Annotated in this window: 41 protein-coding genes, 1 other RNA gene and 15 pseudogenes (2 of these 57 only partly in view); 27 read left to right on the forward strand and 30 right to left on the reverse strand. The window is 63.2% G+C overall.

What is annotated here, in order from left to right:
* Positions 1–759: the 3' portion of a sigma-54-dependent transcriptional regulator gene (locus LN139_RS20330; protein ID WP_236356126.1), read on the forward strand. 630 nt of this gene lie to the left of the window's left edge; the window shows 759 of its 1,389 coding nt (coding positions 631–1,389); its start codon lies off the left edge, out of view; the stop codon is at positions 757–759.
* 4 nt (positions 760–763) lie between these two features.
* A complete protein-coding gene (locus LN139_RS20335; RefSeq protein ID WP_236356131.1) occupies positions 764–1,207 on the forward strand; it encodes a thioesterase domain-containing protein in 444 nt (147 codons plus the stop codon).
* Here the strand turns inward: LN139_RS20335 and cysQ are convergent.
* Together cysQ and nudE are read right to left on the reverse strand one after the other, a co-directional pair.
* A complete protein-coding gene (gene cysQ, locus LN139_RS20340; protein WP_236356135.1) occupies positions 1,179–2,021 on the reverse strand; it encodes a 3'(2'),5'-bisphosphate nucleotidase CysQ in 843 nt (280 codons plus the stop codon). The genes LN139_RS20335 and cysQ overlap by 29 nt on opposite strands.
* On the reverse strand, positions 2,018–2,584 hold the full coding sequence (gene nudE / locus LN139_RS20345) for an ADP compounds hydrolase NudE (protein ID WP_236356142.1): 567 nt from the start codon (positions 2,582–2,584) through the stop codon (positions 2,018–2,020). The genes cysQ and nudE overlap by 4 nt, the downstream gene beginning before the upstream one ends.
* Before the next feature lie 71 nt (positions 2,585–2,655).
* Between nudE and yrfG the strand changes: the two genes are divergently transcribed.
* From yrfG to LN139_RS20370, 5 genes and pseudogenes are all read left to right on the forward strand, one after another.
* A complete protein-coding gene (gene yrfG / locus LN139_RS20350) occupies positions 2,656–3,318 on the forward strand; it encodes a GMP/IMP nucleotidase (protein WP_236356148.1) in 663 nt (220 codons plus the stop codon).
* Positions 3,319–3,358: 40 nt separating this feature from the next.
* Positions 3,359–4,251: pseudogene (locus tag LN139_RS20355) on the forward strand (LysR family transcriptional regulator).
* 98 nt (positions 4,252–4,349) lie between these two features.
* On the forward strand, positions 4,350–5,183 hold the full coding sequence (fdhD, locus tag LN139_RS20360; RefSeq protein WP_236356164.1) for a formate dehydrogenase accessory sulfurtransferase FdhD: 834 nt from the start codon (positions 4,350–4,352) through the stop codon (positions 5,181–5,183).
* The gene (locus tag LN139_RS20365) at positions 5,180–7,519 is read left to right on the forward strand and encodes an FdhF/YdeP family oxidoreductase (RefSeq protein WP_236356179.1); all 2,340 of its coding nucleotides are present in this window, start codon (positions 5,180–5,182) and stop codon (positions 7,517–7,519) included. The genes fdhD and LN139_RS20365 overlap by 4 nt, the downstream gene beginning before the upstream one ends.
* A gap of 173 nt (positions 7,520–7,692) precedes the next feature.
* Positions 7,693–9,240, forward strand: coding sequence for an ATP-binding cassette domain-containing protein (locus LN139_RS20370; RefSeq protein WP_236356188.1), 1,548 nt, complete (start codon positions 7,693–7,695; stop codon positions 9,238–9,240).
* 526 nt (positions 9,241–9,766) lie between these two features.
* Here the strand turns inward: LN139_RS20370 and LN139_RS20375 are convergent.
* Together LN139_RS20375 and hslO are read right to left on the reverse strand one after the other, a co-directional pair.
* On the reverse strand, positions 9,767–11,311 hold the full coding sequence (locus LN139_RS20375; protein ID WP_236356199.1) for a phosphoenolpyruvate carboxykinase: 1,545 nt from the start codon (positions 11,309–11,311) through the stop codon (positions 9,767–9,769).
* A gap of 177 nt (positions 11,312–11,488) precedes the next feature.
* Positions 11,489–12,391: an Hsp33 family molecular chaperone HslO gene (gene hslO / locus LN139_RS20380; protein WP_236356205.1), complete on the reverse strand. Its 903-nt coding sequence runs from the start codon at positions 12,389–12,391 to the stop codon at positions 11,489–11,491.
* A gap of 110 nt (positions 12,392–12,501) precedes the next feature.
* Between hslO and LN139_RS20385 the strand changes: the two are divergent.
* A pseudogene (locus tag LN139_RS20385) lies at positions 12,502–13,298 on the forward strand (phosphatase PAP2 family protein).
* Here LN139_RS20385 and LN139_RS20390 read toward each other — a convergent pair.
* Positions 13,295–13,693, reverse strand: a complete 399-nt coding sequence (locus LN139_RS20390; RefSeq protein WP_236356209.1) for an RNA-binding S4 domain-containing protein — start codon at positions 13,691–13,693, stop codon at positions 13,295–13,297. The pseudogene LN139_RS20385 and the gene LN139_RS20390 overlap by 4 nt on opposite strands.
* Before the next feature lie 147 nt (positions 13,694–13,840).
* Here LN139_RS20390 and rimB point away from each other — a divergent pair, with 147 nt between their 5' ends.
* A complete protein-coding gene (gene rimB, locus LN139_RS20395; RefSeq protein ID WP_442964344.1) occupies positions 13,841–14,323 on the forward strand; it encodes a retropepsin-like aspartic endopeptidase RimB in 483 nt (160 codons plus the stop codon).
* Positions 14,320–15,225, forward strand: coding sequence for a 30S ribosomal protein S6--L-glutamate ligase (gene rimK, locus LN139_RS20400; protein ID WP_236356215.1), 906 nt, complete (start codon positions 14,320–14,322; stop codon positions 15,223–15,225). Before rimB ends, rimK begins: the two co-directional genes overlap by 4 nt.
* Here rimK and LN139_RS20405 read toward each other — a convergent pair.
* Both LN139_RS20405 and ompR read right to left on the reverse strand, forming a co-directional pair.
* Positions 15,222–16,532, reverse strand: coding sequence for an ATP-binding protein (locus LN139_RS20405; RefSeq protein ID WP_236356237.1), 1,311 nt, complete (start codon positions 16,530–16,532; stop codon positions 15,222–15,224). The two genes, rimK and LN139_RS20405, sit on opposite strands and share 4 nt — an antisense overlap.
* Before the next feature lie 90 nt (positions 16,533–16,622).
* A pseudogene (gene ompR / locus LN139_RS20410) lies at positions 16,623–17,362 on the reverse strand (osmolarity response regulator transcription factor OmpR).
* Between the two features lie 226 nt (positions 17,363–17,588).
* Here ompR and LN139_RS20415 point away from each other — a divergent pair.
* The 4 genes from LN139_RS20415 (at position 17,589) to LN139_RS20430 (ending at position 23,232) form a co-directional block, all read left to right on the forward strand.
* Positions 17,589–19,913, forward strand: a complete 2,325-nt coding sequence (locus LN139_RS20415) for a Tex family protein (RefSeq protein ID WP_236356245.1) — start codon at positions 17,589–17,591, stop codon at positions 19,911–19,913.
* Entirely contained in the window at positions 19,913–20,296 is a 384-nt protein-coding gene (locus LN139_RS20420; protein ID WP_236356251.1) for a PaaI family thioesterase, read from the forward strand. The genes LN139_RS20415 and LN139_RS20420 overlap by 1 nt, the downstream gene beginning before the upstream one ends.
* 141 nt (positions 20,297–20,437) lie before the next feature.
* Positions 20,438–22,036 carry a glutamate--cysteine ligase gene (gene gshA / locus LN139_RS20425; protein WP_236356253.1) on the forward strand — a complete coding sequence of 533 codons (1,599 nt, stop codon included), beginning with the start codon at positions 20,438–20,440 and terminating at the stop codon, positions 22,034–22,036.
* A gap of 230 nt (positions 22,037–22,266) precedes the next feature.
* The gene (locus LN139_RS20430; RefSeq protein ID WP_236356268.1) at positions 22,267–23,232 is read left to right on the forward strand and encodes an IS110 family transposase; all 966 of its coding nucleotides are present in this window, start codon (positions 22,267–22,269) and stop codon (positions 23,230–23,232) included.
* A 314-nt stretch (positions 23,233–23,546) separates the two neighbouring features.
* On the opposite strand, the gene argA is transcribed toward LN139_RS20430, so the two are convergent.
* Both argA and argE read right to left on the reverse strand, forming a co-directional pair.
* Positions 23,547–24,851 carry an amino-acid N-acetyltransferase gene (argA, locus tag LN139_RS20435; protein ID WP_236356269.1) on the reverse strand — a complete coding sequence of 435 codons (1,305 nt, stop codon included), beginning with the start codon at positions 24,849–24,851 and terminating at the stop codon, positions 23,547–23,549.
* Between the two features lie 133 nt (positions 24,852–24,984).
* Positions 24,985–26,133 carry an acetylornithine deacetylase gene (gene argE, locus LN139_RS20440; protein ID WP_236356270.1) on the reverse strand — a complete coding sequence of 383 codons (1,149 nt, stop codon included), beginning with the start codon at positions 26,131–26,133 and terminating at the stop codon, positions 24,985–24,987.
* A 138-nt stretch (positions 26,134–26,271) separates the two neighbouring features.
* On the opposite strand from argE, the gene LN139_RS20445 reads away from it, so the two are divergent.
* The 3 genes and pseudogenes from LN139_RS20445 to LN139_RS20455 all read left to right on the forward strand — a co-directional run bounded on the left by LN139_RS20445 (position 26,272) and on the right by LN139_RS20455 (position 29,871).
* Positions 26,272–27,639 carry a CYTH domain-containing protein gene (locus LN139_RS20445; RefSeq protein ID WP_236356280.1) on the forward strand — a complete coding sequence of 456 codons (1,368 nt, stop codon included), beginning with the start codon at positions 26,272–26,274 and terminating at the stop codon, positions 27,637–27,639.
* A gap of 113 nt (positions 27,640–27,752) precedes the next feature.
* Positions 27,753–29,469, forward strand: a pseudogene (locus tag LN139_RS20450) (GspE/PulE family protein).
* A gap of 84 nt (positions 29,470–29,553) precedes the next feature.
* Entirely contained in the window at positions 29,554–29,871 is a 318-nt protein-coding gene (locus LN139_RS20455) for a DUF2388 domain-containing protein (protein ID WP_236356285.1), read from the forward strand.
* A 41-nt stretch (positions 29,872–29,912) separates the two neighbouring features.
* Here LN139_RS20455 and gcvH read toward each other — a convergent pair whose 3' ends face one another.
* The 8 genes and pseudogenes from gcvH to LN139_RS20495 form a co-directional block, all read right to left on the reverse strand.
* A complete protein-coding gene (gene gcvH / locus LN139_RS20460) occupies positions 29,913–30,296 on the reverse strand; it encodes a glycine cleavage system protein GcvH (protein ID WP_236356291.1) in 384 nt (127 codons plus the stop codon).
* 47 nt (positions 30,297–30,343) lie between these two features.
* A pseudogene (gcvT, locus tag LN139_RS20465) lies at positions 30,344–31,427 on the reverse strand (glycine cleavage system aminomethyltransferase GcvT).
* 101 nt (positions 31,428–31,528) lie between these two features.
* Positions 31,529–33,123: pseudogene (locus tag LN139_RS20470) on the reverse strand (ABC transporter permease).
* 3 nt (positions 33,124–33,126) lie between these two features.
* Positions 33,127–34,127: pseudogene (locus LN139_RS20475) on the reverse strand (extracellular solute-binding protein).
* A gap of 81 nt (positions 34,128–34,208) precedes the next feature.
* Positions 34,209–35,432: a 2-octaprenyl-3-methyl-6-methoxy-1,4-benzoquinol hydroxylase gene (locus LN139_RS20480; protein WP_236356295.1), complete on the reverse strand. Its 1,224-nt coding sequence runs from the start codon at positions 35,430–35,432 to the stop codon at positions 34,209–34,211.
* Positions 35,433–35,455: 23 nt separating this feature from the next.
* The gene (gene ubiH, locus LN139_RS20485) at positions 35,456–36,652 is read right to left on the reverse strand and encodes a 2-octaprenyl-6-methoxyphenyl hydroxylase (protein ID WP_236356300.1); all 1,197 of its coding nucleotides are present in this window, start codon (positions 36,650–36,652) and stop codon (positions 35,456–35,458) included.
* Positions 36,649–37,977, reverse strand: a complete 1,329-nt coding sequence (pepP, locus tag LN139_RS20490) for a Xaa-Pro aminopeptidase (RefSeq protein WP_236356307.1) — start codon at positions 37,975–37,977, stop codon at positions 36,649–36,651. Before pepP ends, ubiH begins: the two co-directional genes overlap by 4 nt.
* A gap of 24 nt (positions 37,978–38,001) precedes the next feature.
* Positions 38,002–38,556 carry a YecA/YgfB family protein gene (locus LN139_RS20495; RefSeq protein ID WP_236356311.1) on the reverse strand — a complete coding sequence of 185 codons (555 nt, stop codon included), beginning with the start codon at positions 38,554–38,556 and terminating at the stop codon, positions 38,002–38,004.
* A 161-nt stretch (positions 38,557–38,717) separates the two neighbouring features.
* Between LN139_RS20495 and LN139_RS20500 the strand changes: the two genes are divergently transcribed.
* The 4 genes and pseudogenes from LN139_RS20500 (at position 38,718) to LN139_RS20515 (ending at position 40,079) form a co-directional block, all read left to right on the forward strand.
* Positions 38,718–38,927, forward strand: a complete 210-nt coding sequence (locus tag LN139_RS20500) for a TIGR02449 family protein (RefSeq protein ID WP_097088215.1) — start codon at positions 38,718–38,720, stop codon at positions 38,925–38,927.
* A complete protein-coding gene (locus LN139_RS20505; protein WP_236356315.1) occupies positions 38,924–39,238 on the forward strand; it encodes a cell division protein ZapA in 315 nt (104 codons plus the stop codon). Before LN139_RS20500 ends, LN139_RS20505 begins: the two co-directional genes overlap by 4 nt.
* Positions 39,239–39,269: 31 nt before the next feature.
* Positions 39,270–39,447: non-coding RNA, 6S RNA (gene ssrS / locus LN139_RS20510), on the forward strand.
* Between the two features lie 63 nt (positions 39,448–39,510).
* Positions 39,511–40,079: pseudogene (locus LN139_RS20515) on the forward strand (5-formyltetrahydrofolate cyclo-ligase).
* Positions 40,080–40,104: 25 nt separating this feature from the next.
* Here the strand turns inward: LN139_RS20515 and LN139_RS20520 are convergent.
* Positions 40,105–40,323, reverse strand: coding sequence for a hypothetical protein (locus LN139_RS20520; protein WP_236360609.1), 219 nt, complete (start codon positions 40,321–40,323; stop codon positions 40,105–40,107).
* A gap of 117 nt (positions 40,324–40,440) precedes the next feature.
* Here LN139_RS20520 and LN139_RS20525 point away from each other — a divergent pair, with 117 nt between their 5' ends.
* On the forward strand, positions 40,441–40,890 hold the full coding sequence (locus LN139_RS20525; protein WP_236356320.1) for an EVE domain-containing protein: 450 nt from the start codon (positions 40,441–40,443) through the stop codon (positions 40,888–40,890).
* A gap of 6 nt (positions 40,891–40,896) precedes the next feature.
* Here LN139_RS20525 and LN139_RS20530 read toward each other — a convergent pair.
* The 6 genes and pseudogenes from LN139_RS20530 to trxA form a co-directional block, all read right to left on the reverse strand.
* Positions 40,897–41,308, reverse strand: a pseudogene (locus tag LN139_RS20530) (flagellar basal body-associated protein FliL).
* A gap of 77 nt (positions 41,309–41,385) precedes the next feature.
* A complete protein-coding gene (locus LN139_RS20535) occupies positions 41,386–42,036 on the reverse strand; it encodes a gamma-glutamylcyclotransferase (RefSeq protein ID WP_236356329.1) in 651 nt (216 codons plus the stop codon).
* A 127-nt stretch (positions 42,037–42,163) separates the two neighbouring features.
* Positions 42,164–43,133, reverse strand: a pseudogene (locus LN139_RS20540) (CDP-6-deoxy-delta-3,4-glucoseen reductase).
* Positions 43,133–44,596, reverse strand: a pseudogene (gene ubiD, locus LN139_RS20545) (4-hydroxy-3-polyprenylbenzoate decarboxylase). The pseudogenes LN139_RS20540 and ubiD overlap by 1 nt, the downstream one beginning before the upstream one ends.
* Before the next feature lie 103 nt (positions 44,597–44,699).
* Positions 44,700–45,958: pseudogene (gene rho, locus LN139_RS20550) on the reverse strand (transcription termination factor Rho).
* Positions 45,959–46,191: 233 nt separating this feature from the next.
* Complete coding sequence (trxA, locus tag LN139_RS20555; RefSeq protein ID WP_236356332.1) at positions 46,192–46,518, reverse strand: thioredoxin TrxA; 327 nt, start codon at positions 46,516–46,518, stop codon at positions 46,192–46,194.
* 193 nt (positions 46,519–46,711) lie between these two features.
* Between trxA and ppx the strand changes: the two are divergent.
* Positions 46,712–48,213 (forward strand): annotated as a pseudogene (ppx, locus tag LN139_RS20560) (exopolyphosphatase).
* A 59-nt stretch (positions 48,214–48,272) separates the two neighbouring features.
* On the opposite strand, the gene ppk1 reads toward ppx, so the two are convergent.
* Positions 48,273–50,477, reverse strand: a complete 2,205-nt coding sequence (ppk1, locus tag LN139_RS20565; protein WP_236356346.1) for a polyphosphate kinase 1 — start codon at positions 50,475–50,477, stop codon at positions 48,273–48,275.
* A 265-nt stretch (positions 50,478–50,742) separates the two neighbouring features.
* Here ppk1 and LN139_RS20570 point away from each other — a divergent pair, with 265 nt between their 5' ends.
* Together LN139_RS20570 and elbB are read left to right on the forward strand one after the other, a co-directional pair.
* Entirely contained in the window at positions 50,743–51,327 is a 585-nt protein-coding gene (locus tag LN139_RS20570; RefSeq protein ID WP_236356349.1) for a DedA family protein, read from the forward strand.
* A 62-nt stretch (positions 51,328–51,389) separates the two neighbouring features.
* Positions 51,390–52,052 (forward strand): isoprenoid biosynthesis glyoxalase ElbB, encoded by a 663-nt coding sequence (gene elbB / locus LN139_RS20575; protein ID WP_236356352.1) that lies wholly within the window; start codon positions 51,390–51,392, stop codon positions 52,050–52,052.
* Here the strand turns inward: elbB and LN139_RS20580 are convergent, their stop codons facing one another.
* Complete coding sequence (locus LN139_RS20580) at positions 52,053–52,685, reverse strand: LysE family transporter (protein WP_236356362.1); 633 nt, start codon at positions 52,683–52,685, stop codon at positions 52,053–52,055.
* Positions 52,686–52,705: 20 nt separating this feature from the next.
* Positions 52,706–54,615, reverse strand: a pseudogene (locus LN139_RS20585) (ATP-binding cassette domain-containing protein).
* 50 nt (positions 54,616–54,665) lie between these two features.
* Between LN139_RS20585 and LN139_RS20595 the strand changes: the two are divergent.
* Positions 54,666–55,109: a TIGR02444 family protein gene (locus tag LN139_RS20595; RefSeq protein ID WP_236356371.1), complete on the forward strand. Its 444-nt coding sequence runs from the start codon at positions 54,666–54,668 to the stop codon at positions 55,107–55,109.
* Here the strand turns inward: LN139_RS20595 and LN139_RS20600 are convergent.
* Entirely contained in the window at positions 55,106–55,924 is an 819-nt protein-coding gene (locus tag LN139_RS20600; RefSeq protein WP_236356380.1) for an AlgP family protein, read from the reverse strand. The genes LN139_RS20595 and LN139_RS20600 overlap by 4 nt on opposite strands.
* Before the next feature lie 188 nt (positions 55,925–56,112).
* Between LN139_RS20600 and LN139_RS20605 the strand changes: the two are divergent.
* Positions 56,113–56,773 (forward strand): annotated as a pseudogene (locus tag LN139_RS20605) (FKBP-type peptidyl-prolyl cis-trans isomerase).
* Positions 56,774–56,782: 9 nt separating this feature from the next.
* On the opposite strand, the gene rsd reads toward LN139_RS20605, so the two are convergent.
* Together rsd and LN139_RS20615 are read right to left on the reverse strand one after the other, a co-directional pair.
* Positions 56,783–57,256, reverse strand: a complete 474-nt coding sequence (gene rsd, locus LN139_RS20610) for a sigma D regulator (protein ID WP_236356382.1) — start codon at positions 57,254–57,256, stop codon at positions 56,783–56,785.
* Positions 57,257–57,414: 158 nt separating this feature from the next.
* Positions 57,415–57,671, reverse strand: the 3' portion of a protein-coding gene (locus LN139_RS20615; RefSeq protein WP_236356384.1) for a disulfide bond formation protein B. Its footprint extends 232 nt past the window's final position; 257 of the gene's 489 nt are visible here — the last part of the coding sequence; its start codon lies off the right edge, out of view — the gene reads right to left on this strand; the stop codon is at positions 57,415–57,417.

A 57,671-nucleotide genomic window follows, 5' to 3' on the forward strand; every position in this document is an offset into this window, starting at 1 on the left:
GCCCTGGCCGAATCCGTGGTGGAGAGCGAGCTGTTCGGCCACGAACCCGGGGCGTTCACCGGCGCGCAGAAGCGCCGCATCGGCAAGTTCGAGTTCGCCAACGGCGGCACGTTGTTTCTCGATGAAATCGAAAGCATGAGCCTGGACGTGCAGGTCAAGCTGCTGCGCCTGTTGCAGGAACGTATGGTCGAACGCCTGGGCGGCAATCAGCAGATCCCGCTGGATATCCGGGTGATCGCCGCCACCAAGGAAGACCTGCGCCAGGCCGCCGACCAGGGGCGCTTTCGTGCCGACCTGTATTACCGGCTCAACGTGGCCTCGTTGCGCATTCCACCGCTGCGCGAACGCGGTGAAGACCTGCTGCTGTTGTTCCAGCATTACGCCGACACAGCCGCTCAGCGCCACGGCCTGTCGGCTCATGCCTTGCTGCCTGCCCAGCGTGCACTGCTGATGCGCCACTCCTGGCCAGGCAACGTGCGCGAACTGCAAAACGCCGCAGAGCGCTTCGCCCTGGGCCTTGAGCTAGCGCTGGACAACCAGGCCCCGGTGGCTTACCCCATCGATGAACCTGCCCTCGGCACCGGCACCCTGGGCGAACAGGTGGAGAGCTTCGAGCGCGGGCTGATCCAGGCCGAGATGGCGCGCTCGCACAGCTCGCTGCGCAGCCTGGCCGAGGCGCTGGGCATGCCGCGCAAGACCCTTCATGACAAACTGCGCAAGCACGGCCTGCACTTCGCGGCGGGCGACGATACGGAATAGCCTCATGCGTGAACTCGAAGCGATCCTTCACCACGACATCCCGCTCACCCGCGAAATGGGCCTGACCGTGCAGAGCTGGGCGCAGCGCACACTGGTGCTGGGCCTGCCGCTGGCGCCCAACGTCAACCACAAGCACACCATGTTCGGCGGCAGCCTGTACTGCGGGGCGGTGCTGGCGGGCTGGGGCTGGTTGCACCTGGCACTGCGTGAGGCAGGCGTCGAGGGCGGGCACATCGTGATCCAGCAAGGCCAGATCGACTATCCGTTGCCGGTCACCGGAGACGCGATGGTGGTGTGTGACGCACCGAGCGAGGCGCATTGGGCGCGCTTTCTGAAGAGCTGGGCGCGCCATGGCCGGGCACGCCTGGAGCTGCACACCCAGGTGCGCAACCTGGGCAACAGTGAAGACGCGGTGCGTTTCAGCGGGCAGTTCGTGCTGCACCGCTGAGAGCGATCAGCTCGGCCTGCCAGGCCACCCCTGCCGGCAAGGCCAGGAAGAACTCATTGAGCAGGCTCTCCCGCGGCGGATAGCTGAATGGCTCGCCAGCCAGCGTCAATACCAACCCGCCGGCACCTTCCAGCACGCCCTGGGCGGCGGCCGTGTCCCATTGCGAAGTAGGCGCCAGGCGCGGGTAGCAATCGGCGGCGCCCTCGGCCACCAGGCAGAATTTCAGCGAGCTGCCGATATTGGACAACTTCAGCTCACCCACCCGCTCGGCGAGGCCCGCCAGCAAGCGCTCTTGCTGCTCACTGCTGTGGCGCCGGCTGGCGACTACGGTGAACGGCTCGCCAGCGGGCTGGCGCTGGCGCACCGCGATCGGCCGAGGCGCCTGGCCGGCGTCAGCGCGCCAGGCGCCGAGACCTTGGCCACCGAACCAGCAATGGCCGGCCACGGGCATGCCCACCACGCCGAACACCACGCGCCCGGCCTCGATCAAGGCGATATTGACGGTGAATTCCTCGCTGCCAGCGATGAACTCCTTGGTGCCATCGAGCGGATCGACCAGCCACCACCGCGCCCACTGGCTGCGCTCGGCCTGTGCAATGTCGGCGTCCTCCTCCGACAGCACCGGGATATCCGGCGCCAAGGCGCGCAGCCCTTCGACGATCACCTTGTGCGCTGCCAGGTCTGCGGCGGTAACCGGCGACTCGTCGGCCTTGGTGGCGACTTCCACACCCGCGCGCCAGAACGGCAGGATGGCTTCGCCAGCGAGAGCCGCCAGTTCGATGACGCCTTCAAGCAATGGATGGGGATAGTTCATGGCTTGAACACCCCGCGCTCGGTGAGCAGGTCACGGGCCAGGTACAATGCGGCCAGAGCACGGCCTTCGCTGAACTGTGCGTTGCGCGCCAGGGCGCTGAGCTCGCGCAGGTTGACCTTGTCGACCCGCATCGGCTCGGGCTCGTCGCCTTCGAGCCGTTCTTCGTACAGGTCGGTGGCCAGCACTACCTGGATTTTCTGGCTCATGTAGCCAGGGCTGAGCGATAGCTCGGTCAGGTGTTCAAGGTGGCGGGCACCGAAGCCCGCCTCCTCTTTCAATTCACGGTTGGCGGCGGCCAGCACGTCTTCACCCGGCTCGATCAGGCCCTTGGGCAGCGACACTTCATAGGTTTCGGTACCGCCGCAGTATTCTTCGACCAACACCGCATGCTCGGCATCGAGCATGGCGATGATCATCACCGCGCCGTGGCCGGTGCCTCGCCCCACCAAGCGCTCGTACACCCTTTCAATGCCATTGGAAAACCGCAGCTGCACCTGCTCGACACGAAAGATTCGGCTGCTGGCAACGATTTCGCGAGCAAGTACGGTGGGCTTCTGGCGCATGAGCGGCTCCTTGGCGTGAACGGGTTACTATACATGCACCGCATTTTTTTGACCTGCCCAGGAGCCCTGCCATGGCCGCCCTTGATTGGCCAGAGATCGACACCGTGCTGTTGGACATGGACGGCACCCTGCTCGACCTGCATTACGACAACCACTTCTGGCTCGAACACCTGCCGCAGCGCTATGCACAACTGCGCGGCGTCAGCGTGGAGCAGGCACTGGGTGCCATGGCTGCATTGTTCGACGAGCATGCCGGCACCCTGAACTGGTACTGCCTGGACTTCTGGACCACCACCCTCGGGGTCCCCGTGCTGGAGCTCAAGCGCGAAACCGCCGAGCGTATCCGCCTGCGCCCCGGTGCGCTGGAGTTCCTGCACGCGCTCAAGGCTGCGGGCAAGCAGGTGGTGATGATCACCAACGCGCACCCCGATACTCTGGCGCTCAAGCTCGAACGCATCGCCCTGGCGCCCTGGTTCGACCGCCTGATCAGCTCTCACCAATACGGGTTCCCCAAGGAGCACCCCGGGTTCTGGCAGGCGCTGGCGGCGGATGTGGCGTTCACGCCGGCGCGCAGCCTGTTCATCGACGACACCCTGCCGATCCTGCGCAGCGCCCGCACCTTCGGCATTGGCCACCTGCTGGCGGTGCGCTCGCCAGACAGCGCCAAACCCGACAAGCAGACCGAGGAGTTCGAGGCGGTGATTGACTACGCAGCCTTGCACCCCCGCCTCTAACCCGTTTGAATGGCCGCTACTTGAATCGCCGAGCCTCGGGATGGACATCAAACAATTACGCTTCCTGATCGCCCTGGATGAAACCCGCCACTTCGGCCAGGCCGCCGCACGCTGCCACATCACTCAGCCGACGCTGTCGATGCGCCTGCGCAACCTGGAAGAGGAGCTCGAACTGCCGCTGGTGGTGCGTGGCCAGCGCTTCGAGGGCTTCACCGCGCCGGGCGAGCGCGTGCTGGCCTGGGCACGCACGGTGCTGGCGGCGTACGACGGGCTGCAAGCCGAGGCCGCTGCGTGTCGTGGCCAGTTGCAGGGCACGTTGCGCCTGGGCGTGGTGCCGCTGTCGAGCTTCGACCCGGTGCCGTTGCTGACCGGCCTGCACGCGTTGCACCCGAACCTGCGCTTCGAGTTGAGCTCTCTGAGCTCCGAGCAGATCTCGAGCAGTTGGCCAGCAACCGCATCGACTTGGGTGTTTCGTTTCTGGAGCGCCTCGACAGCGAGCGTTTCGACTCACTGCCACTGGCCGCCACGCGCATGGGCCTGCTATTCGACGAACGGCATTTCGATCTGGCAGGCCAGGCGCTGGATTGGCTAACCGTGGCCGCGCTGCCGCTGGGCATGCTCAGCACCGGCATGCACTTTCGCCAATCCATCGACCACGCGTTCAACAGCCGCGGCCTCGCGCCCAGCCCACTGATCGAAACCGATGCGGTTCACCAGTTGCTGCAGGCTGTGCACGCCGGGCTGTGCTGCGCGATCATGCCGCTGGACGGCGGGCTGGAGGGGCTCACCGAGCACCTCCGGCTGGAGCCCATCGACAACGCCCACACCCTGGCCAGGGTCGGTTTGATCATGCGCCGGGCCGCACCGCGCTCCGCGCTCGCCGAGGCGTGCTTCGCCTTTTGCCAGCAGCCGCCCGAGCCGGGCGCACAATGATCGACCCCCTCTATCGGCGCATCGGCACTGGCGATTAGACGGCGCTGGCAATCGGGCATAGGCTGAAACCATCACCCAGCCACGCGCGTGCCCATCACATGAATGCCTCGCAGCCTGCCGTTGCGGTGCCTGCCGAGCAGGTGCCCGAGGCCAGCCACTCCTACGACTACTGCGATCTTGCCGGGCAAGCGCCGGGGCACGCTGCGCTCGCCGAGGAAGTGGCATTGGCGATCGCCTTCAACGGCATCAGCCAGGCAGTGATGCTGGTCAGCCCCGGCGACCTCGAAGACTTCGTGGTGGGCTTCAGCATCGGCAGCGGCATCGTCCAGGACGCCAGCGAAATCTATGACATCCGCCTGAGCGGCTGCGGCGCGGCCTGGCAGGCTGAAGTCGAGATTGCCAGCCGGGCGTTCTGGGCACTCAAGGACCACCGCCGGCAAATGGCCGGCACCAGCGGCTGCGGGTTGTGCGGTGTGGAGGCAGTCGAGCAGGCCCTGCCGGAGCTGCCCGTACTACCCGCCACATCGCTGCCGCCGCTTCAGTGGCTGGCCGGCCTGCGCGACCGCATCAGCGCCTTCCAGCCGCTGGGCCGGCATTGCGGTGCCGTGCACGCAGCCGTGTTCATGGGCAGCGACGGTGAGTTGCTGCTGGGCCGTGAAGACATCGGCCGGCATAACGGCCTGGACAAGCTCATCGGTGCGCTAGCGCAGCAAAAGATCCCGGCCACTGGCGGCATTGCCGTGGTCACCAGCCGTTGCAGCCTGGAACTCATTCAAAAGGCCCTGCGTGCAGGCCTCGGCACGCTGGTCAGCCTTTCATCGCCCACTGGCCTTGCGGTGCAGTGGGCACGCCAACATCACCTGAACCTGATTCATCTACCGCACCACAGTGCGCCGCGGGTCTACAGCCCCGCCCTGGAGAAACGCCCATGAGCACCGGACAGACCGAAAAACCACCCGCCTCCGCCCCCCGCTACAAACCCTACAAAGGCGCGGCGGCCGGTTGGGGTGCACTGCAGAGCGTAACCCGCGCCTGGCTGGGAAGCGGCAATGCGCTGAAGAACATCCGCATGATGCTCAAGACCAACCAGAACGGCGGCTTCGACTGCCCTGGTTGCGCCTGGGGTGACTCGCCGGAAAGCGACGTGGTGAAGTTCTGCGAGAACGGCGCCAAGGCGGTGAACTGGGAAGCGACCAAGCGCCGTGTGGACCCGGCCTTCTTCGCCCGCCACAGCGTGACCTCGCTGCTGGAGCAGAGCGACTACTGGCTTGAGTATCAGGGCCGGGTCACTCACCCGATGGTCTACGACGCCCAGACTGACCGCTACAAGCCGCTGAGCTGGGACGACGCTTTCGCGCTGATCGCCCGTCACCTCAACGCCCTGCCCTCGCCGGACCTGGCCGAGTTCTACACCTCGGGCCGTGCCAGCAATGAGGCGGCATACCTGTATCAGCTGTTCGTGCGCGCATTCGGCACCAACAACTTCCCCGATTGCTCGAACATGTGCCACGAGGCCAGTGGCGTAGCGCTGTCGCAGAGCGTCGGCGTGGGCAAGGGTACGGTGACTTTCGCCGATTTCGAACATGCCGACGCGATCTTCGTCTGGGGCCAGAACCCTGGCACCAACCACCCGCGCATGCTCGAACCGCTGCGCGAAGCAGTTGAACGCGGCGCGCAGGTGGTGTGCATCAACCCGCTCAAGGAGCGCGGCCTGGAACGCTTCCAGCACCCGCAGCACCCGATCGAAATGCTCACCAACGGCAACCGCCCCACCAACACCGCGTACTTCCGCCCGGCGCTGGGCGGCGACATGGCGATCCTGCGCGGCATGGCCAAGTTCCTGCTGCAGTGGGAGCGTGAGGCGCAGGAGAAAGGCGAGCCGGCGATCTTCGACCATGACTTCATCAACGCCCATACCGCGACCGTCACCGAATACCTGGCGGTAGTGGACGCAACGCCGTGGGAGAAAATCGTCGAGCAGTCGGGCCTGGCGCTCTACGAGATCGAGCAGGCTGCGCGCATGTACGTCACCGGCAAGCGGGTGATCATGTGCTGGGCGATGGGCATCACCCAACACCGCCATTCGGTGCCGACCATTCAGGAAATCTCCAACCTGATGCTGCTGCGCGGCAACCTCGGCGTGCCCGGTGCCGGCCTGTGCCCGGTTCGTGGCCACAGTAATGTGCAGGGCGACCGCACCATGGGCATCAACGAGCGCCCGCCGGCCTTTCTGCTGGAAGCGCTGGAGAAGCGTTTCGGCTTCAAGGTACCGCGCACCAACGGCCACAACGTGGTCGAATCGATCCACGCGATGCTCGAAGGCCGCGCCAAGGTGTTCATCGCACTGGGCGGCAACTTCGCTCAAGCCACGCCCGACAGCCCACGCACTGTGCAAGCCCTGCGCAACTGTGACCTGACCGTGCAGATCAGCACCAAGCTCAACCGCAGCCATTTGGTGCACGGCAAAGAGGCGTTGATCCTGCCGTGCCTGGGCCGTACCGACATCGACCAGCAGGCCAATGGTCCGCAGGCGGTCACAGTGGAAGACTCTTTCAGCATGGTGCATGCCTCCTTCGGCCAGTTGCGCCCGATCTCCGACCAGATGCGCTCGGAGCCAGCGATCGTCGCGGGCATCGCCAAGGCTACGCTCGGCGACAAACCGGTGGACTGGAATTGGCTGATCGCCGACTACAACCGCATCCGCGACCTGATTGCCGACACCATCCCCGGCTTTACCGACTTCAACGCCAAACTCAATCAGCCTGGCGGTTTCTACCTGGGCAACAGTGCGGCGGCACGGCGCTGGAACACTCCGAGCGGGCGCGCCAACTTCAAGCCCAACGAGCTGCCCAGCGACCTGCTGCACGAGAAGGTTCACGCTTCTGGCAGCTTGCCGGACCTGATCTTGCAAACCATGCGCTCGCACGATCAGTACAACACCACCATTTATGGGCTGGATGATCGTTACCGCGGCGTGTACGGCCAGCGTGACGTGGTGTTCGCCAACGAAGCCGACATCATCCGTTTGGGCTATCAGCCTGGGCAGAAGGTCGACCTGGTGGCGCTGTGGGAGGATGGTGTGGAGCGCCGGGTGAAGAACTTCACCTTGCTGGCCTATGACATCCCGGCCGGGCAGGCAGCGGCCTATTACCCGGAGACCAACCCGCTGGTGCCACTGGAGAGCGTGGGCGCTGGCAGCCATACACCAACATCGAAGTTCGTGGCGATTCGCATCGAGCGTGGGAGTGAAACTGCCCGCATCCTTTGAGCCATAACCGCCCTGCCGTAGGAGATCGGCTGCGCCGAGCGACGCGCCGATCTCCGGTCCACTTCGATATTCGAATCCAGGCCCGGAGGTAAGTTATCAGTACCGACGCCGCCACACTGATCATCAAAGACCTCGCCCTTCGCCTGCCTGACGGCCGCGAGCTGTTCAACGGCTTGAACGCTACCTTCTGCGCCAGGCAATTCACCGGCATCGTCGGCCCCAATGGCAGCGGCAAGTCGATGTTGGCGCAGATCATGGCCGGGCGCGTGGCCACAACGCAGGGCGCTGTAGGGTGCGCAGGGCGTGTGGGCTACCTGCCGCAATGGCTCGGCCCGCTGCCCGGAACGGTCGCGGACCTCCTGGGTGTACGCGAGGCGCTCGACGCGTTGGCCCGGATAGAAGCCGGTGCATGCGACCCCGCACTTTTCGATGTGATCGATGACCGCTGGGCGCTGGCCAGTGACGTGTGTACCTGCCTCGAAAGGGCGGGCCTGGCTCACCTGCCGCTCGACCGCCCAGCGCAGGCATTGAGCGGCGGCGAAACGGTTCGGTTGATGCTCGCAGGCCTTCGGCTGGGCGGTGCCACGGTGCTGATCCTCGACGAGCCGACCAACCACCTGGATGCTCAGGCGCGCGAGCAACTTGTCGACGCGCTCGGCCGAGGCACCGAAACGCGCATTGTGATTTCACACGATCGGCAATTGTTGGAGCGTGCTGATCGAATCCTTGAGCTGCGCCCCACCCAACTTGCGCCGTACACCGGCGGCTACAGCTTGTACCGAGAACAGCGAGAGGCACAGAGGAGCAACGCGCAGTCGGCGCTGACCAAAGCAAAAGCAGTGCGCGACAGCCTGGAACAGAACATTGCGGCGGCGCGCCAGCGCGAGGTGCAGCGTGCCAGCCACGGCCGAAAGGTGGCACGCGCCACCGGCACTCCAGCCATCGTCGCCAACGCACAGGCTGAGCGGGCCGAGCAGCACAGCGGCCACCAGCGCATTCAACAGGCGCGCATGGCTCAAGCCGCTCAAACACAGCTCGACGAAGCCAGGGCCGGGGTAGAGCTGCTACGGCCCAGCCAGTTGATTACGCCCCAGGGGCACGTGGCGAACGCTGCGCAGGTGGTGGCACTGGAGGCGTGCGAGTTGCCCTACGGGCCGGCGGCGAGCCGCTTTATCGACCTGGCGTTGCAAGGCCCGGTGCGGGTGGGGGTGCTGGGGCCCAACGGCTGCGGCAAATCCACATTATTGAAGGTCATCGGCAACATGCTGGCGCCGGCCAGCGGCTCGGCCCGCTGCGCCGAGCGTACCCACCTGATTGATCAGCAGGCGCAAACCTTCCCGCCCGAGCAGAACATCGAACAAGTACTGCGCAGCCAATACGGCACGGCTGAAGAGGGGCGGTTGCGCCAGGTGTTCGCCAACGCCGGCCTGGATGCCCGGCAAATGACAACGCCGTTCGGCACCTTGAGCGGCGGGGAACGCCTGCGCGCAGCCCTTGCGTGGTTGGCCGGTGGGCCTGAACAAACGCAATTGCTGTTGCTCGATGAGGTGAACAACCATCTGGACATTGCGGCGCTGGAGGCCGTGGAGCATCTACTGCGTCAGTATCAGGGGGCGCTGGTGGTGAGTGCCCATGACCGGGCATTTCTGCAGGCACTGCAGTTGACGCATCGATTGGCCTGGCGGCCAGAGGGGTGGATCTTCGGGCCTTGGGAGGCGTGATGCGTCGACAGCTTGAAATCTGCGCATCGCGCGGCAAGCCGCCCGCCCACGAGGCCTCCAGATTTTTTGTAGGAGATTCTATGGTCCTGAGCAAGCCTTCTAATGTGGTGTTTCGCAAGTACGGCCGATAATTTTCGAGTGGGCCGGCTGTGCCGGGCGACGCGAAGATCTATGCACCGGCAGCATTTTTCAGTGGATTGCGATCCTCGCGTCGCGCAGCACGGCTGCCCTCCCACGGCAAATCTGGCGGTCACCTCGTAGGAGTGCAGCTCCGCTGCGCGACGCGAAGGTCTATGCACCTGCGACGTTTTTCAGTGGTTCGTGATCTTCGCGTCGCGCAGCGGAGCTGCACTCCTAGGCGGTGAGGTAAAGGCTCCGCACGTCACGTCACGTCACGTCGAGCCCAGCTGTGCTTGCGCAATTTCATACAGAGCTTTTAGACGGATTCCTCAGAACCATAGAGTCTCCCACAAAGCAAACCCCCCGCACGAGGGCGGGGGGTTTGCCGTGCGGCCTAAGCCTGGTGTCAGGCCTTCGGCCCAGCCTCGCGAATGGCATCGCTGACTTCGAACTTCTTGAAGTTCTCGGTGAACAGGCCAGCCAGGCCTTTGGCAGCAGCGTCGTACGCGGCCTGGTCGCCCCAGGTGTTGCGCGGGTTGAGCAGGTTGGTTTCGACGCCCGGCACGGCTTTTGGCACGTCCAGGTTGACGATGTCCAGGTGCTCGGTTTCAGCACCGATCAGCGCGCCACTCTGGATGGCTGCGATCACACCACGAGTGGTGGGGATGCTGAAGCGCTTGCCGACGCCGTAGCCACCACCGGTCCAGCCAGTGTTTACCAGATACACCTTGGAGCCGAATTGGCGGATGCGCTTGATCAGCAGCTCTGCGTACACGCCGGCTGGGCGCGGGAAGAACGGTGCGCCGAAGCAGGTCGAGAAGGTCGACTTGATGCCGGCACCCGAACCCATTTCGGTCGAGCCGACCAGGGCGGTGTAACCGGACAGGAAGTGATAGGCCGCCTGCTCTTCGTTGAGGATCGACACTGGCGGCAGCACGCCGGTCAGGTCACAGGTCAGGAAGATCACAGCGTTCGGCTCGCCACCGAGGTTCTTCGGCGCGCGCTTCTCGATCAGCTCGCGCGGGTAGGCGGCGCGGCTGTTCTGGGTGAGGCTGTCGTCGGTGTAGTCGGGCAGGCGGGTTTCCGGGTTCAGCACGACGTTCTCGAGGACTGCGCCGAACTGGATGGCTTTCCAGATCACCGGCTCGTTCTTCTCGGTCAGGTCGATGCACTTGGCATAGCAGCCACCTTCGATGTTGAAGACCACGCCATCGCCCCAACCGTGCTCATCGTCACCGATCAGGTAGCGGCTTTCGTCGGCCGAGAGGGTGGTTTTGCCAGTGCCGGACAAGCCGAAGAACAGGGTGACGTCGCCGTCTTCGCCCATGTTGGCAGCGCAGTGCATCGGCAGCACGCCCGAGGCCGGCAGCAGGTAGTTCTGCACCGAGAACATGGCTTTTTTCATCTCGCCGGCGTAGCGCATGCCAGCGATCAGCACTTTCTTGGCCGCGAAGTTGATGATCACGGTGCCGTCTGAGTTGGTGCCGTCACGCTCTGGCTCGCACACGAACCATGGGGCGTTGAGGATCTGCCACTGATCGTTGCCAGCCGGGTTGTACTGCTCCGGGTTGATGAACAGGCAACGGCCGAACAGGTTGTGCCAGGCGGTCTCGGTGGTCATCTTCACAGCCAGGTAGTGGCTGTCGTCGGACCCTACGTGAACGTGGGAAACGAAATGGTCGCGCTCAGCCAGGTAAGCCTCGACACGGCCCCAGAGGGCGTCGAACTTGTCGGCAGGGAATTTGCGGTTGATCGGGCCCCAGGCGATCTGGTCCTGGCTGGAAGCCTCTTCAACGATGAAGCGATCGACCGGGGAACGCCCGGTACGATGGCCTGTTTTCACAACCAGCGAGCCATTGGCGGCAAGCTCACCTTCACCGCGGCGGAGGGCTTCCTCGACCAGTTGAGCGGTGCTGATGTCGGTATACACGGCGTTTTTGGCTTGCGTCATGTGAATCCCCGTCGGCGCTGGGCCGAGTGTTTCATACGTTTTGTAGTAAATTTACAACACTACTACAGCTGAAAAGTGGGCCGGATTATGCCAGAACCGCTCGGGAAAAGTAGAGCCCCCGGGGCGAAAACGGCGCTATTCCGGCACCTGCGGAGCTGTACCGTCGGGTTAATCGCTTCAGTGACGGGTCTCTGACGGTCCTTCGACCCCTCCTCCTGCAAACAGTTGCGCGATGTCACTAGCGTCATAGAAGTAGCGCTCGTTGCAGAACTGGCAGTCGATTTCGACCTGGCCGCCTTGCTCTTCCACCAACGACAACGCATCGCTTTCGCCCAGGCTGATCAGCGCACGGGCGCAACGGTCGCGCGAGCAGCTGCAACGAAAGGTCAGGGGCTGGGCGTCGTACATCAGCACCTGCTCTTCGTGATAGAGGCGATGCAGTAGCGTGTCGTTGTCCAGGGTCAGCAGTTCCTCGGCCTTGAGCGTGCGTGCCAGGGTAACCAGGTGCTCCCAATTGGCCGCGCGTTCTTCTGCGTCCGGCAGCTTCTCGACGGGCAGTTGCTGCAGCAGCATGCCACGGGCGCTCTGCCCGTCTGCTTCGAGCCAGAAGCGCGTACCCAGCTGCTCGGAGGTCTTGAAGTAGTGATCGAAGCATTCGGCCAGGGTGTGGCCGTCCAGCGCGACGATACCTTGATAACGCTGCCCACGGGCCGGGTCGACCGTCATCGCCAGCGTGCCGTCGGGCATCAGCGATTGCAGGTCGTGGGCATCGCCCAAAGCTTCGGCGTCGTAACGGGCGAGCCCGCGCAGTTCGCGCTCACTGGAGCACTCGATCATCAATAGCGGCACCGGGCCGTCGGAGCGCGCCTGCAGGATCAACAGCCCATCGAACTTCAGCGTCCCCACCAACAATGCGGCGGCCGCCATGAACTGGCCAAGCAACTCTGCGACTGGTTGCGGGTAGGGATGACGTGCCAGAACCTCGGCGTAACTGGTACGCAGGGCGACCATCTCGCCGCGCACATCGGCGTCGTCGAAGATGAAACGTTGGGAATAGTCGGTGGTAGAAGCTTCGGACATGGGGCCGCCTATCGAGAAAAGATGACAAAATCAGTATCAATGTAAATGAACTTACCAACTGGTACGCACCACTCCGGTGCATTGGAAGCTGCCAAGCTCGAGGTCCCTTTATGAATGCATCCGCACTGTTCCAGCCTAGATGGAACTCCCGCGGCCTGATCCTGTGCAACGTGATCGCCCTGGCTCTGCTGGGTTTATGGCTGTGGCCTGTGGCTAACGCCGCAATGACAGGGGCCGACGAGGCCTTCTATGCCGTAGTAAACCCGCCATTGGCCAGTAACGCGGCCTGGCGTTACATCTGGACGGTCGGCAGCCTGCGGCCATTCGATGCATTGGTGGGGCTCATTCTACTGTTTTTGCTGATTCGCGGTGGCTGGATCTTCAAGGCCAACGAAGTACGCCGAGGCTTCTGGGGCTTCATCTCGGTGTTGCTGCTGCTGCTGGTGATTCGCGCGCTTTTCTCGAAACTGTGCGATGCGATGGGCTGGCAGCACGACAGTATTTCGATGGTGGTGCAGAACGCCGTCCACCTGAGCGACTGGTACCCGCACCTGGACAAGCACTGGCAGCTCAAAGACCAATCCAGCAACAGCTTCCCGGGCGACCACGCCTCGGTGTTGTTCATCTGGGCGCTCTACATGAGCGTTTGCGCTCGACGCGCCAGCCAGATGCTGCTGCCCTGGGCACTGGCATTGCTGTTCAGCATGCCGCGCCTGGTAGCAGGCGCGCATTGGGGGCAGGACGATTATATCGGTGGTGTGTTGATGGCTTTGCTGGCATTGGGCTGGGGCTACTGCACCCGTTCGTGGCCCATGCCAGTGGCTGGCTCACGCGCGTCAGCGCGCCGATCTTCAACCTGCTGCGCAAGCTGCCAGTGGTGAACCGCCTGAGCGTGGTCAGCGCCTAACCGCGCAGCAGGTCGAACAATTGCCGGCGCTGCTTCTTGGTGGGCCGGCCGTCTGTTTCGATGCCTACCGCGCCTGCCTTGCGCATCGCCGCTGCCTTCTCGCGGCGGGCAATGCTCTCTGGCGTTTCTTCGTAGAGGCTCTGCGCTTCAGGCGCGCCTCTGCGCACTGCAGAGAGCGCCTTGACCTCTACCGTTCGTTCGTCGAAGCCTGTGCGCAACTCGTAGAGGTCGCCCACTCGCGGCTCTTTGCCAGGCTTGCACCGCTCACCGCGGTGGTGCACCTTGCCGCTCTCGATAGCGGCCTTGGCCAGTGCACGCGTTTTGTAGAAACGCGCCGCCCATAGCCACTTGTCGAGCCGCACCTTATCGTCGTCCTGCTCCGCCGCCTTCGCCACGCACTCACCTCTATCGGGAACCTTTTGCCACTCTACTCCCACTGACATCCGATGCAACGCTTGCCGTGCAGCGCGGGGGTGCCGGCGAACGGGCGGAAGGCTACTCTATGCGAAACCTTCCTTTCACCCACACCGGTGACTGAAAATTTGAAAACATTCGACCATCTTTCGGTGATCGGCCTGCGCGAGTGGGTTGCACTGCCCGAGCTAGGCGTTGCCGGGCTGCGTGCCAAGATCGACACAGGCGCCAGCACCTCGAGCCTGCATGCCTCCGAGATCGAGCCTTTCGAACGCGATGGCGAACGATGGGTCCGTTTCAATGCCCACCTGGGCAGCGTCGTGCAACTTCGCCACCGCCGCTGTGAAGCGCCTTTGGTGGCGATCAAAACCATCAAAAGCTCCAATGGCCAGGCGCAAACCCGCTACACCATCCGCACGCCGCTGGCGCTGGGCGATCGGGTGTGGCAGGTGGAATTCACTCTGGCCTGCCGCAAGGCAATGCGTTATCGCCTGCTACTGGGGTCAAAGGCTCTGGTAACGGGCCAATTGGTCGTAAACCCTGGCGTCACGTACGTCCAGGACAAGCCGGTATTTCCGGTCTCCCTTCCTGAATCCACAGGTGCTGCATGAAGATCGCCGTACTTTCGCGAAACCCGCGTTTGTATTCCACACGCCGCCTGGTCGAAGCCGGGGTCGAGCGTGGCCATCAAATGGTCGTTGTCGATACCCTGCGCGCCTACATGAACATCGCCAGCCACAATCCGCAGATCCACTACCGTGGCAAACCGCTGGAGGGTTTCGATGCGGTCATCCCTCGGATCGGTGCCTCGGTCACGTTCTATGGCTGTGCGGTATTGCGCCAGTTCGAGATGATGGGCGTGTATCCGCTGAACGAATCGGTAGCCATCGCCCGCTCGCGCGACAAGCTGCGGTCACTGCAACTGCTATCCCGCCGCGGCCTGGGCTTGCCGGTCACAGGCTTCGCCCATTCCCCCGATGATATCCCCGACCTCATCCAGATGGTCAACGGCGCCCCGCTGGTGATCAAGGTGCTCGAGGGCACCCAAGGCATAGGCGTGGTGCTCTGCGAAACCACCAAGGCTGCAGAGTCGGTGATCGAGGCTTTCATGGGCCTCAAGCAGAACATCATGGTGCAGGAGTACATCAAGGAGGCAGGTGGTGCCGACATCCGCTGCTTCGTGGTGGGCGACAAGGTGATTGCTGCCATGAAGCGCCAGGCCAAGCCGGGGGAGTTTCGCTCCAACCTTCACCGGGGCGGCACCGCAAGCCTGATCAAGATAACTCCCGAGGAGCGCGTCACCGCCATTCGCGCTGCCAAGGTAATGGGGCTGTCGGTAGCAGGCGTCGATATCCTCCGCTCCCATCACGGCCCGCTGGTGATGGAGGTGAACTCCTCGCCGGGCCTTGAGGGGATCGAGGAAACAACGGGCAAGAACGTCGCCTCGATCATCATCGAGCACCTTGAGAAAAACAGCGGGCCAAACATGACCCGCACCAAGGGTAAAGGCTAGACGGCGTCGCGCGGGAGCATCAGGTTCAAGGGCAACCGCACCCGCGCTTCCAGCCCACCGCCCTCACGATTACGCAGTTCCACGGTGCCGCCATGCATGGCGACGATACGCCGCACGATGGCCAAACCCAGGCCGGTGCCTTTGCTACGGGCTCGGTCGCCCCGGGTGAATGGGTTGAAAATACCCTCCAATTCCTCGTCGGTCAGGCCTTCACCGCGGTCCAGCACGCTGAGCACTACGTAAGGCGCGCTGGAGTCACCCGCCACATAGGCGGCGACCTCAACCTCCTGCCCTCCGTGGTAGAGCGCGTTGCCTACCAGGTTCATCAGCAACCGCTTTATCGATATACGCCGCAAAGGCACTGGCGGGATCGGCTGCAGCGCCAGCCCCACACGGTGCTCGGGCTGGTTGAACGGCGCGACAACCTCGCGCACCAGATCGCCGAGGTCCACCTCCTCCAGCGCCTCATCGCGCCCATCGCGGATGAACGCCATGAACTGGTCAAGGATGGCGTCCATGTCCTCGATGTCTCGCACCATGTCGTCGGCGAACTCGTTGCGCTCGCCGATCATCGCCAGCGACAGGCGCAACCGCGTCAACGGTGTGCGCAGGTCGTGGGAAACACCCGCCAGCATCAGCTCCCGCTCTCTCCCTGCCTGCTCGACGTCTTCGGCCATCTGGTTGAAGGCACTGTAGACCTCGGTCATCTCATTGGGCTGGTCGCTGATCGGCAACCTTACGCTGCGCCCCTTGCCCAGTTCACGCGCTGCGTTGATCAACAGTTTGAGCGGCTGGATCAGTTGGCTGACGAAGATCCAGGCCGAGGCCGTGGATAGCACGCCAATGGCCAGGAACCACCCCAGCACGCTCCAGATCTTCTGCCCACGCAGCGGGTGCGGGTACAGCGGCACTTTCATCCAGTCAGGCCCAAGGCTCGGTGCGCGCACCCACAGCGCTGGCGGGGCGTGCACGCGCAAGCGCACCTCGGTGTCTTCGCCCAGCTCGTCCTGCATCTGGCGCTGATAGATTTCACTGTACGGCCAGTGCTGCTCGCCCTGAGGCACATTGGTACCCGCCACACGCAGCAGGCCGGCAGCATTGGCGATGCGCTCGCGGTTCTTCTCGTCGGCTGCCCAATAGGCCCGCAAGGTCAGGCCGACACCGTGGCTGTACTGGCGGTCGACCAGCACATCCTCGTTCATCAGCAGGTACACCAGGGTCAGCGCCTTGGAGAACAGGACGGCGACCAGCACCAGCCACAAGGTGCGGGCGAAGAAGCTTTGCGGAAACCAGACGGGTGCTTTCATGGGGTTATCAACAGGCAGGCACGTAAAAGCGACTTGCCGCACGCCAGCCTAAGCTCGGTGCGGGCAAGTCGCCGGGGTGTACGAGAGAGATCAGCGGCCAGCGTTGCCATCGGGGACGAAGACATAGCCGACACCCCACACGGTCTGGATATAACGCGGTTTGGAAGGGTCGGGCTCGATCATGCGCCGCAGCCGGGAGATCTGCACGTCGATGGAGCGCTCCAGCGCATCCCATTCACGGCCTCGGGCCAGGCTCATGAGCTTGTCGCGAGTCAACGGCTCACGAGCGTGCATCACCAGGGCCTTGAGCACCGCGAACTCACCGGTGGTGAGCATGTGGACCTCATCACCGCGCTTGAGCTCACGGGTGGCCAGCGACAGCACGTAATCACCGAAAGTGACCTGCTCATCGGAGTTGCCCGGAGCACCAGGGACAGGGCTGTGTTGCCGGCGCAATACGGCCTTTACTCGCGCCATCAGCTCGTCGGGGTTGAACGGTTTGGCGAGGTAGTCGTCAGCCCCCAGCTCCAGGCCCTTGATGCGGCTGAGTTCGTCGCCCTTGGCGGTGAGCATGATGATCGGGATCTGGTTGTTGCTTGCGCGAAGGCGGCGGCAGGCGGAAAGGCCGTCTTCGCCAGGCAGCATCAGGTCGAGCACTACAAGGTTGAACACCTCGCGTGAAAGCAGGCGGTCCATCTGTTCGACGTTGGGCACGGCGCGTGCGCGGTAACCTTTACTGACGAAAAAACGCTCGAGCAGGCTGCTCAAGCCGGGATCGTCGTCCACGATGAGAATTTCTCGCCTTCGGCTGTTTGGGCGGTGCTGCTCATGAAAGACTCCTGTTCAGGGCGGCGCGCATTATGACGCGCCAGGGCGAGGCCGTGCTGTATGCATTGTTAGCAGATTTTTCTTCGACAAGCAGCCAACCGCCCATCCCGCCACCGCCTCGCCCTGCCCCGGGCTGCGCATCGCTGGGTATAATGCCGGCTTTTTTGATCCAGGGGCCTGCCCGGCGCGCGTCGCCCGGCCCCATCCAGCAACGAGTGCAGGGGTTTTATGGAAAGCATCAACAGCCGCATCGCCGAAGAACTGGGCGTGCGCCCGCAACAGGTCGCCGCAGCCGTCGCCCTCCTCGACGAAGGTTCCACCGTGCCGTTCATTGCCCGCTACCGCAAGGAGGTGACCGGCAGCCTTGACGACACCCAGCTGCGCAACCTCGAAGAGCGCCTGCGCTACCTGCGCGAACTCGACGACCGCCGCGCCAGCATCCTGGCCAGCATCGAGGAGCAAGGCAAGCTGACCCCGGAGCTGGCCCGCGACATCAAGCTGGCCGATACCAAGACCCGCCTCGAAGACCTTTACCTGCCCTACAAGCAAAAGCGCCGCACCAAGGGCCAGATCGCCCTGGAAGCCGGCCTGGGCGAGCTGGCCGACGGCCTGTTCGGCAACCCTGAGCTGAACCCGGAAGCGGAAGCTGCCCGCTTCATCGATGCCGAAAAAGGCTTTGCCGATACCAAGGCAGTGCTCGAAGGCGCCAAGTACATCCTCATGGAGCGCTTCGCTGAAGACGCAGCGCTGCTCGAGAAGCTGCGCGGGTTCCTCGAACAGGAAGCCACGCTGAGCGCGCGCCTGGTGCCGGGCAAGGAAGTGGAAGGTGCCAAGTTCCGCGACTATTTCGAGCACGACGAACCCTTCAGGAACGCCCCGTCACACCGCGCGCTGGCGATTTTCCGTGGCCGCAACGAAGGTATTCTGAGCGCTGCGCTGAAGGTCGGCGAAGAGCAGCCAGGCACTCTGCACCCTTGCGAGCTGATGATCGGCGAACGCTTCGGCGTGGCCAACCACGGCCGCGCGGCCGACAAATGGCTGGCCGAGGTGGTGCGCTGGACCTGGAAGGTCAAGCTCTACACCAGCCTCGAAAACGACCTGTTCGGCGAACTGCGCGACGGCGCCGAAGGCGAAGCGATCAGCGTGTTCGCCCGCAACCTGCACGACCTGCTGCTGGCCGCTCCCGCCGGCCCACGCGCCACCCTGGGCCTTGACCCTGGCCTGCGCACCGGCTGCAAGGTGGCGGTGGTCGATGCCACCGGCAAGGTGCTCGACACCGCCACCGTTTATCCCCATGTGCCGAAAAACCAGTCGGACCAGACCATCGCCGTGCTCGCCGCGCTGTGTGCCAAGCACGCCGTCGACCTGATCGCCATCGGCAACGGCACCGCCAGCCGCGAAACCGACAAACTGGCTATCGAACTGATCAAGAAGTACCCAGGCTTGAAGATGACCAAAGTGATGGTTTCTGAAGCCGGCGCTTCGGTGTACTCAGCCTCGGAACTCGCCGCGCGCGAATTTCCCGATCTCGATGTATCGCTGCGCGGCGCGGTATCCATTGCACGCCGCCTGCAGGACCCACTGGCCGAGCTGGTCAAGATCGACCCCAAATCCATCGGCGTCGGCCAGTACCAGCACGATGTCTCGCAGCTCAAGCTGGCGCGCAGCCTGGACGCGGTGGTCGAGGACTGCGTGAACGCCGTGGGCGTGGACGTGAACACGGCCTCGGTGGCGCTGCTGTCGCGCATCTCCGGCCTCAACGCCACGCTCGCGCAGAATATCGTTACCCACCGCGACACCCACGGTGCCTTCCGCACTCGCGCGGCGCTCAAAGCGGTCAGCCGCCTGGGCGAAAAAACCTTCGAGCAGGCGGCGGGCTTTCTGCGTGTGATGAACGGCGACAACCCGCTGGACACCTCCGGCGTTCACCCCGAGGCCTACCCGTTGGTGACCCGTATCGCCCAGGACACCGATCGCGATGTCCGTTCGCTCATTGGCGACAGCGCTTACCTCAAGCGCCTGGACCCGAAGAAATTCACCGACGACACCTTCGGCCTGCCGACTGTGACCGACATTCTTCAGGAGCTCGACAAGCCCGGCCGTGACCCGCGCCCGGAGTTCAAGACCGCCGAGTTCCAGGAAGGCGTCGAAGACCTGAAAGACTTGCAGCCCGGCATGGTGCTCGAAGGGGTGGTAACGAACGTCACCAACTTCGGTGCCTTCGTCGACATCGGCGTGCACCAGGACGGCCTGGTACACATCTCTGCGCTGAGCGAGAAGTTCATCAAGGACCCACGTGAGGCCGTGAAGGCCGGTGACGTGGTCAAGGTGAAGGTCATGGAAGTGGACATTCCGCGCAAGCGCGTGGGCCTGTCGATGCGCATGAGCGACACCCCCGGCGAAAAAACCGAAGGCCCACGCGGCGGCAGCCGCCCACAAGGCGGCGCGCGCACAGGCCAGGGCAACGCTCGCGCGGCGGCTCCGGCTGCCGCGCCGGCCAACAACGCGATGGCTGCGCTGTTCGCCAATGCCAAGCAGCTCAAGAAGCGTTGATGGACATTCCTGAAGGCTTCGTCGCCAGCCCCTTCAGCCAGTTGCTGGGCTGCCGCGTGGTGCGCCTCGAAGAGGGCGTGGCGGAAGTCGCCATGGCCCTGGCCGAGCCGCTGCGCAATCGCCTGGGCAAGCTGCATGGCGGTGCGATGTTCAGCCTGGTGGACGTGGCCATGGGCCTGGCCTGCTCTACTGCCCATGGCTTCGACAACAACAGCGTGACGCTGGAGTGCAAGATCAACTACATCCGCGCCGTCAGTGACGGCGAGGTGGCCTGCGTCGCACGGGTGATCCACGCCGGGCGGCGCACGCTCGTGGTCGACGCCGAAGTGTTCCAGAACGACAAACTGATGGCCAAGGCACAGGCCACTTTCGCGGCTCTGTAGCCGAAGCGCCCCGGTTGGAGTAGTGTCAGCGCAAATGGATGCTGGCACCTTGAACCGGGGCTTCTTTGCCAGGCGACCACGCCGGTGCACTCCTGACCCTTGTAACCGATCGATCCACCCCCATATCGGGGCGACCGATGCGTGAAGGAACCGAACTTGAGCGATCTTCTCAACCGCCGCCTGCAACTGCTGGGCGAGCCTGCCAACCTGAGCCTGCTCACACAGTGCCTGCACGGTATCGAACGTGAATGCCTGCGCGTGACCCCTGAAGGCCGGCTGGCGCAAACGCCGCATCCGGAGGCGCTTGGGTCGGCCCTGACGCACGAACAGATCACCACTGACTACTCCGAGTCGCTGCTGGAGTTCATCACCCCGGCATTGGCTGACCCGGCCGATACGCTGTCAAGCCTGGAGAGCATCCATCGCTATGCCTATACAGGGCTTGGCGAGGAGCTGCTGTGGAGCCCGTCGATGCCGTGCTCGCTACCGGCCGAGGCCGACATCCCGATCGCCTGGTACGGCACCTCCAACATCGGCCAGCTCAAGCATGTCTACCGCAAGGGCTTGGCCGTGCGCTACGGCAAGACCATGCAATGCATCGCCGGTATCCATTACAACTTCTCGATTCCCGAGGCGCTGTGGCCGTTGCTGGGCGCCAGCGAAGGCAAGGCTGCCAGCGAACGCGACTTGCAGTCCGACGCCTACATCGGGTTGATCCGCAACTTCCGCCGCTACAGCTGGCTGCTGATGTACCTGTTCGGCGCCTCGCCAGCGCTGGACGCAGGCTTCTTGCGCGGCCGCCCACACCAGTTGGAGCAACTCGACACCAGCACTCTGTACCTGCCTTGGGCTACCAGCCTGCGCATGAGTGACCTGGGCTACCAGAACAACGCCCAGGCTGGGCTCACGCCCTGCTATAACGACCTGGCCAGCTACACCGACAGCCTGCGCGAGGCTGTTGCCACTCCTTATGCGCCGTACCAGGAAATCGGTACGCACAAGGACGGTGAGTGGGTACAGCTCAACACCAACGTGCTGCAGATCGAAAACGAGTACTACTCCAATATTCGCCCCAAGCGCGTTACCTATCCCGGCGAACGGCCGATCCAGGCGCTGGCCGCGCGCGGCGTGCAGTACGTCGAGGTGCGTTGCCTGGACATCAACCCGTTCCTGCCGGTGGGTGTCGACCTGCCCGAAGCACGCTTCCTCGATGCCTTCCTGCTCTACTGCGCGCTCGAAGAAAGCCCGCTGCTGGACAGCGACACCTGCAGCCACTGCACCGATAACTTCCTGAGCGTGGTCAAAGAGGGCCGCAAGCCCGGTTTGCAGCTGGCGCGCCAGGATGGCCCGGTGGGCCTGCAGGCCTGGGCAAGCGAACTGTTGGAGAAGATCGCACCGATTGCCACGCTGCTTGACCAGGCTCACGGCGGTGACGCACATGCCCAGGCCATGGCGGCGCAGCAGGCCAAGGTCGACGACCCTACCGTCACCCCGTCAGCGCAGGTGCTGGCCAATCTTCAGGACAACAAGGAAAGCTTCATCGAGTTTTCCCTGCGCCAGAGCCGTGCCCACGCCGACTACCTGCGCAGCCAGCCGCTGAGCGCGGTAGAGCAGCAGGCTTTCGACCTCCAGGCGCGCGAGTCGCTGCTGCGCCAGGCGCAGATGGAGCAGGAAGAAGTGGGTGATTTCGACTTGTTCGTGGCGTCCTACCAGGCGAGCATTCTCGCGATCAGCCACTGAGCGCCGTCGCGCGGCAAGCCGCCCTTGTATGGTGATACTTGAAGGGGGAGGAGGGACAAGCCGCCCATCTGATTGCTCTGACCAGCAATACAGCCAGTGAGAGAAAACGTCCCTCCCCCTTCACCCAAGCGCCGATAAAGAATGCTTCGGTCGTAAACGACGATAGCGACAAGGCTGCGCCACTGGGTGCCCCCTTCAAGTATCGTCAAAGCTAACCGGAGTGGCCGACCATGGCAAACCGTGTGCAACGTACCGAGTTGGGTGTCGATGTCGCCAAGGACGAACTGGTGATCTACCGCAGCGATTGCGACAGCCTGACGCGCATCCCCAATACAAAACCTCAAATCAAGGCCTGGCTCAAATCACTGCCCGCCCAAGCCGCGATCGCACTCGAGCCTACCAATGCCTATCACTATGAAGTGACGGAACTGGCTCACGCAGCCGGCTTCGACGTGTTTGTGATCGATGGCTACCGCTTGAACAATTACCGTAAGGGAATCGGCCAGCGGGCCAAGACCGACCCTTGCGATGCGCGTTTGCTGGCACGTTATCTGAAAAACGAAGGTGACGAACTGCGCCCCTGGTCGCCACCCCCACCGGCCTACCGCAAGCTTCAAAGCCTCTTGCGCCGGCGCGCGGTGGTGGTTAAAAGCCTGCAGTGCATGCAGCTGAGCCTGGACGGCGAGCCGGCACTGAAAGCCGAACTTGCGCAGATCAAGCGGCAGCTGGGGCTTGCGCTTCGCAGCATGGAAAAGAAGATCCACGAGGCGCTCAGAGAGGCCAATCTGCTGAGTCACGCCAAACGTATTCAGGCCATCGAGGGCATAGGCCCGTTGACGGCTGCTGGCTTGATCATGGCCTTCATCCGCGGCGACTTCACGTCTTCCGACGCCTTCATCGCCTTCCTCGGCCTGGACTTGCGCGTGTCGGACTCAGGCAGGAAACAGGGCCAGCGATGCCTGAGCAAGCGAGGCTGCGGTGAGATCAGACGCCTGCTCCACAACGCTGGAATGAGTGCCAGCCGCACCGCACAGTGGAAAGGGTTCTACGAACATCACCGGGCCAGAGGGCTGGCAACGACACAGGTACTGGTCATGCTCGCGCGAAAACTGGCGCGTGTGGCATTCGCGTTGATGAAGGGTGGCACCGAGTACCAGGCCGTCACGAGAAGTTATGGGGCCACCGTTAGCGCCTGAAAAAGCTGCTGGAGGTTTGAAGCGGTGAGAACCAACCGAGGCGATTATGTCACCTGGGCGCTTACGGCTGGGCGCGAGTACAGCTGTGGGGCCCGCATCGCCCGGCAAGCCGGCCTCCCACGCCATTGACAGCGTGACCCCGGCGCTACGCCAGGGCTGCAAGATGGTCAGAGACAAGGGTTGCAAAAACCATAGAATCTCCCACTGGGTGAATTGCATCTGTTCTGATGAACTGCAGTGGTTCTGAAGTGGGAGGCCGGCTTGCCGGACGCCGTGTAACGGGCGATGCGCAAGCTGGGCCTCCAGCCCGAGTTTTAAACCAGGCTCTTCTCGAAGATCTTAGAATTGCGCTGGAAGTTGTACAGCGAGGCCCGCGCCGCCGGCAGCCGCTCGACGCCACTCGGGGCGAACCCACGCTCGCGGAACCAGTGCGCAGTGCGGGTAGTTAGCACGAACAAGTTCTTGAGCCCAGCCGCCCTGGCGCGCTCTTCGATACGCTCAAGCAACTCATCTCCCCGCCCGCCATGGCGATACTCAGGGTTCACCGCCAGGCACGCCAGCTCACCGGCTTCGGAATCGGCGATCGGGTACAGCGCGGCGCAGGCGATGATCATGCCTTCGCGCTCCACCACACTGAAATGCTCGATCTCTCGTTCCAGCACCTCGCGTGAACGGCGTACCAGAATACCCTGCTCTTCCAGCGGGCTGATCAGGTCGATCAAGCCGCCGACGTCTTCGATGTTCGCCTCCCGTACTCGCTCGAATTGCTCCTGCGCTACCAGGGTGCCGCTACCGGCGCGGGTGAAGAGTTCACTGAGCAGTGCGCCATTCTCGGCGTAGCTGACGATGTGGCTGCGCGCCACGCCACCTTTACAGGCCTGGGCGGCGGCATCGAGCAATTCGCTCTGATAACTGGCAAGGCCCAGCCGCTGAAGGTGCGCAGGCACCTGCTGCGGGCTGATTTCCCGCACCAGGCGGCCCTCGGCGTCCAGCAAGCCTGGTTCGGCGCCGAACAGCAGCAGTTTGTCGGCCGCCAGGTCAATCGCGGCGCGGGTGGCGACGTCTTCGCAGGCCAGGTTGAAGATTTCGCCAGTGGGCGAATAGCCGATGGGTGACAGCAGCACGATGGCGCGCTCATCGAGCAACCGGTTGATGCCCTTGCGGTCGATGCGACGCACTTCGCCGGTGTGCTGATAATCCACGCCATCGAGCACACCGATTGGCTTGGCAGTGACAAGGTTGCCGCTGACGATGCGCAGGCGCGAGCCCTGCATCGGCGAGGATGCCATGTCCATCGACAGCCGTGCCTCGATGGCCAGGCGCAGGCTGCCGACGGCGTCGATCACGCATTCGAGGGTAGCTGCGTCACTGATGCGCAACCCCTCGTGGTAACGCGGCTCAAGGCCACGTGCGTGCAACCGAGCCTCGATCTGCGGGCGCGAGCCGTGCACCAGGATCAGGCGCACACCCAGGCTGTGCAGCAGCACCAGGTCGTGAACGATATTGCCGAAGTTGGGGTGCTCGACCCCGTCACCGGGAAGCATCACCACGAAGGTGCAGTCCCGGTGGGCATTGATGTAGGGAGAAGCGTGGCGCAGCCAATTGACGTATTCGGGCATGAGACGAGGGCCTGTAAGCAGTTCGGGACGAAAGCGCGGGGCAACAAGGGCGGGGATCATCGTCGTAACAGGCTTGGCAACACGCGGGCACTCCTTGGTAGGCAGATTGAATACGAGTGGCTCGGGCCAGCATTTAGCCTTGTTCGAGGCAGTAGTGCTGGATCAGTTCACGCAATAGACGCACGGTAGGCTGCAAACGTGACATTTCGAGATATTCCCCGGGTTGGTGCGCGCAACGGATGTCGCCTGGGCCCAGCACGAGGGTTTCACAGCCCAGCGCTTGCAGGTACGGCGCTTCGGTGCCGAAAGCCACTGCCTCGGCTGTGTGGCCAGTGAGCCGTTCGGCCACTTTCACCAGTTCGGCATCGGCGCTTTGCTCGAACGGCGGCACCTCGCCGAACAAAGGTTTGTAGTCGATCCTGACCTGATGCCGCTGGGCAAGCGGCTGCAGCTTCTGCTGGATCGCCGCGCGCAAGGCTGCTGGGTCCATGCCGGGCAACGGGCGCAGGTCGAACTCCAGCGCACACTGGCCGCAGATGCGGTTGGGATTATCGCCGCCGTGGATGCAGCCCAGGTTAAGGGTAGGTGACGGCACCCCGAACTGAGGGTTGTTGAACTCCCGTTGCCATTGCTGGCGCAGGCCCATCAGCTCGCCCATCACCGCATGCATGGCCTCCAGGGCACTGTGGCCGAGACTTGGGTCGGAGGAGTGGCCGCTTTGGCCGAGAATGTCGATGCGCTCCATCATCACACCCTTGTGCAGGCGGATCGGTTTGAGCCCGGTCGGCTCGCCGATCACTGCCGCACGCCCCAACGGCCGGCCCGCATCGGCCAGCGCCTTGGCGCCGGACATCGAGCTTTCCTCGTCGCAGGTGGCCAACACGATCAGGGGCTGGCGGAATGGCTGGCTCAGCAGCGGCTGCACGGCTTCGATGATCAACGGGAAAAAGCCCTTCATGTCGCACACGCCCAAACCCAGCCAGCGGTCGCCACTTTCGGTGAGCTTCAGCGGGTCGGTCTGCCACAGGCTCTCGTCGAACGGCACGGTGTCACTGTGCCCGGCCAACACCAGGCCGCCGGGGCCGGTGCCGAAGGTGGCCAGCAAATTGGCCTTGCCCGGCGCCACCTGCTGGATCTCGCAGCGAAAGCCAAGTTCGTGCAGCCAGCCGGCGAGCAAGTCGATGATGGGCTGATTGGGCATGTCGAGCGAGGCCTGTGTACAACTGACCGAGGGCGTTGCGATCAGCGCGGCAAACTGCTCTTTGAGTGTCGGCAATGGCATAGGGCTTCTCCCGGTTTGGCGTTCACTATAGAACCATTGGGCCACTGGAATAAACCGTGGGGTGCCCGGGTGAGTTACACTTGCGCATTCTCTCCGCTTCGACGCAACGCCTTTTACGGCGCCTGGATTCATCCTGCCATGCATAAAGAAACCGAAATCAAACTGCGGGTCAGCCCCGAAACCCTGGCCGCGCTGCGCGAGCATCCGTTGCTGAAAAAGCGCAACAAGAGCGGCTGGTCTCGCCATGAACTGGCCAATCAGTACTTCGACACCGCTGAGCGCGACCTGGCCGGCGCCAGGGTGGCCCTGCGCATCCGCCGCGACGGCGAGCAGATCATCCAGACACTCAAGACCCGCGGCCAGAGCGTTGCCGGGCTCTCCGAGCGCAACGAGTTCAACTGGGATCTGGACAAGCCCAAGCTGGACCTCAAGAAGCTCGACGACCAGTGCTGGCCTGCCGCGCTGGCCGAGCTCGACAAAAAGGCCATCAAGCCAGCCTTCAGCACTGACTTCACCCGTGAAAAAGCCGAGATCGCCTGGGGCCGCGGCAAGGCGAAGGTCGTGATCGAGGCCGCTCTGGACCAAGGCCAGGTCACCGCCGGCAAGCTCAAGGAGCCGATCTGCGAGCTGGAGCTGGAACTGCGCGAGGGCGAGCCGGCAGCGTTGCTGGAGCTGGCCGAAGAGCTGGCGCAAACCCTGGCACTGATGCCGTGTGACATCAGCAAGGCCGAACGCGGCTATCGCCTGTTCGACGCCGGCAGCTATAGCGTGGCTTTGCCGCAGCCAGCGCTGGACGCCGAACAATCGCTGGACGACGCCTTCGCGGCCATCGCCTGGTACCTGCTGGGCAGCAGCCAGCGCCTGGCTGAGCAATACCGGTTCAATGGTCACTGGCGCTTGCTGCAGGATTGGGTTCAGTGCCTGGGCGAACTGCGCGCGGTGCTCGGCAGCCTCGGCCAGGCAGCGCCACGTGCGACAACCCGCGAGCTGCGCGGCGCGTTGGACGCCCTGCTGGAAGACTGGCGCCCGCTGGTGGAAGCAGGCATCGAAGACGAAGACGTTCGCCAGGCCGCACCCGAGCAATTTGCCGAAGAGCTCACCGACCCGCGTTGGGGCCACTTCTCGCTGAGCCTTTCGCGATGGCTGCTGGGCACTGGCTGGAAGGTAGAACGCAACAATCGCGGCGAGAAGCTCGGCACAGTGCCAGTGGCCAACTGGCTGGCCACCTTCCTGGCCGAGGAAGGCAAGGCGTTGCAACTGGACCGTTACCGCCAGCAACCCGAAGACCTGGCCGAGCAACTGCCACGTCTGGAGCGCCTGCTGGTGTGGCTGCATCATGCGCGCAACGTGCTGGACGTCCCGGAGCTGGACCGCGTCTATGGCGAGCTGAGCAAGCTGCACCTGCTGGCCTGCCAGCCACTGACCGAAGAAAGCCGGCCGCAGCGCAGCGAGCACGCTCTGGCAGTCTCGCGCCTGGTCGGCTGGAAGGCGCTGGTCAAAAGCTGAGAAACGACGCTTCGCAGTAATGCTTCGTGACACAGCGGCATTGGCTCAATCATGCCAGCCGCTATGCTTGCCAGTCCCCGGCCATGGATGGCCCTGTGACAAGGCAGCATGCCATGCTCAACTACACCCGCCAGCCCAGCCAGCCCCTGGCGCTCGGCCAACTGCTGGAGCGCCTGCTGGCGCAAGGCCTGGTGAACCCAAGCGATATCCACTCGTTGCTACTGCGCCAGCCGTCAGGGGACACTCGCCACCCCCTTGTGCAATTGGCCGAGTTTCATCTGCCTGACCCTGCCCAGCCTGGGCAACACCTCACACTCGATTGGCTCACTCGCTGGCTGGCCAGAGAAGCGGGCTTGCCCTGGCGGCGAATCGACTCCCAAGCCCTGGATGCTCACCGACTGGCCGGCGTGATGTCGGCGGCGTTTGCCAGGCATCACCAACTGCTGCCGCTGGAAATCGATGCCGAACGGGTGGTGATTGCCAGCGCCGAGCCGTGGGTGGTCGATTGGGAGGCAGACCTGGCCACAGCCACGGGGCTTGAAATCGAAAGGGTGGTGGCCAACCCGCAAGACATCGCGCGGCAGATCGAGGCGTTGTTCAAACTGGCGCGTTCGATGACCGGCGCGTGCGTGGCTCAGGCCCAGCTCGAGCAACTGCAGCGCGCCCCGGAGGCTCAGGACGCACCCATCGTCGATCTGGTCGACTGGCTGCTGAGCCACGCGTTCGAGCAACGCGCCAGCGACATCCACCTCGAACCCCGAGAGGCCGAAGCGCATATCCGCCTGCGCATCGACGGCGCGCTGCGGCCTGTTCACTCGCTTCCTCCTGCGGTGGCACTGGCCATGGCCAGCCGGCTCAAGGGCCTGGCAGGCATGAACCTGGCCGAGCGGCGCAAGCCGCAGGATGGCCGCTATCGGCACATCACCCGTGAAGGCACGGCCGTCGAATTGCGCTTGGCGACATTGCCTACCGCCTATGGCGAAAAGCTGGTGTTGCGGCTGTTCGACGCCAGCGTGCTGACCAAGACCTTCACAGACCTGGGGCTGACCGGCGAGCTGTTGGAACGCTGGCAGCAAGCGATCAGAAAACCCAACGGCATCATCCTGGTTACAGGCCCTGACCGGCTCAGGCAAAACCACCACCCTGTACGCAACGCTGCATGAATTGGCGCACCCGGAAGTGAACATTTCTACCGTCGAGGATCCCGTCGAGCTGGTGCATCCGGCGCTCAACCAGATGCAGGTGCGCCCAGCCATCGACCTGAATTTCGCCAGCGGCCTGCGCGCACTGATGCGGCAAGACCCAGACATCATCATGGTGGGCGAGATACGTGACGAGGAGACCGCGCACATGGCCACGCAGGCGGCGCTTACCGGCCACCTGGTGCTCTCTACCCTGCACACCAACGATGCACCGGGCGCAGTGAGCCGCTTGCGTGAACTGGGCGTAGCGCCTTATCTGATAAGTGCAACGCTGGTCGCAGTGATGGCCCAGCGGCTGGTCCGGCTATTGTGCGATCACTGCAAGCAGGCCCAGCCGTTGGTGGAAGCCCAATGGCAGAGCCTGATACATCCCTGGCGTTGCCGTGCTCCCGAACAGGTTTATCGAGCGATGGGCTGCGAACACTGCAATCAGGGATACAAGGGCCGGCTGGCCATCTATGAACTGATGTCGCCCAATGACACGCTGCGAGAGGCGATCGGCAACAGAGCACCGCTGGGGCAGCTGGCAATGAGTGAAGGCATGCGCCCTTTGAGAGTTGCAGCAGCGCTGCGCCTGGCAGCGGGCCATACGAGCCTTGAGGAAGTCTTGCGGGTAATCAGCACCTAGCGCTGAAATTCAAGCCGGGTCGCTGAACTCAACGCAGAAAAGGCAGATCAAAGCCTGAGTAAATCCACACCTAGGAGTTCAAACATGCGCTGGAAAACCGCTGTCGCCACCGCTGCTCTGCTGTCACTGCCTGTAGGCTCGGCCATGGCCGATACGTTCTGGCGCAACGTCTTGTCCTCGGGCGCAACCACAGGCTCGACTTACCTCACCTTCAAGGACCACAAGATGGTCGTAGCCGCGCAGGACGACGCCGGTAGCTTCGTGGCGAGCGATGGCACCATCCGCGGGCCATTCCTGGAAGCGGCGATGCAGAAGATCCGCACCGACAACCCAGGGATGCAGGCAAGCGACATGGACCTGGCTAACGCGATCCTGGCCAAGAACGCCGTTGCCGACCAGTAACGCGGCCTGACCGGGCCGGGCGATGCGCCCGGCCGCTCTGCCTACTCGCCGATGAGCGCCTTATAGCCAGCGGCGTCGAGCAGCTTTTCGAGCTCAGCTGCATTGGCGGGCTTGAGTTTGAAGAACCACGCGTCGTAGGGCTGTTCATTGACCAGCTCCGGCGAGTTGGCCAGTTCTTCATCGACTGCGATCACCTCACCGGCCACCGGTGCGTAGATATCCGAAGCTGCTTTGACGGATTCGACGACCGACAGGTTGCCGCCAGCTTCGACGGTTTTGCCCACTTCCGGCAATTCGACGAACACGACGTCGCCCAAGGCTTCCTGGGCATGGTCGGAGATACCGACAGTTACGGTGCCATCAGCCTCCAGGCGGGCCCACTCGTGGCTTTCGGCATAGCGCAGGTCGGCGGGGATGTTGCTCATGGGTCACTCCTCAGCAGTTCGGTGGCGTTTCGCCTTGTTTAATGTATTCAGACCAGAATCTTGCCATGGCGCACGAAGGTAGGCTTGACTACCCGTACCGGGAGCCACCTCCCGCGAATTTCCACCTCGGCACGCTCGCCTGTAGCCAATGGCACCCGGGCCAGCGCAATGGACTTGTTCAGCGTAGGTGAGAAACTACCACTGGTAATGGCCCCTTCGCCAACCCCGGCGATACGAACAACCTGCCTGGCCCGCAACACGCCACGCTCCTCCAGCACAAGGCCTACCAGCTTGCCGCAGGGGCCCTGGGCCGCTTCGGCTTCCAGTGCGCTGCGGCCTATGAACTCACGCTCGCGGGGTTGCAGCGCGATGGCCGTTGCAAGGTTGGATGAAAGAGGCGAATGCTCCTCGTCCATGTCTTGCCCGTACAGATTGAGCCCGGCCTCCAGCCGCAAGGTGTCACGCGCGCCCAGGCCGATGGGCGAGATCCCGGCGCCCACCAGCTCGTTGAAGAAGGCCACGGCCTGGTCGGCAGGCAACAGGATTTCCACACCGTCTTCGCCGGTGTAGCCAGTGCAGGCGATAAACCAGTCGCCATCCTGGCAGCCTTCGAACGGGCGCAGTTTACGTATCGAGATCGGCGCGTGCGTGGCTGAGCAGCGACGCCAGGCGCTCGCGGGCACGCGGGCCTTGAATGGCGAAGATCGAAAGATCGAGGCGCTCGGCAAGGCTCACCGCATGCCCGCTGGCACGTTCGCGCAGCCATGCAAGGTCACGCTCGCGGGTTGCGGCATTGACGATCAGCCGATAACCGCTGCCCAACCGGTAGACGACAAGGTCGTCGATCACCCCGCCCGCTTCGTTGAGCATGGCGCTGTACAAGGCCTTGCCGGGGCCGGCGAGGCGGTTTACATCATTGGCCAGCACCTGGCGCAGCCATTGGCTGGCCTCGATGCCGTCGACATCGATGACTGTCATGTGGGAAACATCGAACACGCCGCAATCGCTGCGTACCTGATGGTGCTCTTCGACCTGCGATCCATAATGCAGGGGCATGTCCCAACCGCCAAAATCGACCATCTTGGCCCCTAGGGCCAGGTGCAGGTCATACAAAGGCGTACGCTGTCCCATGGGTGTCTCCTTCCGGGCGTTGCGAAAGGCTCGCGGGCCGAAACGGCCCCTTGTGCCTTTTTTTGCCGCGCATTGTAGCCGCAAGCGGCCAGCGAGGCACCTCAATGCAGCCGCGCGGAGCGGCGAATCAGGCCGATGACCGGCAGCAGCCCCACCAATACCAGCGACAACGCAGGCAACGCGGCGCGCGCCCACTCTCCTTCACTGGTCATTTCAAATACTTCTACTGCCAGCGTGTCCCAGCCAAAGGAGCGCATGAGCAGGGTAGCCGGCATTTCCTTCAGAACGTCGACGAACACCAGCAGGCCAGCGCTCAGGGCGCCGGGTAACAGCAGCGGCAGGTAAACCCGGCGAAGCAGCGGCGCACCGCTCACGCCAAGGCTGCGAGCGGCTTCCGGCAACGACGGTTTGATACGCGACAGTGCATGCTCCAGTGGCCCATGGGCCACTGCCAGAAACCGCACGAGATAGGCCAGCACCAGCGCACCGAGGCTGCCCAATAACCAGGCGCGCCCGGCCAGAGGGATCACCAGTACCCGGTCCAGGTAACTGAACGCGAGCATGATCGAGACCGCCAGCACCGACCCCGGCAGCGCATACCCCAGATTTGCCAGGCCCACCAGGGCGCCCATGCCACGCCCGGGTGTGAGGCGCCGGGCGAAGGCGAGCAGCAAGGCCACTGCGACCGTCACAACGGCAGCCACCGCCCCCAGCGACAGCGTGTGAGCGACCAAGGCCAGATAGCGCTCATCCAGGTCGAACCGCCCGCGCTGCCACACCCACACCAGCAGTTGCAGCAACGGAATAACGAACGCACAGCCAAACACCAGAAGGCACCAGCCGCTGGCCAACAGCGCGCGCCAGCCCCTCAAGCGATACAGCGGCTGAGTACGCACGCGCTCCTGCCCGACGCCGATGTTGCGGCGGGTTGCACGCTCCCCGTAGAGCATCAGCATCACCATCAGCAACAACAGGCTCGCCAGTTGTGCGGCCGTGCTCAGGCTGAAGAAGCCGTACCACGTCTTGTAGATGGCAGTGGTGAAGGTGTCGAAGTTGAAGACCGACACGGCACCGAAATCGGCGAGGGTTTCCATCAGCGCCAGGCCCACGCCTGCGCCGATGGCCGGCCGCGCCATCGGCAGGCCGACGCTGGCGAACGCACGCCACGGAGAATGGCCCAGTGAACGCGCCGCTTCCATCAGCCCTCGCCCTGGGACAGGAATGCTGTGCGCGCCAGCAGGTAGACGTAGGGGTAGAACACCAGCACCAGCACGAGAATCACCCCGCCGGTGGAGCGCACTCGGGGAAAGCGCAGCCCGCTGCCGAACCACTCACGCCAAAGGCTTTGCACAGGGCCTGCGAAGTCGAACAGGCCGACGAAGACAAAGGCCAGCACATAGGCAGGGATCGCGAACGGCAGCATCAAGGCCCAGTCGAGCCAGCGCCTGCCAGGGAATTCGCACAATGCGGTGAGCCACGCCAGGCTCACCCCGAGCACAGTGACACCCACCCCAACGCCCACTACCAGCACCAGCGTGTTACCCAGCAAGCGCGGTAATTGAGTGCTCCAGAGATGAGCCCAGATTTCGTGGTCGATGCTTTGCCAGCTCAAGGCCAGCACGCTCAGCGGTAGCACCACCAGGGCGGCTGCCGCTGCGGCGATCAGCCACCAATGGCTACGCCTGCTTGGTGGCAAGGGTCAGTTCCAGCCCGCGCGGTCCATCATGCGGATGGCCTCGGCCTGGCGGCGGCCGGCAACCTCGACGGGCAATGTGTCGGCCTTGAACGTTCCCCAACTGGCGACCTCAGCCGAAGGCGGCACGGCCGGGTTGGCGGGGAATTCCTGATTGACGCCTGCGAAAATCGCCTGCGCCTCCGGCCCGGTCATCCACTCCACCAGTGCCTTGGCGGCCTCCGGGTGCGGAGCGTAGCGGGTCAGGCCGATACCGGAAAGGTTGACGTGCACGCCTCGGTCAGCCTGGTTCGGCCAGTAAAGCTTCACTGGCATCGACGGGTCTTGCTCGTGCAAGCGCCCGTAGTAGTAGCTGTTGACGATGCCGACGTCGCACTGGCCTGCTGCGATAGCCTGAAGCACTGCGATGTCGTCGGAGAACACATCGGTGGACAGGTTGTTCACCCAGCCCTTGAGAGTTTCTCGGCCTGCTCGGCGCCATGGGTTTCGATCAAGGTGGCGGTGAGCGACTGGTTGTAGACCTTTTTGGCAGTGCGCAGGCACAGCCGCCCTTCCCAGGCCTTGCCTGCCAAGGCCTCATAGGTGGACAGCTCGGCGGGCTGAACGCGCTCGGTGGAGTAGGCGATGGTGCGGGCGCGCAGGCTCAGGCCGGTCCAGGCATGGCTAGCCGCACGGTACTGAGGCGGGATGTTGGCGTCGATCACCTTCGAATCGAACGGCTGCAGGATGCCCATCTGCTCGGCCTGCCAGAGGTTGCCGGCATCGACGGTAAGCAGCAGATCAGCCTTGGCATGCTCGCCTTCGGCCTTGATGCGCTGCATGAGCGGCGCTTCCTTGTCGGTAATGAAGCTGACCTTCACACCCGTGCGCGCCGTGTAGGCGTCGAAGACCGGCTTGATCAGCTCATCGATACGTGAGGAGTACACCACCACCTCGTCGGCGGCCTGGGCCAGCGCAGAACACGCCAGCAGGGCAATGGAAGCCAGAAGACGGGTGCATGCCGACATGGGCAGAGCCTCGCTAGGAAAACGGAGGCCGGATGATAGGCAATCTCATTTTCCCAGACAAAGCTAACCAGTTACCGGATGTTACGGCTTGGCCAACTCCGGCAGGTCGCCACTCAGGCCCAAAGCCTGGCGCACGAACAAAGCCTTGGCATCCGGGAGCGCCTGCACCCATTTGAGCCCAGTGTTACGCAACCAGCGCAGCGGCAGCGAATCGGCCTGGAACAGGCGCTCGAAGCCCTCCATCGCGGCCATCAACGCGAGGTTGTGCGGCATGCGGCGGCGCTCGTAACGCTCCAGCACCTTCACATCCGCCAATCGCTCGCCACGCTGCCGAGCGTGCAGCAACTCTTCGGCCAGCACCGCAGCATCGAGCAGGCCAAGGTTCACCCCCTGGCCTGCCAGCGGGTGGATGGTATGGGCCGCGTCGCCGATCAGCGCCAGGCCCGGCTGCACGTAGCGCTTGGCATGGCGTTGGCGCAGCGGCACGCAGAGCCTGGGATCGGCAGCGAGCACAGGGCCCAGGCGCGCTTCGAAAGCGCGCGAGAGTGCAGCGGCGAAGGCCTGGTCATCCATCGCCATCAGCGCCTGGGCCTGGTCGGGCGTAGTCGACCAGACGATCGAGCTCCAATGCTCGCCCGCAGGGTGCGCCAATGGAAGGAAAGCCAGCGGGCCGTCATCGGCGAAGCGCTGCCAGGCAGTCGCCTGATGCAGGCGTTCAGTGCGCACACTGGTCACGATGGCGTGGTGAAGGTAATCCCACTCGCGGGTCGGGCAGCCGGCCAGGCGGCGCACGGCGGAGTTGGCGCCATCGGCGGCGACCACCAGAGGCGTGCGCACCGCTTGGCCATTGCTCAGGGTAAGCAGCCAGCCATCACCGGAGTGGCGCAGCTGCTCAAGGCGGGCATCCGGTATCAATTTGATATCGCTGCCCAGCAGTTGCTCCAGCAGCGCATCTTGAACCACGCGGTTCTCGACGATATGACCCAGCATCGGGGCATGCACCGACTCGGCGCTGAAATGAATCGAGCCGGTACCGCTGCCGTCCCACACACGCATGTCGGTGTAAGGGCTCACGCGGCGGCTCTGCATGCCGGCCCACGCCCCGAGGCGTTCGAACATTCGCTGGCTGGCGGCCGACAGGGCGCTGACCCGTGGCTCGAAGGCCGCGGCAGGGTCGAACGGCTGTGGCTGTAACGGGCTCGCATCGATCAGCACCACGCTCAAGCCGCTGTTACGCAATGCCAGTGCAAGAGCGCTGCCGACCATGCCCGCGCCGACGATCGTGACCTGGGCGTCTGTCTGCATGCCTGCGTCTCTATCCAATGTGTTCATCCCAGGGCGAACCCTGGCCGAGTGCCCAAGCCCATGGCAAGGCGTGCGAAAGCCTGTTTTGCAGGAGGGAGCAGGTCCAACGCCAACAGGCCCGCACCCCTGGCGCCGGCGAGGCCCCGTGCGGAGCTGGAGAACAGCCGCGTGACCTGATCGGAGAAACCGACCGTGATCAACTGGTCACGGTGCTGCGCTGCCTGCCAGGCCTGGAGGGTCGAGAAGCACCCGGGGGCCTGTTCGCTGGCGGCCAATGCCTGCGCCAGCGCATAAGCATCGCGCAACGACAGGTTGAAGCCTTGCCCGGCGATGGGATGCAAGCTGTGTGCGGCATTACCCAGCACTGCCAGGTGCGGGCGTGCCTGCTCTTGCGCCTCCACCAGGGCCAGTGGATAGGCATGGCGAGCGCCGAGCTGGCGCAGAGCACCCAGGCGATAGCCGAACGCCTGCTGCAACTGGCTGATGAATTCACGTTCGGGCAGGGCCAACAGGCGCTTGGCCTCGGCGGGTTTGCGGGTCCACACCAGCGCACAACGGCCCTCAGGCATCGGCAGCAGCGCCAGTGGGCCATCCCGCGTGAAGCGCTCGAACGCCTGGCCAGCATGGCCTTGGCTGAACGACACGTTGGCGATCAGCGCGGTCTGCTGGTAAGGCGTGGTGGCCACGGCAATACCCAATTGCTCGCGCAAGCCCGAGCGGCCCCCGTCTGCCAGCACCGCCAACCCGCAGATAACCTGCGACTCGTCGTCGAGGGTCAGCCGATAGCCGCTTTCGCAGGCCTCCAGCCGTTCCACCTGCGCCGGGCAGCGCCACTGCACTACGTCTGGGTCGAGTGCCTGCCACAGGCAGTGCCCTAGCCAGGCGTTCTCCACCACATAGCCAAGGGCATGCACGCCCTGCTGGGCCGCGTTGAGCCGTGCTGCGCCGAGCCGGCCCTGCTCGGAGACGTGAATCTGTTCGATGGCCGCGCTGCGCTCACTGATCGCCTGCCAGAGGCCGAGCCGCTCGTAGATCAGCCGCGAGCCATACGCCAGGGCTGAACTGCGTGCGTCGTAACTGGGCTGGTAACTGTCGCCGGGCGCATAAGGCTCGACCATCAGGATCGACCAGCCGCGCGCCTTGGCCTGCGCTTGCAGCAGCAGCGCCAGGCTGGCGCCGACCAACCCGCCGCCGATGATCGCGATATCGAAACGGCTCACTGCGCCCTCCCCTCCGCCATCAAGGCCTCGACTTGCTCGACCGACTTAGGCACGCCGCTGGTGAGGATTTCGCAACCTTGGCGGGTAACCACAACATCGTCCTCGATGCGCACACCGATGCCGCGCCACTTCTTCGCAACGCGGGTGTTGCTGGGTGAGATGTAAATGCCCGGCTCGACCGTCAGCGCCATGCCGGGCTCCAGCACGCGCCACTCACCGCCAACCTTGTATTCGCCTACATCATGCACGTCCATGCCCAACCAGTGGCCGGCGCGGTGCATGTAGAACTCGCGGTGGGCGTCGGCCTCGATCAGCGCATCGACGCTACCTTCCAGCAGCCCAAGGCGTACAAGGCCTTCGGTTATCACGCGCACGGTCGCTTCGTGTGCCTGGTTCCAATGCTTGCCGGGTGCAATCTCGGCGAACGCGGCCTCCTGGGCCGCCAGCACCAGCTCGTAGATCGCCCGTTGCTCGGGAGAAAAACGGCCGCCGACCGGGAATGTGCGGGTGATGTCGCTGGCGTAGCAATCGATCTCGCAGCCGGCGTCGATCAGCACCAGGTCACCATTCTTGAGCGCGGCGTTGTTTTCCTGGTAATGCAGGATGCACGCATTGCGGCCGGCGGCGACGATCGACCCGTATGCCGGCATGCGAGCACCGCCGCGGCGGAATTCGTAATCCAGCTCCGCTTCCAGGCTGTACTCGTGAAGCCCCGGCCGGGCCGCCTGCATGGCACGCACATGCGCGCGGGCGGAGATGGCTGCGGCTTCGCGCATCACTTTCACCTCGGCGGCGGATTTGTACAGGCGCATATCGTGCAGCAAATGGTCGAGCGCAACGAATTCGTTCGGCGGTTGCGCGCCCAGCCTGGCCTTGGCGCGGATGGTGTTGATCCACTCCATCAACCGGCGGTCGAATTCAGGGTTGCTGCCCATTGCCGTATACACACGCTCGCGGCCCTCGATCAGGCCGGGGAGGATGTCGTCGATGTCGGTGATGGGGAATGCATCGTCGGCACCAAAACGCTCGATGGCACCATCCTGGCCGGCGCGCAGGCCATCCCACAGCTCGCGCTCAGGATCGCGCTCGCGGCAGAACAGCACATACTCGCCGTGCTCTCGCCCCGGGATCAAGGCGATCACCGACTCAGGCTCGGGGAAGCCGCTCAGGTACTGGAAGTCGCTGTCCTGGCGATACACATGCTCAACGTCACGGTTGCGGATGGCCACGGCGGCGGCGGGGAGGATGGCGATGCTGTTAGGCACCATCTGTTCCATCAGCGCCTTGCGCCGGCGCGCGTATTCGGGCTTGGGTATCTGAACCATGGGCAGGCGGTGTACTCCCGTCGATCAGTGCAGGGAAGGTTTCGGCTGGGCCGGCTCGGGCTTGGCCAACTCGGTGAACAGCAGCAGCGGCGCCACACGCAGGTATTCCATCACCTCCATGTAGTCGCCCTCGCCGTCTTCGGACTCTTCGAGAGCGTCCTGCACCTGAGCGATGGCGGCAAGATCCTGCAGCACTTCGCGCGCATCGCCGCTCAGGGCCCGGTCGCCGGCGATCAGGCCGAACCCGCCCAGAAAGCCTTGACACCACTGGCCCAGGGCAGCGGCGCGCTCGCGCAACGGGGCGTCGTCATTGGGCAGCAGCAGGACGACGGTGACGTCGTCACCGCTGAGTTCGGTCTTGACCATCTCCAGCAGGCCAAGCAGCGCCTGGCGGATGTTGTCTGCGGGTTCGGCAGCCAGCAGCTCGGCGGCGTCTGCCAGCCAGGCATCTGCCTCGAAGCCTGAACCGGCGCAGCAGCGGCCCAGCAGCAGGCCATGCAACTCGGCGGGCGAAACGGGATGGCCAGCCGCCGAGAGCAGCGTGGCGAAGGCTTGGTAGGGCGAATTGGGGGTCGTCATGGGCAGCTAGGCGCCAGGCAGCGCAATGTCTAGAATGATGGCCCTGTATCCTACACCGGCAGGTAAGCCAAGACCATGACCGGGGCCAAGGTGGAACGCCGTGGCTATCCTCAGGTCTTCATTCGTTCGGACGCCCCATTTTCAGGACTGCCACGCACCCCATGGAACAGAACGACCTGCAAGAATTGATGGACAGGCTCGAACGCCTGATCGACCGCGTCGAGCACCTCAAGCGGCAGAACAGCCAATTGCTTGCGCAAGAGAAGCACTGGCGTGAAGAGCGCGCCCAACTGATCGAGAAGAACGAAATCGCAAGGCGCAAAGTGGAATCGATGATTTCCCGCCTCAAGGCCCTGGAGCAAGATTCATGAGTTCGAGCAATAGCGTGACCGTGCAGATCCTCGACAAAGAGTATTCGATCATGTGCCCGCCTCAGGAGCGCGGCAACCTGCTGGCGGCCGCACGCTACCTGGATGGGAAGATGCGCGAGATCCGCAGCGGCGGCAAAGTGATCGGCGGCGAGCGCATTGCGGTAATGGCCGCATTGAACATTGCCCACGACCTGCTCAACCGCAAGGACAGCCCCGAGTTGCCGGCCAGCGGCGCAACTCGTGATCAGGTGCGCAGCCTGCTCGAGCGCGTCGACCTGGCCCTGGCTCCCGACCAGGAGCCCAAGGGCTGAATCCGGCGGCGCATTGCGATATACTCCCTCTCGCTCCCTGAAGTATGCGCCAGTCGGTTATGTCCCTGAGCCGATACGCACAACCACGGAAGTTACACGTTAGGCTGGTGTGCATGTCCGCTCGACGGAAAGCCTTAAAGCCTCCTGTAACCTCCACCTTGAACTTTCGGGTTCAAGGGCTACACCGACAGCGGTTCGTCGGGGAGCCCCATTCTCGAACAGGCCGGGGCCGTCTCGCCCATGATCGAAGCTGCCCCCTTTCTCGCGCGCAACTGCGCCGCCAACTACGCAATGCCCGCAAGGCGCTTGGCTCAGCCCAGCAGCGCAGTGCTGCCTTGGGGCTCTACCGGCAGTTGGCTCAGCACCCGCTGTTTCGCCGCGCCAAACACATTGCCCTGTACCTGCCCAACGACGGTGAAATCGATCCTCGCCCCTTGCTGCGCGCAGCGCAGAAGCGTGGCAAACGTACTTACCTGCCCGTACTGAGCGCCTGGCCGCGTACCCACATGCGCTTCCAGCGCATCGATGCGGGTGAGCGGCTGCGGCGCAACCGTTTCGGCATTCCCGAACCTGTCATTACGCCCAAGCGGCAACGCGCCATCTGGGCACTGGACCTTATCCTGCTGCCTTTGGTGGGGTTCGACGATGCCGGTGGCCGGCTGGGAATGGGGGCGGCTTCTATGACAGGAGCCTTGCGTATCGGGCACGCCGGCAGCAATGGCACAAGCCGGTGCTGCTGGGGCTGGCGCATGAATGCCAGCGCGTCGACAAGCTGGCGCAAGCCAGCTGGGATGTACCGCTGGCCGGCACCTTGACCGACCGGCGCTGGTATCTGGCTTGAGCGCTGTGGGAAAAGTACCGGCGCCTTAGCGCAGCGGCACTGAGTAGTTGGCCTCAAGCCGCGACTGGCTGCCTTTGCCCCAGAGGCTCTGTGCATACCCGGTGGTGACAATGCCCAAACCGAACAACAAGACCAACACCCACAACATATCCGGTTTACGACGCATCGTTTGCCCCCTCCAGGCATCGAGAAGATCACTGGCAACTTCACCTTCGTGGTGCAGTTGATCCAAAATCGCGCGCATTCTCCGCCAAGAGTTCCCCTGGCGCAAACGCAGTTTCCGACCAACCGTCGGTTATTTCTGAGCTGGCGAATTGCCTTGCCAGCGCAGCCCCCATTCCAAAGCAAAGGACGTTCCAGCATGGCCCATTGGCTGATGAAATCAGAACCCGACGAGCTGTCCATCGAATCCCTGGCCAGGCTCGGCACAGCCCGTTGGGACGGCGTGCGCAACTACCAGGCCCGCAACTTTCTGCGGGCGATGCAGCCGGGCGATACTTTCTTTTTCTACCACTCCAGTTGCCCGCAACCGGGCATTGCGGGTATCGCGCGCATCACTGCAGCTGCCTACCCCGACCCCACGGCGCTAGACCCCACCAGCCACTACCACGACCCGAAAGCCAGCCTGGAGAAGAACCCCTGGAGCGCTCTGGATGTCGAGCATGTGCAGAGCTTCAGGCAGGTTATCGAGCTGGCAACGCTGAAGCAGCAGAGCGCACTCGCCGAGTTGCCACTGGTGCAAAAAGGCAGCCGCCTGTCGGTGATGCCAGTGACCGAAGCGCAGTGGCAAGCGGTGTTGGCGCTGGCCTGAGCCGCCTTATTGAACGATGAGGTTGTTGAACAGCAGGTCTTCGACGATTGGCTTGCCCTCTTCGTCGTTGAGCACTTGCTGAGTTTGCTTGAGCGCTTCCTGGCGGAGCTTCTCTTTACCTTCCATGGTGCTCATCGCTTCGGTGGTCTGTTGGGTGAACAGCTGCACCAATTGGTTACGGATCAAGGGCTCGTGATGCTTCACAGCCGCCTCGGCCTCGGCACCGGTGACCTTTACCGCGATGTCCGCTTCGGTAAACATGCAGGCGCGGGCCACCGTCGAGTGCGTAGTTGCCCACGAACGGCGGGTTGAAACTGTAGTAGGTCACTTTGTTGGCATTGGCTTCTTTCCCGCCTTCTTCGGCGAAGGCGCCGGCCGGCAGGGCCAGGGCGAGAAACAGCAGGGTCCAGGCTTTCACGTGGTCGACTCCTTGATAGATGCGCCAAGCATAGCGGCAGGCGCAAAAACATACAGGAGCTTATCGGCCGCCCGCGCTCAAGCCTTAGCGGCCAGGCAGCGCCTGATGCGAGCTTCGAGTGGCAGGTCGGGCATGGCGTGGCTGCGCAGCGCGGCAATGGTCTGCTCCACATAGTCACGAGTAGTACCATAGCGGCCGCAGGCACTTGCCAGTATCTGCAGCAGCAGGTCATCGGGCAGGTTGCCCGCGTAACACGGCAGGTGGCGCTCAAGCACAAAGCCCAGAGCCCTGACTCGCGTCCCGTCTTCCAATCGGCAACTCAACCAGTGCGGGCGATAGGAGGGATAGGGCATCTCCCGGCGCCAGAGGGCCAGCAGGGCCTGCTCCAGCCCTTCCTCAGGCAAGCGGAAGGCAAAGCCACTGCAAGAGCCACCTCGGTCCAGGCCGAACACCAGCCCCGGCTGGGTGGGCGTACCACGATGCTCGTGGGACCATAGGTAAAGCCCACGGTGATACCCGAACACCCGCGCACGCTGGCGCTCGACACTGCTGCACTCCGGCCGCCAGATCAACGAGCCGTATGCGAACAGCCACACCGGGCCGCCATCGTGCAGCCGCATGGTCTGCTCCAGTGAGCGAGCCAGTTGTTCGTCAGTCTGCTGAGGGCCGAAATCCAGCAGCGGTGGATAGGCTGGCCGGCAAAGCGCGGTGGGTTCGATGGACGACATGACGCGAACCTAATATCCCCGTGCATAACGGCGGGCGCTATACACTTCAAGCCAAAGCAAGTTCCTCTGGCTTTACCGTACGGCAGTGCCTGCCTGCCTGGCAAGCACCTGTGCGGTATAAGGTTATTCAGGTACGTGGCGCGTAGGCGAATACATCGGCGCGCATCTGGTGGGCGTCCATGCCTGCCTCCACCAGTGCATCGAGCGTGGCATAGACCATATTCGGCGAGCCGCTGGCGTAGACATGCACACCCGCCAACTCCGGGATGTCCTCGCGCACGGCTTCATGCAACAGGCCGCAGCGCCCTTCCCAGCCGCACAGATCGCTGACCACCTTGTGCAGGTAGAGATTGGGGGTGCTCTCCCACTGCGCCCAGTGCTCCAGGCGGTAGAAGTCTTCAGGCCGCCGTACGCCCCAGTACAGGTGCACGGGGTGGTGAAAACCGTGCTCGCGGCAATGTTCGATCAGGCTCTGCATCTGCGCCATGCCGGTACCGGCGGCAATCAACACCAGTGGGCCGCCAGGCAGCTCGGCCAGGTGCGTGTCCCCATAGGGCAGATGTACCCGCGCGTTGCCGTCGCGCTGAAGCTGCGCCAGCAATGCCTTGGCGCTCGGCTCGCGGCCCAGCACATGTAGCTCGAGCTCGCGGCCGGCGTGCGGCGAAGACGCCAGTGAAAACGCCGACTGCCCGCCGCCATCGCGCTCGATCATCGAGTATTGCCCGGCGTGATACCTTGGCAGCCTGCCCGCAGGGGCGCGCAGGCCTACCCGCCACACATCGCCCCCCACCGGCACGCATTCGCTGACCTGGCAACCGTAAGCGCGCGCAGGCAGCTCGCCCAACGCAAGTACGCCGTCCCATAGCACCACGCAGTCCTCCAGCGGCTGCGCGATGCAGGCATCAGAACTCGCCATGGTCGCGAACTTCACCGTCCTGGCGCACAGTGCCTTCCACCAGCAACGCCGCGCATACGTGGCAATTGCCGTTGCGGCAGCTGTTGGGGCATTCATGGCCCAGGCGCTGGGCAGCCGCCAGAATGGTTTCGCCCGGCAGGGCCTCCAATACCGCCCCGGAGGGCTGCAAGGTCACGCGCATCAGTCGATTCCCAACTGGTTCCAGAGTTCGTCGACGCGCCGAGTGACCGCGTCGTCCTTGACGATTACCCGCCCCACTCGCGGCTGGTTTCGCCCGGCCACTTATGAGTGGCATCGAGCCCATTTTCGAGCCCAGCCCGGAAACAGGGGAAGCGAAGTCCAGATAGTCGATCGGGGTATTGTCGATCATCACGGTGTCACGCTTGGGGTCCATGCGCGTGGTCACCGCCCAGATCACATCGTTCCAATCGCGGGCATTGATGTCGTCATCGGTAACGATAACGAACTTCGTATACATGAATTGACGTAAAAACGACCACACACCCAACATCACGCGCTTGGCATGGCCAGGGTACTGCTTTTTCATCGTCACCACCGCCATGCGGTAGGAGCAGCCTTCGGGGGCAGGTAGAAGTCGGTGATTTCCGGGAACTGCTTCTGCAGGATCGGCACGAACACCTCGTTCAACGCCACACCGAGAATGGCAGGCTCATCCGGCGGCCGACCGGTGTAGGTGCTGTGATAGATCGGGTTGCGCCGATGAGTGATGCGCTCCACGGTGAACACAGGGAAGCTGTCGACTTCGTTGTAGTAACCGGTGTGGTCGCCATAGGGCCCTTCGGGCGCCATCTCACCGGGGTGGATGACCCCTTCAAGCACGATCTCGGCGCTGGCGGGTACCTGCAGCTGGTTACCGCGGCATTTGACCAGCTCGGTGCGGTGCCCGCGAAGCAGGCCGGCAAAGGCGTATTCGGACAGCGAGTCGGGAACGGGCGTGACTGCGCCGAGAATGGTAGCCGGGTCGGCACCGAGGGCGACGGCCACTGGAAAAGGCTCGCCGGGATGCTTTTCGCACCACTCACGATAATCCAGCGCGCCGCCTCGATGGCTCAACCAGCGCATGATCACCTTGTTGCGAGCAATCACCTGCTGGCGATAGATACCCAGGTTCTGCCGGTCCTTGTTGGGCCCTTTGGTGACAGTCAGCCCCCAGGTGATCAGCGGTGCCACATCGCCTGGCCAGCAGTGCTGGATCGGCAACTTGCCCAGGTCGACATCATCGCCTTCGAGCACTACCTCATGGCAAGGCGCATCCTTGAGCACCTTGGGCGCCATCGAGATGATCTTCTTGAAAATGGGCAGCTTCGACCAGGCATCCCGCAAGCCTTCAGGTGGCTCAGGCTCTTTCAGAAACGCCAGCAGCTTGCCGATTTCACGCAGCTCGCCGACGTCTTCAGCGCCCATGCCCAACGCCACCCGCTCTGGGGTACCGAACAGGTTGCCCAGCACCGGCATCGAGTGGCCCACCGGGTTTTCGAACAGCAGCGCAGGGCCCTTGCGGCGCAGGGTACGGTCGCAGATTTCGGTCATTTCCAGCACCGGGGACACCGGCACCTGAATGCGTTTGAGAGCGCCGCGCTGTTCCAGCTGTTGCACGAAGTCCCGAAGGTCCTTGAATTCCATTGGCCACGCCACTGACAGATTGAGGGCTATATCCTACCTGTTAGCACCTGCTAAAAAAAATGGCGCCCGATGGGGGCGCCATTTTCAAAGCGGCAAGCAGTGTTTACTTGCGCTTCATCGACAGGAAGAACTCGTCGTTGGTCTTGGTTTGCTTGAGCTTGTCGATCAGGAACTCGATCGCGGCCACCTCATCCATCGGGTGCAGCAGCTTGCGCAGGATCCAGATGCGCTGCAGCTCGTCATCGGCAGTCAGCAACTCTTCACGGCGAGTGCCGGAGCGGTTGATGTTGATGGCCGGGAACACGCGCTTCTCGGAAATGCGACGGTCAAGCGGCAGCTCCATGTTGCCGGTACCCTTGAACTCTTCGTAGATGACTTCATCCATCTTCGAGCCGGTTTCGACCAGCGCGGTGGCGATGATGGTCAGCGAACCGCCTTCCTCGATGTTACGGGCGGCGCCGAAGAAGCGCTTGGGCTTCTCGAGCGCATGGGCATCGACACCACCGGTGAGCACCTTGCCGGAGCTTGGGATCACGGTGTTGTAGGCACGCGCCAGGCGAGTGATGGAGTCGAGCAGGATAACCACGTCCTTCTTGTGCTCGACCAGGCGCTTGGCCTTCTCGATGACCATTTCGGCCACTTGTACGTGGCGGGTCGGCGGCTCGTCGAAGGTAGAGGCGACCACTTCGCCGCGCACGGTGCGCTGCATCTCGGTCACTTCTTCCGGGCGCTCGTCGATCAGCAGGACGATCAAGTGGCACTCTGGGTTGTTGCGGGTAATGTTGGCCGCGATGTTCTGCAGCATGATCGTTTTACCGGCCTTGGGCGGTGCGACGATCAGGCCACGCTGGCCCTTGCCGATAGGCGCGCAGAGGTCGATGACGCGGCCGGTAAGGTCTTCGGTGGAACCGTTGCCGGCTTCCATCTTCAAGCGCTTGTTCGGGAACAGCGGCGTCAGGTTTTCGAACAGGATCTTGTTCTTCGCGTTCTCGGGGCGGTCGAAGTTGATCGAGTCGACCTTGAGCAGTGCGAAGTAACGCTCGCCTTCTTTCGGCGGGCGAATCTTGCCGACGATGGTATCGCCCGTACGCAGGTTGAACCGGCGAATCTGGCTGGGGGATACGTAGATGTCATCGGGCCCGGCCAGGTACGAAGCGTCGGCCGAGCGCAGGAAGCCGAAGCCATCCTGGAGGATTTCCAGCACGCCGTCACCGGAGATTTCCTCACCGCTTTTGGCGTGCTTCTTCAAAGGGAGAAGATCACGTCCTGCTTGCGCGAACGGGCCATGTTTTCGATGCCCATCTGTTCGGCCATTTCGAGCAGATCGGTAATCGGCTTTTGCTTGAGTTCAGTGAGGTTCATAGAGGAGTGACGTGTTCTGGATGGAGGGATTAAGCGTTGGGCTCAGGAAAGGCCGCGCCGGGAAGGCGACAGGATCGCGGGTATTCGACTTGGAATGTGTCGGCGGCGACTAGCGAAGGGCACTGAAGATGACAGCGCGAACCCGAATTTAACACCGGAGCATAGGCGCGTCCAGCGTTGCAAAAAAATAGCCCCGCATTTTGCGAGGCTATATTTCAAGCGGCAATTGCAGCTTAGATGTTGGCGTCGAGGAAAGCCGCGAGTTGCGACTTCGACAGTGCGCCCACCTTGGTGGCCGCCACTTCGCCGTTCTTGAACAGCATCAGCGTCGGGATACCGCGCACGCCGTGCTTGGCGGGGGTGTCCTGGTTTTCGTCGATGTTCAGTTTGGCAACGGTGACCTTGCCTTCGTAAGTAGAGGCAATTTCGTCAAGAACCGGTGCGATCATCTTGCACGGGCCGCACCATTCAGCCCAATAATCGACCAGCACAGGGCCCTGTGCCTTCAGCACATCAGCTTCGAAGCTGGCGTCGGTGACGTGCTTGATTTTGTCGCTCATGAGTGTCTCCGTGGTCAACATATTCGAAAAAAGTGAAGCCATCATAGCTGGCCAAGCCTGAAGCCGGAAGGCTTGCATGATTGACAGTCACTATCGACACCGTTGATACAACGCATGCTCCCCACGCCCACGCATTGGCGCTGCCGCCAGAAAATGGCAGGATGGCCGCCTGGCCCACAGAGAACGCCCCGCCATGCCACCTTTAAAAGTCAAGAACCTGTCCCTGGTCGCCGCAATCGACCTGGGCTCGAACAGCTTCCACATGGTGGTCGCCAAGCCTCATCAGGGCGATATTCGCATCCTCGAGCGGCTGGGCGAGAAGTGCAACTGGCCGCAGGCATCGACGACCAGCGCCTGCTCAGCGAAGAGGCGATGCAGCGCGGCCTCGACTGCCTCAAGCGCTTCGCGCAACTGATCAATGGCCTGCCATTGGGGGCCGTTCGCATCGTCGGCACCAACGCGCTGCGCGAGGCCCGCAACCGCAATGAGTTCATCGTCCGCGCCGAAGCGATTCTCGGGCACCCGGTAGAGGTCATCTCGGGCCGCGAGGAAGCGCGCCTGATCTACCTCGGCGTATCCCACACCCTGGCCGACACCCCCGGCAAGCGCCTCGTTGCCGATATCGGCGGCGGCAGCACCGAGTTCATCATTGGCCAGCGTTTCGAACCCTTGATGCGCGAGAGCCTGCAAATGGGCTGCGTGAGCTTCACTCAGCGTTATTTCCGCGATGGCAAGATCACCCCGGCCCGCTACGCCCAGGCGTATACGGCCGCGCGCCTTGAAATCATGAACATCGAAACCGCTGTGCATCGGCTGGGCTGGGATGAAGGTATCGGCTCGTCCGGCACCATTCGCGCCATTGGCGCTGCACTGAAAGCTGGCGGCCAGACCACCGGAGAAATCACATCCGACGGCCTGGGCTGGCTCGAACGCAAGCTGTTCAAGCTCGGCGACGTGGAAAAGATCGACTTCGACGGTATCAAGCCCGACCGCCGCAGCATTTTCCCGGCAGGCCTGGCGATTCTCGAAGCCATTTTCGACGCGCTGGCCGTGCAGCGCATGGACCACTGCGAAGGCGCGCTGCGTGAAGGGGTGCTCTACGACCTGATGGGCCGCCACCAGCACGAGGATGTGCGCGAGCGCACCCTCAACTCGTTGATGGACCGCTACCACGTCGACCGCGACCAGGCCGAGCGCGTCGAGCGCAAGGCCCTGCACGCGTTCGATCAGGTTGCGGCCACCTGGGCACTCGAGGACGGCACCTGGCGCGACCTGCTGAGCTGGGCTGCCAAGGTGCATGAGGTGGGCCTGGACATCGCCCACTACCATTACCACAAGCACGGCGCCTACCTGATCGAACACTCCGACCTGGCAGGTTTCTCCCGTGAAGACCAGCAGATGCTTGCCCTGCTCGTTCGCGGCCATCGCCGCAATATCCCCAAGGACAAGTTCTCCGAGTTCGGGGACGAAGGCATCCAGTTGATACGCCTGTGCGTGCTCCTGCGCTTCGCCATCCTCTTCCACCACATCCGCGGTACCCAGCAGATGCCCACAGTCGAGCTCAAGGCTGATGGCAACAGCCTGGAAGTTCGATTCCCGGAAGGGTGGCTGAGCGAGAACCAGCTGACGCAGGCTGACTTCGACCTGGAAGCGCAGTGGCTGGCGCGCGTTGATTTCGTACTGACCGTGAACTGAAGCTGCGTCACTCGTAGCGGATCGGCCGCGCCGAGCGGCGCGCCGATCCAACCAGGCACTTAGCGCACGATGAGCGCCTGCAGGCTCAGCTTGTCGAGCAGCGCCGCCTGGGCGTTACGCGGGTTCTGGTTGCCGGTGGGAGTTTGCCGGCTGTAAGTACCGTCCGGCTGCAGGATCCAGGCGTGGGTGTTGTCGGTAAGGTCAGACTCCATTTCCTTCTTCACCCGCGTGATCAGCTTCTTGCCCTCGACCGGGAAGCAGGTCTCCACACGCTTGTCCAGGTTACGCTCCATCCAGTCTGCGCTGGAAAGGTACAACTGCTCCTCCCCACCGTTCTGGAAGTAGTAGATTCGCGTGTGCTCCAGGAAGCGGCCAATCACCGAACGCACCTGAATGTTATGCGAAACGCCTGGGATGCCCGGGCGCAGGCAGCACATGCCGCGCACTACCAGGTCGATGCGAACCCCCGCCTGGCTGGCCTTGTACAGGGCGCGGATCACCTTGGCATCGGTCAGCGAGTTGCACTTGGCCACGATGTGCGCAGGCTTGCCCTCCAGCGCGAACTGGGTTTCCCGGGCAATCATGTCCAGGATGCCCTTCTTGAGGGTGAACGGCGCATGCAGCAGCTTTTTCATGCGCAGGGTCTTGCCCATGCCGATCAGTTGCGTGAACAACTTGCTGACGTCTTCGCACAGCGCATCATCGGAGGTCAGCAGGCTGTAGTCGGTGTAGAGGCGCGCGTTGCCCGCGTGGTAGTTGCCCGTACCCAAATGCGCGTAACGGACGATTTCACCGCCCTCGCGGCGCAGGATCAGCATCATCTTGGCGTGGGTCTTGAAGCCCACTACGCCGTAGATCACGACCGCGCCAGCCGCTTGCAGGCGGCTGGCCAATTGCAGGTTGGACTCTTCGTCGAAGCGGGCACGCAGCTCGATCACGGCAGTCACTTCCTTGCCGTTGCGGGCCGCATCTACCAGCGCGTCGACGATCTCCGAATTTGCACCGCTGCGGTACAGCGTCTGGCGGACCGCAAGCACGTGCGGGTCTTTGGCTGCCTGGCGCAGCAGGTCGATCACCGGGGTGAAGGACTCGAACGGGTGCAGCAGCAGCACGTCCTGCTTGCTGATGGTGCTGAAGATGTTTTCGCTGTTCTGCAGGATCTTCGGGATGGCCGGGGTAAACGGTGCGTGCTGCAATTCAGGGTGGCTATCCAGGCCGGTGATGCTGAACAGGCGCGTGAGGTTGACCGGCCCATTGACCTGATACAACTCCGACTCACTCAGGCTGAACTGCTTGAGCAGGTAATCGGACAGCTGTTTTGGGCAGGTATCGGCCACTTCCAGTCGCACCGCATCGCCATAGCGGCGCGAGAACAGCTCGCCGCGCAGGGCTCGGGCCAAGTCTTCGACGTCTTCGGAGTCCAACGCCAGGTCAGCGTTACGGGTCAGGCGGAACTGGTAGCAACCCTTGACCTTCATGCCTTGGAACAGGTCGTCGGCGTGAGCGTGGATCATCGACGAAAGGAATACGTAGTTGTCGCCGGCGCCACCTACGTCCTCGGGCACGCGGATGATACGCGGCAGCAGGCGAGGTGCAGGGATGATCGCCAGGCCCGAGTCGCGACCGAAGGCGTCGACCCCTTCGAGCTCGACGATGAAGTTGAGGCTTTTGTTCACCAGCAGCGGGAACGGGTGGGTTGGGTCGAGGCCGATGGGCGTGATGATCGGCGCGATCTCGTCACGGAAGTAACGGCGTACCCAGGTCTTGATCTTGGGCGTCCAGTAACGGCGACGAATGAAGCGCACCTGATGCTTCTCAAGCTCCGGCAGGAGAATGTCGTTGAGGATCGCGTACTGGCGCTGCACCTGCACGTGTACCAGCTCGCTGATGCGCGCCAGAGCCTGGTGGGGCTGGATGCCATCGGCGCTGGCTTGCTCGCGGGCGAAGTTGATCTGCTTTTTCAGCCCTGCAACGCGGATCTCGAAGAACTCGTCGAGGTTGCTGGAGAAGATCAGCAGAAACTTCAAACGCTCCAGCAGCGGGTAGCTCTCGTCCAGCGCCTGTTCCAGCACGCGAATATTGAACTGCAGCTGGGACAGCTCGCGGTGAATATAAAGGCTGCTGTCATCCAGGCTCGGCACTACCAATGCGGGAGCGGCGGGTTCACTGGGTTCGACAGGCACCTCGGCGGGCGGCTCGACAACGGGTTCCAACACGGCAATGGCCTCTGGGGCGGCGATATCGTTCAGCGCTTCATTATTCATGCGAATTCCCTGCAGGGCCAGAGCCCCTCGAACAGATGATCACGCGCGCGGATCGAGGCCGCCGGCGCACGGTAACGGGCCGAAAGGCTGCGCGAATGAGAAATGCGACCTGTTATAAGACGATTGTATGACATTGCCATGACAGGCCACGAAGGCAAAAACACCTTTGCAACAGCTTAATTGTTCACGTGTTGACACATCTCGACACTTTCATGAAATCCCCGTAAGGGTTAGGCTGCGCGTTCATTTCGCCAGCACCTAGAAAATGCTCCAACATTTCCTACAGAATTTTGGCTATCTGGCCCTGTTCCTCGGCACCTTCTTCGAAGGCGAGACCATTCTCGTGCTGGCCGGGTTTCTGGCGTTCCGTGGCTACATGGACATCAACCTCGTCATGCTGGTTGCCTTTCTGGGCAGCTATGCCGGTGACCAGCTCTGGTATTTCCTAGGCCGCCGCCATGGCCGCCGCTTGCTCGCGCGCAAACCACGCTGGCAGTTGATGGGCGACCGGGCGCTTGAGCACATACGCAAGCATCCTGACCTCTGGGTACTGAGCTTCCGCTTCGTCTATGGCCTGCGCACAGTGATGCCGGTAGCCATTGGCCTGTCGGGCTATCCGCCCAGGCGTTACCTGATCCTCAATGGCATCGGCGCCATCGTCTGGGCGATCGTGCTGGCTCAGGCGGCTTACCATTTCGGCTCGGTGCTTGAGGGCATTCTTGGCAGCGTCAAGAAATACGAGCTCTGGGTACTGGGCGCCCTGCTGGTATTCGGCGCACTACTGTGGATCAGCCGGCGCTTCAAGGCGGCCCGTATCGCCCGCAAGGCTGAGCAAAACGACAAGCCTTGAGCCGGTGGAACGCTGGGTGGCGAAAGGAATCAACCGTCAAAGCCCACTAAAGGAACGTCACCATGACAGCGAGCGTTGCCGTCATTCTCTCCGGCTGCGGCGTCTACGACGGCGCCGAAATTCATGAAAGCGTGCTTACGCTGCTGCGCCTCTCGCAGCGGGGCTGCCAGGTGCAGTGCTTCGCGCCGGATATCTCGTTCGATGTGGTAGACCACCTCACCGGCCAACCCACGGGCGAACGGCGTAATGTGCTGGTGGAGGCTGCTCGCATCGCTCGCGGGCAGGTGAAGAACATCACCCACGCCCGGGCCGAAGACTTCGACGCGCTGATCGTGCCCGGTGGTTTTGGCTCGGCGAAAAACCTCTCGACCTTCGCTCATGAAGGCGCGCAGTGCAGCGTGCAGGCCGACTTGCTGGCGCTGGCAGAAGCCTTCGCCGAGGAGCGCAAGCCCGTCGGGCTGATCTGCATTTCACCCGCGATAGCCGCCAAGATCTACGGCCCGACCGTAACCTGCACCATCGGCAACGATGCAGAAACCGCCAAGGCCGTGGAGCAGATGGGTGCAATTCATCAGGCCTGTGCGGTCGATGAAATCGTCGAGGACGTCGAGCGAAAACTGGTCACTACACCAGCCTACATGCTGGCCCAGTCGATCACTGAAGCCGCTGCCGGCATCAACAAGCTGGTCGACCGGGTTATCGAGCTTACTCACGCACCCGCCTGATCAGGCGGGTGCGCGGCGCACCATCGCCAGCAAGGTCGCAGCTCCAACGAACAGGGCAGCAAAGGTGCGGTTCATGCGGCGCTGTTGCGCCGGCGTGCGCAGCAGGCGCAACACCTTGGAAGCCAGGCCGGTGTAACCGGCCATCACGATCAGGTCGACCGTGATCATGGTGATGGCAATGATGACGTACTGGCTCAGCAGCGGAGCGTGCGGGTCAACGAATTGGGGCAGCACGGCCAGCATGAAGATAATTGCCTTGGGATTGCTGGCGTTGACCAGAAAGCCCCGGAACACCAAGGCAAGCGGCTTGCCGATCGGGCGCAGGGCGACGCCTTGGTCCAGATCTTCCGGCACCGCTCGCCATTGCTTGATCGCCAGGTAAAGCAGGTACGCGACACCAAACCACTTGATCGCTGCGAACGCCGCCGCCGAGGTGGCCAGCAATGCGCCAACACCCAATGCAACGATGACGATCTGCAGCAGCAAGCCGAGCTGCAAACCCAATGCGTTCCAGTAACCGCGCAAGAAGCCGTACTGCAAGCCACACGACATCGATGCCACCGCACCAGCACCGGGCGACAGGCTGATGACCCAGCACGCCAGAAAGAATCCCAACCACGTCTGCAGTGCCATATGCCGTTCCTTTACAGGGGTCAGTCGTTCAAGGTTTCCAGTTCGGCCTGCATGGCCTCCAGGGTTTCCAGCGCTTGCAGCCAGCCGTCCTCAAGTTCGCTTTCACGCGCCTTCAGCCGGGCCTGCGTGGCCAGCAGCTCGCGCAGCTTGTCCTTGCCTGCGGCGTCGTACAAACCGCTATCGCCCAACGCAGCTTCAACGCTGGCAAGCTCGGCCTGCACCTTGCCGAGTTCCTTTTCCAGCTGGTCGGCCTGCTTTTTGTGCGGTGCCAACTGCTGGCGCAGGGCCGCAGCGGCCTGGCGTTGAGCCTTTTTGTCGGTCTTCTCGCCGGCCGGCTGGGCGGCAACTGGGGCCAGGCTCTGCCGATAGCTCGCCAGCCAGCGGGCGTAGTCGTCCAGGTCGCCGTCGAAGTCCGCAACGCGGCCTTCGGCTACCAGCAGGAACTGGTCGGTTGTGCTCTTGAGCAAATGGCGATCGTGCGATACCACCAGCACAGCGCCACCGAACTCCTGCAAGGCCATGGTCAGGGCCAGGCGCATTTCCAGGTCGAGGTGGTTGGTTGGTTCGTCGAGCAGCAACAGGTTGGGCCGGCCCCAGGCAATCAGGGCCAGGGCCAGGCGGGCTTTTTCGCCACCGGAGAAATTCAGCACCGGCTCATCGACCCGTGCGCCACGAAAATCGAAGCCGCCGAGAAAATCCTTGAGCGTCTGCTCGCGCTCGGTAGGTGCCAGGCGATGCAGATGCAGCAGCGGGCTGGCTTTGTCATCCAGCGAATCGAGCTGGTGCTGGGCGAAGTAGCCAACGACCAGGTTCTCGCCCCGCAGCAAGCGGCCACTCAAAGGCTCGAGCTCCGCAGCGAGGGTTTTGATCAGGGTCGACTTGCCTGCGCCGTTAGGGCCAAGCAGCCCGATGCGCGCTCCTGGCACCAGTTGCAGCTTTACCTTCTCCAGAACCGTTTTTTCGCCATAGCCCAGGCGGCCTTCGGACAGGTCCAGCAGCGGGCTGGATATTTTCAGCGCCTCACGGAAACCGAACTCGAAAGGTGAATCGACGTGGGCGGCGCTGATCTCTTCCATCCGCTCCAGTGCCTTGATGCGGCTCTGGGCCTGCCGAGCCTTGGTGGCCTGGGCGCGGAAACGGGCGATGTACTTCTCCATATGCGCCCGGCGTGCCTGTTGCTTTTCGAACGCCTGCTGCTGTTGGGCGAGGCGTTCGGCGCGGGTGCGTTCGAAGGCCGTGTAGCCGCCACGATAGAGCGTGAGCTTGGCCTGTTCGACGTGGGCAACGTGGTCGACCACAGCGTCGAGAAAGTCGCGGTCGTGGGAGATCAGCAACAGTGTGCCGGGGTAGCTCTTGAGCCAGTCTTCCAGCCAGAGGATCGCGTCCAGGTCCAGGTGGTTGGTCGGTTCATCGAGCAGCAGAAGCTCCGAGGGGCACATCAGCGCCTGGGCGAGGTTGAGCCGCATACGCCAGCCGCCGGAGAATCCCCGACGCGGCGCTCCATCTGTTCGTTGCTGAAGCCCAGGCCAGCCAGTAGCTTGCGTGCGCGGGCATTGGCGGTATAGCCATTGGCGGAGTCGAGCTGGGCGTGCAAGCGCGCCTGCGCAGTGCCGTCCTGGGCCTGCTCTGCGGCGGCCAGCTCGCGCTGTACCTGGCGCAGGTGCAAGTCGCCGTCGAGGACGTACTCCACGGCTACGCGTTCCAGGTCATCGACCTCCTGGCGCATATGGGCGATACGCCAGTCGGCAGGCAGGTCGCACTCGCCCGCATCGGGATGCAGTTCCCCGCGCAGCAAAGCGAACAGGCTAGACTTGCCCGCGCCGTTGGCGCCGATCAAACCGGCTTTCTGGCCAGCGTGCAGAGTCAGGTCGGCGCCTTCGAGCAAACGCTTGGGGCCGCGCTGTAAGGTAAGGTTCTGGATTCGGATCATAATGGCGCCGGAGTCTACCAGCTTCGGGCCGAAGTGGCGTGGAGTGTGTAATGAGTAAAGGGCTATGGGCGTTTGCGCAACAGTGGTACGCCCGCCCCGAAGTGGAAGCCGCTTGCCTGGCCCTGCAGGCTGCCGGTGGCAATGTGTGCCTGGTGCTGTGCGCCGCCTGGCTCGGGCTGCGCGGGGTGGCCTGGCAAACTGAACGCGCGCAGGCATTGGCAACGCTTGCCAACGATTGGCAAAGCGATGTGATAGCGCCGCTGCGCTCGGTGAGAATTCAGTGGAAAGGGCTGGCCGTTCACGATGCTGCACTGGCGCAATGGCGCGAGCAGATAAAAACGCTGGAGCTTGCAGCTGAGAGAGAATTGCTGACGCGGATGGAAACCTTGGCGCAATGGCCGGAAAACACCAGCCAAAGCCTGGAAGCGTGGCTTGCCAGCAGCCTGGAAGGCATCGATACCGATACCGCCCAGGCGCTGTTCGACACCCTTTAAGAGGCGGTTTTTGACGGCTCGCTGGCTGCAGCCGGTGCGGGCTGAGCAGCAGGTGCCGGGGTTGCAGCGGGTTTGGCCGCAGGAGTCGCTGGCTTGGCCACCGGCTTGCGGGCAGCAGGCTTGGTGGCTGCTGCGGGTTTGCTCGCGGCTGCAGGCTTGCGCGCAGCAGCGGCAGGCTTGGCGGCAGCGGCTACCGGTTTGGCTGCGGCAGGTTTGCGAGCAGTCGAGGCCGGTTTCGCAGTAGTGGCCGGCTTGGCTGCAGCTGGAGCCTTGGAAGCAGCAGGTTTTCTGGTGGCCACAGGTTTGGTTGCAGCTGGCTTGCTGGCGGCTGCGGACGCGCGGGTAACTGCTTTTGGAGCAGCGGCCTTCGCCGCCGTGGCCCGGCCTGTTGCAGGTTGGGCAGCGGGTTTGGCCTGGCGCTGTTCGAGGGCCTTGCTGGCAGCCTCACGAACCTTGCCAATGCCTTGGGCAAGCTTGAGGCTCTCTTGAGAGTCGCGCTTGAGAGTTGCAATGTACTGGCGAGTCTCGCCCTGGTGCTTCTGCAGGTTTTCCAGAAGTGCTTCAAGCGCGCTTACAGCGGCAGTGGCTTTGGACTGGGCCTTGTTCTTGCCAGCGACAGCGGCGTCTTCAATCTTGCCGAGCGACTTGTGAAGTTTGTCCTGCGCTTTGACACGTTGTTTTTCCAACTTGGCGAGCAGCTTCTCTGCATCAGCCAGTGCCTTGGAGCACGCGCCTTCGAGTGTTTCGAGCAGATTGCCGGTCAGTTGCTGGAGCAGGTGCAGCGGAGTGTTTACAGGCTTCTTTTTAGCCGACATGACTTTCCTCCTGGCGGACATGGACATGGGCCATGTTAGACCTCCCCTTTGACAGCTGCTAGATCATGTGACGGGAAATTGCACACTATCGAGCCAAATTTTATTGTTTCCTCAAGCAGTCGCTGCGGCGGTTCAACTATCGGCCTACTCAGGGCCATAATCGATGCTTTCTGCCTTGGAGCCTTAACATGTTGCGGTGCCTGTCGTTGACACTGTGCCTGGGTTCATCACTGGCCATGGCCCAGGATGCACCCAGCCCTTCTTCGCATGACCTGTCCTACAGCGTGGGGGCCAGCCTTGGCGAACGCCTGCGCCAGGACATGCCAGGGCTTGATCTGGATACGCTGGTACAGGCCCTTCGCCAATCCTACAACCAGCAACCTCTGGCTCTGAGCGAGGAGCGCATGCGGCAGGTGCTGGCCGAACATGACAGCCAAGCGGGGAGTGGCGACGAGAGCGACCTGCAAAAGGCATTGGCGGCGGAGAAGCGCTTCATGGCGACCGAGCGCAGCAAAGCCGGCGTACGCGAGCTGGAAGGAGGCGTATTGGTAACCGAATTGTCGCCCGGCAGCGGCACCAGGCCAGCGGCCACAGACAAGGTCAGAGGTGCGCTATCTGGGCCGCCTGCCGGATGGCACCGTGTTCGATCAGAGCGACACACCCCAATGGTTCCGCTTGGGTAGTGTGATAGACGGATGGAAAACGGCTTTGCAAGACATGCCCAAAGGCGCCAAGTGGCGGGTGGTAGTGCCCTCCGCTCAAGCCTACGGCGCCGATGGCGCCGGAAGCCTCATACCACCCTACACGCCCCTGACGTTTGAAATCGAGTTGCTCGATTTCGCTCCCTGACCGTTTCGATCAGGCGGGCTCCGCGTCCTCTTCCCGGTGCGCGGTGTGCAGCACTTCGATCAGGCAGTCTTCCAGTTCGAACCGCTCATACAGCGCATTGCCCAGCTCTTCAAGGCGAGCCACGACATCCGGGAGGTCGCTGCAGTCGCTCTTCTCGCAATGATCGTTGAATGTGAGCGCTCGCTCGGTCAGGGCTTCCAGGCGCGGGCAGATACGTTCGGCCAACTCCACTGCAGCATCGTCTCCGAAAGCCCGAGCCTCACCGATCAGTTGCTCGTAGACGGCGAAGTGGCCAGCGGAAAAGTAATCGACCAGGCTGCCACAGAATTCATTCAACTGCGTGCGGGTCAGGCTCTGCTCATCCGGCAGCTCGACCAGGGAGTTGAACGTGCGAATCAGCTGATGACGTTCCTGCAACCAACGGTCGATCAGCAAATGCACACCGCCCCAACGTTCCTGGGCATTTCGACAACTTTCCAACATGATCTTTTCTTCCCTATGGGCCTCGATGGCGCTGGCGAAAACCGCCTCGAAGTGACGTCACCGTCCAGTACTTTTGCGAGGTATGCCCGCTCGCCTGCGCCTTCAAGCGATGCGGGTCAATAACTTCATACATTCGTTTGATCGCCAGCAAACCGCCATCAACGGCGAACCAATGCGGTTATTGCCAAGCCGGCCAAACAGCAGTAAACGAGCAGGCTCCATTCAGGCAGGCTCATGCCCAGCAGTGTCCAGCTCACGTTCGCGCAGTCTGGCGTCCCCAGCAATAGTGCACTGGCAGCCTGCCCGAAGGGCAGCGAGGCCAGCACATGCCAGGCCCCGGAAAAGCACATGGCATCGGCGGGGCCTGCGTGGTTTTGCAGCCACAACTGCCGAATGGCCGATGCCGCGCCCAATA

Origin of the sequence: Pseudomonas sp. KNUC1026, from assembly GCF_021650705.1 — a bacterium.
Classification (GTDB): Bacteria; Pseudomonadota; Gammaproteobacteria; order Pseudomonadales; family Pseudomonadaceae; genus Aquipseudomonas.

Bases quoted from the DNA above. Each gene is read 5' to 3' on its own strand.
- LN139_RS20445 (WP_236356280.1), top strand. From the start codon at position 26,272: ATGCATAAAGAAACCGAAATCAAACTGCGGGTCAGCCCCGAAACCCTG.
- pepP (WP_236356307.1), bottom strand. From the start codon at position 37,977: ATGGTTCAGATACCCAAGCCCGAATACGCGCGCCGGCGCAAGGCGCTG.
- LN139_RS20525 (WP_236356320.1), top strand. From the start codon at position 40,441: ATGGCCCATTGGCTGATGAAATCAGAACCCGACGAGCTGTCCATCGAA.
- LN139_RS20455 (WP_236356285.1), top strand. From the start codon at position 29,554: ATGCGCTGGAAAACCGCTGTCGCCACCGCTGCTCTGCTGTCACTGCCT.
- LN139_RS20480 (WP_236356295.1), bottom strand. From the start codon at position 35,432: ATGCAGACAGACGCCCAGGTCACGATCGTCGGCGCGGGCATGGTCGGC.
- LN139_RS20505 (WP_236356315.1), top strand. From the start codon at position 38,924: ATGAGTTCGAGCAATAGCGTGACCGTGCAGATCCTCGACAAAGAGTAT.
- rimK (WP_236356215.1), top strand. From the start codon at position 14,320: ATGAAGATCGCCGTACTTTCGCGAAACCCGCGTTTGTATTCCACACGC.
- LN139_RS20500 (WP_097088215.1), top strand. From the start codon at position 38,718: ATGGAACAGAACGACCTGCAAGAATTGATGGACAGGCTCGAACGCCTG.
- yrfG (WP_236356148.1), top strand. From the start codon at position 2,656: ATGGCCGCCCTTGATTGGCCAGAGATCGACACCGTGCTGTTGGACATG.
- LN139_RS20420 (WP_236356251.1), top strand. From the start codon at position 19,913: ATGGACATTCCTGAAGGCTTCGTCGCCAGCCCCTTCAGCCAGTTGCTG.
- LN139_RS20405 (WP_236356237.1), bottom strand. From the start codon at position 16,532: ATGAAAGCACCCGTCTGGTTTCCGCAAAGCTTCTTCGCCCGCACCTTG.
- LN139_RS20335 (WP_236356131.1), top strand. From the start codon at position 764: ATGCGTGAACTCGAAGCGATCCTTCACCACGACATCCCGCTCACCCGC.
- LN139_RS20535 (WP_236356329.1), bottom strand. From the start codon at position 42,036: ATGTCGTCCATCGAACCCACCGCGCTTTGCCGGCCAGCCTATCCACCG.
- ppk1 (WP_236356346.1), bottom strand. From the start codon at position 50,477: ATGAATAATGAAGCGCTGAACGATATCGCCGCCCCAGAGGCCATTGCC.
- LN139_RS20430 (WP_236356268.1), top strand. From the start codon at position 22,267: ATGGCAAACCGTGTGCAACGTACCGAGTTGGGTGTCGATGTCGCCAAG.
- argE (WP_236356270.1), bottom strand. From the start codon at position 26,133: ATGCCATTGCCGACACTCAAAGAGCAGTTTGCCGCGCTGATCGCAACG.
- LN139_RS20365 (WP_236356179.1), top strand. From the start codon at position 5,180: ATGAGCACCGGACAGACCGAAAAACCACCCGCCTCCGCCCCCCGCTAC.
- rsd (WP_236356382.1), bottom strand. From the start codon at position 57,256: ATGTTGGAAAGTTGTCGAAATGCCCAGGAACGTTGGGGCGGTGTGCAT.
- LN139_RS20570 (WP_236356349.1), top strand. From the start codon at position 50,743: ATGCTCCAACATTTCCTACAGAATTTTGGCTATCTGGCCCTGTTCCTC.
- nudE (WP_236356142.1), bottom strand. From the start codon at position 2,584: ATGCGCCAGAAGCCCACCGTACTTGCTCGCGAAATCGTTGCCAGCAGC.
- LN139_RS20580 (WP_236356362.1), bottom strand. From the start codon at position 52,685: ATGGCACTGCAGACGTGGTTGGGATTCTTTCTGGCGTGCTGGGTCATC.
- elbB (WP_236356352.1), top strand. From the start codon at position 51,390: ATGACAGCGAGCGTTGCCGTCATTCTCTCCGGCTGCGGCGTCTACGAC.
- gcvH (WP_236356291.1), bottom strand. From the start codon at position 30,296: ATGAGCAACATCCCCGCCGACCTGCGCTATGCCGAAAGCCACGAGTGG.
- LN139_RS20495 (WP_236356311.1), bottom strand. From the start codon at position 38,556: ATGACGACCCCCAATTCGCCCTACCAAGCCTTCGCCACGCTGCTCTCG.
- fdhD (WP_236356164.1), top strand. From the start codon at position 4,350: ATGAATGCCTCGCAGCCTGCCGTTGCGGTGCCTGCCGAGCAGGTGCCC.
- LN139_RS20595 (WP_236356371.1), top strand. From the start codon at position 54,666: ATGAGTAAAGGGCTATGGGCGTTTGCGCAACAGTGGTACGCCCGCCCC.
- LN139_RS20520 (WP_236360609.1), bottom strand. From the start codon at position 40,323: ATGCGCGCGATTTTGGATCAACTGCACCACGAAGGTGAAGTTGCCAGT.
- trxA (WP_236356332.1), bottom strand. From the start codon at position 46,518: ATGAGCGACAAAATCAAGCACGTCACCGACGCCAGCTTCGAAGCTGAT.
- LN139_RS20415 (WP_236356245.1), top strand. From the start codon at position 17,589: ATGGAAAGCATCAACAGCCGCATCGCCGAAGAACTGGGCGTGCGCCCG.
- LN139_RS20600 (WP_236356380.1), bottom strand. From the start codon at position 55,924: ATGTCGGCTAAAAAGAAGCCTGTAAACACTCCGCTGCACCTGCTCCAG.
- hslO (WP_236356205.1), bottom strand. From the start codon at position 12,391: ATGTCCGAAGCTTCTACCACCGACTATTCCCAACGTTTCATCTTCGAC.
- cysQ (WP_236356135.1), bottom strand. From the start codon at position 2,021: ATGAACTATCCCCATCCATTGCTTGAAGGCGTCATCGAACTGGCGGCT.
- argA (WP_236356269.1), bottom strand. From the start codon at position 24,851: ATGCCCGAATACGTCAATTGGCTGCGCCACGCTTCTCCCTACATCAAT.
- LN139_RS20375 (WP_236356199.1), bottom strand. From the start codon at position 11,311: ATGACGCAAGCCAAAAACGCCGTGTATACCGACATCAGCACCGCTCAA.